Source organism: Rossellomorea vietnamensis (assembly GCF_001305855.1).
Lineage (GTDB): Bacteria > Bacillota > Bacilli > Bacillales > Bacillaceae_B > Rossellomorea > Rossellomorea vietnamensis_A.
Genome location: NZ_LIXZ01000004.1, coordinates 56624 through 112508, shown reverse-complemented (window position 1 = coordinate 112508; position 55885 = coordinate 56624). Strand labels below are relative to the sequence as shown.

The following is a 55885-nucleotide window of genomic DNA, read 5'->3' as shown; positions in this document are numbered from 1 at the left end:
AATCTCCTCACTCCCATGAAGGCACGAGACTTGCCGGGAGTCGGGGAAATCGAGACATCCCTTTACTTATTGTTCAAAGAAATGAAAAAGGATGCGACAGTAGCATTATCAGGAGAATCCGCCGATGAAGTGTTCTCGGGCTACCCTTGGTTCCATCAACAGGAATTTCTTGATGCGGATGTCTTCCCATGGCTCCTGAATATCGGGGGGATTGCCGGTGTTCTGAAGGGAGATTTGAAGGAGAAATTGAATATTCCTGACTATCAAAAGAAGCGCTATCAGGAAGCACTCGCAGAGCTCCCTGAACTAAAAGGCGAAAGTGACGTTGAAGCGAAGCAAAGGCGGATGTCGTATATGTTCATCACCCGCTTCCTTCCCTTTATGCTCGACCGGAAAGACCGGGCAAGCATGATGACGGGCTTCGAGGTGCGCGTACCATTCTGCGATTACCGCCTTGTTGAATACCTGTGGAATATCCCGTTCGAGATGAAGAATATTGATGACATCGAGAAGGGAATCCTTCGCCGTGCGTTTGAAGGATATCTCCCTGATGATGTGCGAAATAGACGGAAGAGTGCGTATCCAAGTACGAAGGATGACGCGTATCTTGAAGGCGTACAGAAATGGATGATTTCGATAGTGGATGATCCGGCGTCCCCGATTTTAGAATTGATTGATGTTGAGACGGTCAGAACCATTGCAGAAGGAAATAGTCATCTTCCTGATTCGAGTGCAAAGGGATTACTTGATTACTTGATTCAAGTGAATGGCTGGTTGGAAGAGTACGAAATCAAGATAGCCATATAGAAACTGGACGAGGGAGATTCCCCTCGTCTTTTTTATGTACCCTTAAAGAGTGGTCCCTTCTTAGTCGAATCTTACAATTATTTATCAATTTCCGGGGAAATAGTTGTAGAAGTCTGTAAAATCATTGTCTAACGGATGGCCAGCAAGACTAATTGAAGCTTACCCCCATATATTTTATCTTGCCTACCTCCTCTCTAAATGGAATAATATACCTATAACTGAGTGTATTTCCAAGGAGGAATGACCTATCCGCACTGCAACCGAAGTCGAACATTATTTCCACACTTCTGAAATCAGCACCTTCACCATTAATGAAAACGAAGACACACTCGTATTCAGCACGAATCTCAACGGGACCTTTAATCTTTGGGCCGTGGATCTACCCCATCTGTTCCCTTATCCGTTAACGACCATCAACCAGAATAGCAACCTCATTCATATCCATCAGAATCAAATCATCGCTACATTTGAGAAGGATGGAGATGAAAATCAGCAATTGCATCATCTGCCCTTATCAGGAGGTACCCCTATCCCCTTCCATGAAGAGGAATCCGGTTCCACTTGCTATCACGCCTTCTTTACAGATCAGGAAATGTACTACTCTACCAATCACGAAAACCCATTGTTGAATATTTATAAAACCGAATTACAAACGGGTCATACCACCCTTATCCAGCAAGGTGATAAAGCTCCGATCGTTGTGGCCGCCGCTTCTTCCGACGGTTCTTATGTCTATACAGAAACGTACTCCAACACCCATACCACTGCCTTTTACCAAACTAGTGATAGGAAAGTGCCCCTGGTACCGGATGTTAACACCGTTCACACGATCAAGGATATTTACTTGACCAGGGATACTATTTATTTCACAACGAACTATGGAAAAGAATTTTCATACCTTGCTTCTTTTAATCTTTCAACCTATGAATTCCACTCTCTGTTTGCATTAGATAAAGAAGAAATCACTTCGATTCAGTTCCATCAACAATCGAATAAAATCTTCCTGACAGCGGAAAAAGGCGTAAGGGATCATCTATATGTCTATGGATTGTCGACGGGTGAGGGAGAGAGAGTCGATACTCCCTGCGATGTCATCAAAAAAATAAAAGTCACCAAGAATGGAAACCTCTTTGCGCTTGGAATTTCTGCTGACAAAACGGATACCATTTACAAAAGGGAAACGAACGGCTGCTGGGCACAAGTGACGAATACCAAAGTACTTGGCGTACCTGAAGGAAACATGATTAAACCGGATATCGTCCACTACGAAAGCCATGATGGACTGGAAATTGAAGCCCTGCTGTACAAATCTGAGAAACCGAATGGGGTCACCATCCTCTGGCCGCATGGTGGACCCCAGAAAGCAGAACGCATGGTATACAGACCTGTGATTCAGTACCTCGTCCATAGCGGCTATACCCTTTTCGCCCCCAACTTCCGGGGCAGTAAATGCTACGGGGCTACATTCGAGAAGATGGTGGAACAGAATTGGGGGGACGGACCTCGACACGACTGTGTGGCTGGAATGGAATGGCTAATACAAGAGGGGTTTGCTGAAAAGGGCAAGATCGTGGCGATGGGCGGAAGCTATGGCGGTTATATGAGTCTGCTTCTCGCCGGACGACATCCTGAATATTTCTGTGGGATTGTCGACATATTCGGCATATCGAATCTATTAACCTTCCTGAAAAATGTTCCAGCCAGCTGGAGAACCCTTATGGATCAAATGGTGGGAAATCCTGAAACAGACTATGAAAAGCTTGTAAAAGACTCTCCTATCACCTATATCGACCATATGGATTCTCCGATGTTCATCATCCACGGGAAGAACGATCCGAGGGTGAAGACGGAGGAGTCGGAGCGCATTGTAGATGAATTAAAAAACAAAGGGATCGCTGTTGAGTATCTCTTGTTTGATGATGAAGGTCATGGTTTTTCTAAGAAGAAGAATGAAATGCGGGCTAACAAAGAAATTCGCAGATTTTTGGATGGGTTGGTGAAGGCAGATCATGAGTGTCGCCTTCGACGATAAAGAGGTTTTTAAAATGAGTAATATTGGTCATTGCATGTTTCTAAGAGATCCGGCTCAGTAAATGCCAGATTTCATTTTTCAAATTTCCCTTGCTCTGAAACCCGTTTCATACTTTATATTGAAGTAGAAGGTGAGAAATCACATTCAGTATGATTGGCGTAACGCCTGTATGGCGGCGTGACAATCTTATCCTAAAGTGTTCATATCTTATGGACACTTTTTTCATGTCCCTTTTGCGTAATCCTTTCTGATATGGAATAATGATTACGATTTGGATGAACTATTTTCGAGGAGCTGGAGGATGAAACATGTTAGCCATAAAAAAATATAAGACACTGCTACTATCAGTCTTCCTGGCAGTCTGTGTTTTCGCCTCGTTATACTTCGTCACCCACAATCAAGGTCTATATGACCGCCCAATTGCGGAAGTGACAAGCTCAAAGATAGTAGACACGACAAATATGGAAGATACGACAGGGAATAAAGACCGGGTATACATACAGAAAATGAAAGCTATCTTGAAAAATGGGAAACACAAAGGGGAAACGATCCTCTTAACCAATAAGTATTCCATGTCTGGGGCCAACGATCAGCGTTATGAACCCGGGAAAGAATTATTTGTTTCAATCGATGATACTAAAAAAGATAACATCCTGACTGGAAACATCGAGGATGCTAAGCGGGATTTATACCTAATGATTATCACCTGGGCTTTTATCCTCTTCTTATTGATAGTAGGAAAAAAACAGGGACTGTTCTCATTGATCACGCTTGCCGTCAACGCAGTGATTCTCTCTTATGCATTGGATGTCTACCTGAATTCGGAGAAGGTTGGCCTGCTGCTTGCGTGCAGCGTTGGGGTCATTGCCTTCACCCTTGTTTCCCTCTTATTCGTGAATGGATTTAATGAGAAGACTTATGCAGCGGTGGTGGCAACTCTGATCGGAACGTTCATGACGCTCCTTATCAGCTATGTTGTCATCCGTTTCACCGCTGGGGATGGACTCCGGTATGAGGAAATGCAGTACCTCACCCGCCCTTATCAACTTGTATTCATGGCGGGCATACTCGTCGGATGCCTGGGAGCGGTGATGGATGTTGCCATCACCTTATCGGCCTCGATCTTCGGACTTTTCGAAAAAAATCCGGACATTTCGACTAAAGCACTGATAACGTCAGGCTTTGATATTGGAAAGGATATCATGGGAACGATGACCAACATCCTGTTCTTCGTCTATATCAGCGGGGCGATTCCCATGCTCATCCTTTATTTCAAGAATGCATCGCCCCTCGCGTTCACCCTTTCCATGAATCTTTCACTGGAAATGACCAGGGCTCTTACAGGAGGGATCGGCATTGTCCTTGCCATCCCGATTGGCATTTATACGGCTATATTCTTTGTTAATAGAAAGCGGGTGAAATCATGACGGTTCAAGTATGGCTTGCCATCATTCTATTCGCTCTGATGGTCGCAGTCGGCGGTAAAAAAGGAGCAAGATCCTTTGTGGCCTTATTCTTAAATACAGGTGTGCTCCTTCTAACCATCATCATGATGAATGATCCGGATATGAATCCGATCATCCTGACGTTGATTGCATGCGTCCTGATCAGCTGCATTTCCCTGTTTTATATTAGTGAAATCAACATCAAGACCGTCACAGCTTTCATTTCTACGATCGTGACGACATGCGCCTTGATCTTCTTCATTTTGGAGTTGACCGATGCCGCTATGATACAGGGTTTCAGTGAGGATGAAACCGAGGAAATCGGTGCCTTTTCCCTGTATGTAGGAGTGGACTTCGTGAAAATCGGAGCTTCGATGATCATTATGAGTACCATCGGAGCGATCATTGATGTAACCATTGCCATTTCATCTCCTATGCAGGAAATGGCTTACCACAATCCGACGATCAGCAGAAAAGACTTATTCAGATCCGGTATCAGCATTGGAAGGGATATTCTCGGGACAAGCGCCAATACATTGTTCTTCGCCTTCTTCGGTGGGTATATGGGACTCCTGATCTGGTTCAAGGATCTATCGTATTCCCTCGGGGACATCGTCAACTCCAAAGTGTTCACCTCTGAAATGATCTTCATCGGCTCAGCTGGACTCGGAGTTGCCCTTGCCATCCCGGTCACCTCTGCCATCACAGCTTATTATCTGGTGAAGGCACGACAGAGGGACAACTACCAATTTCCTGTCCCGGATGAATCTCAGGCAGATAACTAAAAATAACCGGAATTTCTTAAAGTAGGGAGAATGGGAATACGCACGGAAACTCTCGCGGGACATGAGGATGAATTTCATTGGTTTTGGTGAGGTTGAGGAATGTAACAGCGGCGTGTTTGATTATGAAGCAACGAAGAAGACGTTTAAGAATCCTTTGAAGTCTTTGCTATTTTTTGATAAATAGGATGATGAAAACCCCGATTCCATAAAGGAGTCGGGGATTTCTATTTAATTCATTTCATTTTCGTATCTCTTGATTTTCATTTGGATTTTCTCCAGATTGGCTTGCATGTCCCTTATTTGCTGTTGGACCTTTTGTTCCTGTTCAAGCATCATCTCCATCCGTTCAGGCAGGGTTTGTTCCCCGTCCATCGTCCACTGGACAAATTCCTTGATCTTTTTGATTGGCATACCCGTGTTTTTCAGACAGAGGATCATCTCGAGGAACTTAAGGGAACCTTCATCGAAAGTCCGATCGCCATTTTCCGTCCGGTTAATAAACGGTAACAGCCCTTGACGATCGTAGTAATGCAGTTGTGAAATCGTCATATTGTTCATCTTGGCAACTTGCCCGATTGAATAGTCCATTCTTTACCATCCTCTTACCAGGGAATGACCCCGTTGTTATTAAGGATTTTACCATGATAATTTGTTTCACTCAAAGCATATTTCACAATGACTTCTGCCCCTTCAGCCGTCGTTTTCCCGCCTGGGGCGTTCCCGTTCAGATCAGTAGAAGTGAAACCAGGTGTTACACCAAAGACCTCAGGACCTTCGCTGCCCAGTTCTTTACTGAAGGATAATGTCAATGAGTTCACAGCCGTCTTGGATGAATTATACCCCAGGACATTGAGCGGATGTACGTCCCCGTTAGCAAACATGGTCTGTGACGCCATATCCGTCGTGACGTTCACCATCTTACTTCCCTCTGCTTTTTTCAAAAGGGGCAGATACGCTTGCATCATTTGGAATGTTCCAAAGAAGTTCACCTCAAAGATGTCACGCAACATTTCGACTTTCACTTCACTAGGTTGAATGTTAAAGTCAAATGCGATTCCGGCATTATTGATCAATAAATCAAGGTGATCCGTCGCCCCTTCTATTGTGCGGACAGAATTTAGTATGGAATGAGAATCAGTAATGTCCAATTGAACGAACGTCACATTTGAGAAGCCAAGGGACTCAACCGCTTTATGCCCCAACTCTTCATTCCGGGCACCCAAAAATACCTTATATCCCTTATCAGCCAGCTGTCGAACGGCCTCGTAACCGATTCCTTTATTTGCACCTGTAACTAAAGCATATTTTGTCATGTATCTTTCCTCCATTTAACTCATTTTGAGATCCTATATGAAGAATACACCCTGAACCAAGGTTGAGGGCAAGAATATTTTTTTAATAAAATGTTTGAATATTCTATAAATGGTTAGTATAATAGAAAAAAGGTCAAGGAGCTGATTTCATGAAGAAGTATTTGCTGAACTCACCACAGTCTGATGTAAATCACATGGATTCCCTATTTGCAGAAATGATATTGGACGAGGCACTGCTGACATTTCGGAAAGAGCAAATCGCACAAGGTATTGACCAGGCTTTAAGTAAGCGGAATAAAAAAGAATTCCTGCGCCTGACAGAAGAATTGAAAGAAATTCAGAAGGTAGGATAATTTAATATTAAAAATAAATAAAAAGAGGACCATTCCCCTACTGTTTGTAAGTGGAGAAAATGGTCCTTTTTATGTTTCGGGGAAATGGTTTTCTTACATACTAATTCTCCCCCACCTGTCTTTATGACACATAATCAATCGTTGCCCCGCCTATTTCCGCTTCCCTTCCGAAAAGTCTGGAATAGACGCCTGATTGATTCTGAAGAAGATCCCCATGCTTCCCTTGCTCTGCAATCCGGCCATCCTCCAAAACGACGATTTGATCCGCCGACAGGACCGTCGATAACCGGTGGGATACGATGATGATCGTTTGATTCTTTCCGGCTCGCAGCACCGCTTCGTTGATCTTCGTTTCCGTGATGGGATCAAGGGCGGAGCTCGCTTCATCCAGGATCAAGATTGGCGCGTCCTTCAATAATGCCCTCGCAAGGGACAGACGCTGTTTCTGACCACCCGATAAGAGGCTGCCCCTTTCACCGACCGATGTATCCAGCCCTTCAGGAAGCGTCTCGATCAGATCACCGAGCCCGCTGTCTTCGAGTGCTTTCAACAGTTCCTCATCACTCGCATCCCGCTTTCCAATCCGGAGATTATCCGCGAGTGTTCCGCTTCTCAGCATCACATCCTGTGTGACAATGGCCATTTGCGAACGCAGCCACCCCGTATCCCACTCCCTGATATCCCGTCCATCCACTTCGATTTTACCGACTCCCGTATCATAGAGTTTGAATAAGAGATCGACAATTGTTGATTTCCCGGAACCGCTCGGGCCGACCAATGCCCATTTTTCCCCGGCACCGATTGCAAAGGAGACACCCTTTAGTACATTTTCATCTTTACCAGGATAAGAGAAGGCGACGTCCTGGAGACGGATGCTGCCGATTGCCCGTTCACCGGCGATGCCTTCTGACACCTCAGCTTCCGAAACTTCCTCACCAAGTAAAATTTCTGAACGATCCAACGCAGGACCGGTCCTTCTAACAGATAGCCAGTTTCTGAGCAGGCGCTGCATCTCATTCGCCGCAATGGTCACAAGTCCACCGGCTGTCAGCATCTGTCCACTGGTCAGTCCTTGATTCCAGATTAAGAGTGTACTGATCAAATAGACTAGTCCGAGAGCAAACCCGTTATAACTCGCAATGACCACGACCGATTGCATCCTCGCTTTCAGTTCTTTCACCGAGTGCTGAACGAAACTGTCACGGATGGAGATCACGCTGTCCACTTCACTCTCCGACACACCCATGACCCGGGACAAATGAATTCCTGTTACTGATTCTCTCAATCTTTCAAGATATCTCGACGCTTCTTTCCTTGCATCCGCAGAGGCCAATCGGGTTCTTGCTCCTACGACATTGGAAGTCCAGTAGAAAATCACTCCCAGTACGACGCTTGTAATCATCAAATAAGGATGAATCCATAGGAGCACCAGGCTGTAAATGAAGACTCCCTGCACACTTGCCATGAAAGTGGAGCCTTCCCACGCCAGGAAATTGTGGAGAGTGTCCGGATCATCCGATACTCTTGCAAGCATCTCCCCCGTGGAATTATGATGGTAAAAAGAATACGGGACGATCTGCAGATGGCGGAACAGGCGTAGCTTCTGCCAATTCGTCACGGTCTTTGCGGTCTGATGACAGAAATACTCGTCGATGACCATCATCACAAGATCCAGGACTGCAGATAAAATCAAGAGCCACATCAGTCCCCAAAGCCAGTTATAGTGTTCGTTCGGAATGATCGTGTCCACGAGCCAGCTGAGGGCGAGTGTCGGGATCAGTGCTGAAAACACCTGGCTGATCGCGATGACGATGGAATCAGCGATGACCCATTTTTTATAAGGACGGAGAAAGCTCAGAACCCTTTTTCCGTCGCGATTCTTCGCGGCGCTCATCCGATCAACTCCCTTTCAAGCTCGCTGTATTGAGCCCTGTATAATTCATAATACTTCCCTTGCTTCTGAAGCAGTTCTTCATGAGTGCCTTTTTCAGCCACGACTCCTCCATCGAGAAGAATGATGACATCTGCGTTCCTTACGGTGACAAGACGGTGGGCGATGGTGATCGTGGTCCGTCCCGGAATCAATTTTTCCAAGGAGGCCTGCACCCGCTCCTCCGTTTCCCCGTCAAGGGAAGAAGTCGCTTCATCGAAGATCAGGACAGGCGGCTGTCTCAGGATCGCACGAGCCATGGCCACCCTTTGCCTCTGTCCGCCTGAAAGTTTCAATCCCCTCTCCCCGACGATCGTTTCATATCCTTCCTCCAGTGAAAGAATCAACTCCTTCAACCCTGCCGCTTCTACTGCCTGATCGAGTTCTTCTGTCGTCGCATCGGGTTTTCCGTATAACAGATTTTGCCGGAGTGTACTATTTAACAGGAAAGTTTCCTGGGACACGACCCCTACTTGCTGGCGGAAACTGTTCCGGTTATAGTCGAATAGATTCTTATCATCGATCATCACCGAGCCCTGCTGCGGTTCATAGAGTCCTAGTAACAGCTGGACCAGCGTACTCTTCCCTCCGCCGCTCGTTCCGACGATCCCGATATGGTTCCCCTGTTCGAGAGACAAAGAAACGCCTTTTAAGACTTGCTTATCCGTCCCGGGATACGAAAACCATAGATTCTGTAAGTCTATTTTTCCTTTTACAGGACCAAAAGCAGGAAGCTTCTCCTCATGTTCTTCCGGCAGATCGAAATATTCGTAGATCCGCTGCAGGGCCGGAATCGCCTGCTGTATCGTCAAGGCATGCTCCGCCATGGATCTTACCGGTAAAAACATGATGGGGATGAAGCTCAGGCAGGCAACGAGCGTCCCGATGGTGATCGTTCCATCCCAGATCGCCCAGCCCCCGATCAGCATGACGACACCCGGTGCTGCGATATTAAAGAGATTCCCGAGGCGCCAGTTCACCTTTCCGATCAGTGCTGCCCGGATCGAGAATTGCTTCCAATCTCTCAGCTTCTTCTCCTGAGTACCGACTTCCACATCCTGCGTCTGATAGGTCCTCACCAATCGGACACTTTCAATGCTTTCCTGGAGGTGCTGATACATATCCGCACTCATTTCCCGCTGGACCGCACTCATTTTCCTCATCTTTTTCCCCAGTGTAAAGGAAGGGATGATATAAATGGCAAAAACCGCGAACATCACGATCGCCGCGGGCCAGAATAAAACAAACACAGTGGAAAAGGCAGCGACCGCTCCCACCACTTGCTGCAGGATGCGTGGAACGACCGTATTGTTCAGGTTCTGAATCGATTCCACATCATGTGTTAAACGGAAGAGCATATCCCCCCTCGGCGTCTTCGCAAAAAACGACATCGGAGTACGGTGCAGCTTCCTGAACGCCCGGATCTGCATATCCGTGATTACATCAAGCCCGATCTTCACCTGGACATATTCCTGCATCGTTTCAAACAGGGACTTTCCGAGGTAGGCACCGAGAATTCCTGCGACGACCCACCCCAGGAAGTTCAGATCCCCTCCGACGATGACGTCATCCACCAATCGTTTCACGAGAATCGGCGGGATGATCGTAAAGAGACCACCGATGACGGAAAACAGGAGTGCCACCAAAAGCTTTCTCCAATAAGGTTTAAAATGATTTAATGTAGTTTTTAATAAGTTCATGTTGAACCCCCTCACAAAATTCTATTTTATACCAACATATGAAAATATTCACTATAATTTGAATACAGTATAAATTAAGTATATTCACCCTGTCATTTCACATCTTCGGTCGTTGGAAATGAGGGGTTCTACGACTTTTGGATGAAGAAAAAGCTGATCCCTTTTTGTTTAGGGGACTTATAGAGTGATCGGAATTCACAAGGAAGATGGAATTCATGCTGGGTTTAAGACCTTTTATGCCAGATTCCACTTATATGCAGGATTTCTCAGGAATCAAGCGAGAGATAAATGAATCATGCTGGATTCCAAATAATCATGCCAACTTGCCGAATTTTATTTATCCACCACAAAATAAAAAAGCTGAAGAGTTCACCCCTTCAGCTTTTTTTCACGATATTCACTTTACACCCTCGGCAAGCTCTCGCATAGCGTTCAATTTAGCCGTCAGTTCCAGGAACCATTCTTCGTCTCCCGTTTCGAGGGCAAGGTCGATCAGGTATTGGATCTGCTCTTTGTTTTTAATGTGTGTATCTGGAATCTTGTTTATCTGTCTGTTTAAGAGGGGAAGAATTTTCCCTTCGATGGTTTTATTATCGCTGGTCACGATTTTCGCTTTGACAGCTTCTCCTTTGGTGTCCAGGTTCTCTACATAGCCGATGACCAGTTCACCGGTAAGTAATTTCCCTTTTACCCAATCTCCAACTTTTAATATAGACTGTTCATTTGACATTCCCTTTCACCTTCTCAACTGTAATTTTATTTGTTACATTTAGTCTAAAAGAAAGCCTTCTACGCTTTCTCTTGATGAATCATCTCAACGATGTCTTTAATCGTATAGTTCTTTAAATAATCCCCCAGTTTTTCTTCTGCACCGAGGAAAATCTGAAACAAGACGCTCTTCATATTGGCACCCACTAGGCACTTTTCATTGGTAGCCGTGCACTTTGGCTGCAGGGCGCCTTCTGATGTGATTTTATAAATATCCCACAGATTAATGTCGCTCAGGTCCACGGCGAAGATGAATCCACCGCCTGTCCCTTCTTTAGAAGCGATAAAGCCCTGCTTTTTCAGGAGACTGAGGACTTTGCGGATCCGTACTGGATGAACACCGGCACTTTCCGAGATTGCATCGCTTGTCGACATGCGGTCCGTCTGCAGTGCCAGGTACGTTAAACTGTGGATGGCTAAGGTAAAGTCGCTATTCATGGCCTGCCTCCTTCACGGATGTTACTGTAATGGTAACTTTTACAGTTTATACTGTCAAGAATCCGGTTTTCTGGTCAATTGGCCAGCTTTTGCAGCTCATTGTATTCGAAGTTACGCACTTTCCTTGGGAGAAAGCTGCGGATTTCTTCATCGTTATACCCGATCTGCAATCTTTTTTCATCCAGCATGATCGGTCGTTTCAGCATGAGGGGATTTTCCCTGATTAGTTTATATAAATCCTGGAGTGGCAACGAATCAATGTCTACTTTCAATTCCTGGTACGCCTTTGATTGTTTTGAAATGATGTCCTCTGTCCCATTTTCCGTCAGGCGGAGGATCGACTTGATTTCATCAGGCATCAACGGTTCTGTCATCATGTTGCGTTCCACATATGGGATTGAATGTTCTTCTAGCCACGCTCTCGCTTTGCGGCAGGACGTACAGCTCGGTGTCAGAAATAAATTGACCATGTGTTTACACACTCCTTTTAAATGTAATAAAAAAAGTAACAGTTATGATTAAAATAAATGCACTCCTAATTTCGGGTACACTGTAATAATAATATTTACAGTTAGAGATGTCAACCTTTTTTAGAAAACTCTTATGAACGTTGTGATTATTATTTACCCGATATCCTATATTGATAAACGTAATTAATCGCCTTGAATCCTTTGAAGTTTTTGACAAGAAGCTTATATAAACAAAAGAAGAATCCTTCACCATAAGAGAAGAATTCCTTATACCACTCTATTTTCTTGAAACTGCACCTTTGGCAGAAACGGCAGCGAATGTAATGGTGATGGCACATACGATCACAATGGCGATCACACCCTGCATCAGATCCCAGAACACCCATCCGTCGATGAGGGCAGTACGCATACTTTCAAATACATACGTGGTCGGGTTGATCGTGGCCGCAATCTTTAACCACTGTGCTTCGATCAATTCATAGGGAACGAATGTCGTACTCAAAAAAATCAGCGGGAAGAAGATAAAAGTCCCCGCCTGGGCTGCCTGGGCATTTCTCGTCCGGAGGGCAATCCCGACGGAATATCCGGCAAAAGCAAGTCCCCAGCCTATCGCGATCAACAGCACGAATAACACACCGGCAAAACCTGTCTTAACATTTAGGCCAAGTAAAAAAGCCATTCCGATAATGAGGAGCGTCTGAACCAAAAGCTGCAGCATCCCTGCGATGATCGGGCCAAGGACGATGGCAAGGCGCGATGCCGGTGTCAAAAGCAGTCTTGAAAAAAATCCGGTTTCAATATCCTTCACTATGCTCTGCCCCGCTCCCCCTGCTCCACCGATAGCAGCAGATACAATTGAGACGGGAAGAATGAAGGCAAGGTAATCTGCCCCTTCAAAGGTAGGCAGCTGTGATATACCACTCAATCCTCCTTCGTATACGAGAAGGAAGAAAGCAGAAATAATCAGATTAGGAATGAAAGAAAACGGGTTTCGTATCGTGGTCTTGATGTTCCGGACCGTCATGAGCCACGTGTCTTTGAACACATTATTCCCCACGGCTCTTCACCCCTTCCTTTGTGTCGCTCGTCAATTTCAGGAAGATATCATCCAGGGTCGGGGAAGACAATTGAATATCGACTATTTCGATATTCTCTATGTCGAGGATGCGGACTACCTCTAGAAGTTGCTTGGTCCCTTCCTCTACATAGACCAGGATTTTTTCTTGCTGGGAGAGGGCGTCGACTCCTTCCATTTGCGTTCGGATCAGTTCCACGCTGCGGTCGATATCATCACGTTCTTTCAATGTGAGGGTAATGAGATCCTGCCCGATCTCTGCCTTCAAGTCCTTCGGGGATCCCATGGCAACGATTTCGCCTTTATTGATGATCCCGATCCGGTCCGCCAGGGAATCGGCTTCTTCCAGATACTGCGTTGTGAGAAAGATCGTCGTCCCCTTCTCCTTATTCAGCCGGCGCAGCTCTTTCCAGATCGCCGCCCGGCTCGAGGGATCAAGTCCCGTCGTCGGTTCGTCAAGGAAAAGGATATTCGGTTCATTGACCAGGGTGAGAGCAAGGTCCAGTCTCCTTCTCATCCCCCCCGAATAACCGCCGATCCTCCGTTCAGAGGCTTGTGATAAGTCCACAATCTCCAGAAGCTCCTGTGCCCGTCGTTTCCCTTCTTCCTTCCCGAAGCCGAAAATATAAGCCTGAAGTTCCACCATCTCACGACCGGTCAGATCCGGGTCGACCCCCGTCTCCTGAAGGGCGACGCCAATATGACGGCGGACGTGTTCCGGCTCACTGATGACATCATATCCGGCCACTTCCACTTTTCCACCCGAAGCATTGATCAACGTCGTCAAAATCTGGACCGTCGTCGATTTCCCTGCTCCATTCGGTCCTAAAAAGGCGAAGAACTCTCCCTCTTCGACTTGGAAAGATACATCTTTCACTGCCTGGACGTTTCCTTTTTTAAACGTTTTGGTTAGATTCTCTACTTCAATCCTGCCATTCATGAGCATCCCTCCGTTCTACCTATTTCTATTCGAGGGGGGATTGGTTTATCCTTTATTGGGTGTGTGCCGATGTGTTGGCATGCCTTGGGGACAGGTACCTTGGCTCTTAAGAGTGAACCGGGGTGACTGTCCCTTTGAAACTCATGAATTCACGTGTTAATGCAATCATCTTTTCCGGTTGCTCGAGTATGGTCCAGTGCCCGCTTTCTTCTACTTCTTTAAGGATGACGTTATTCAGATGTACCAAAACGTTTTCTTTCATATAAGCAGGGGATAATATATCGTGGGTTCCTTGAGCAATCATGATGGAAAGGGACCGGCATACAGGCAAGGACGGGATAAGGTTGTAATGGTGGTCAAGTTCTTTCCCAATATGCTTAAGGGCATCCTGATTGTACGAGATCATTGTTTTCTTTTTTAATGTATCGATTGAATACACGTAATGGGGGTCGAAGAGTTGTTCAAGCTTCCGTGAAGAATCCACTCCCAAAAGAGACGAAACGGAATAATAACCGAGAAGCATTTTCTTATATGATCCGAGTTTTCTAAAAAGGTTTTCTTTGAAAGCCCGATAATCCTTAGAGGTTAAGCCTATGGCAGCGGTCAGTATCAGTTTATCAATGCGGTCTGGATGCTTCGCCGCATACGATAAGGCCAGGATGCTCCCCCATGACTCACCGAAAAGCGTCATTTTCTCCAGATTGAGGGATTTTCTGATTTCTTCGAGATTGTTGACTTCATCGTCAATGGTATAGGTGTGACCTTCCTCTACTTCTGATTTTCCGCAACCTGTTTGATCATATAAAATAATTTGAAAGTTTGCGGCTAAAGGTTCCATATGGGGGAGGAAATAGTCAAGACTCCCTCCTGGACCGCCGTGGAGAAAGATGATCGGCTTTCCACTCCCTTTTACTTGGACAAATAGCTTTTTACCATTGATCATGACATGCTTACTCTCCATCAATCCATAAGCCTCCTGTTAATGAATACATACACGACCGTTAATAGAACCAACATGATCACCACAAGGATGGTTCCCTCATGGGCATAATCGATGAAGCTATTGATGATCGCGATCAACCCTAATGGTAGAAAAAATAATAGCCCCGATACCGTTCCTAACAGAGACTTATTTTTGATCATCTTTTCATTGAAACCCGCGAGCAGCCATGTTTGTTTTTTGACACCGACTAAATATGAAACCAGGACAAGAGCGAGACCGATCATCAGCAAACCATAGTCCATAATGATTCCTCCATTCTTTCATGTTAATACATGTACGTTTTAGTCCTCCGAAGGTTCCATATTTTCACTAAGAAAAGCCCCACTGGCGTACCAAGGGACTTGTTCTTACTATATATTAAGGCATTGAACTGACAGCAAAATAAATAAACACGGTTGCCACAATCAAAAACACCATCCACCCATTCGAGATGGCGAGTACCCTTCTGATCATCAACACTTTTTCCAGCTTGATTTGAATCATAAATCCTATCGCTACTAAGGCAATCCAAGCCGAAATTCCATAGGGTGAAAATAAGTATCCTGAATTCATGATCCACAGGACAAAGATGATGAAGTGGATCAAAATGAATACGAATGCTATTTTCTTCAAACTGTCCCCTCCTGTCCTTGCTGGGAATATCCGGTTGGAAAGTGGGTTGCCCCACCCTTTCCCTTCACCCGCTTCAACGTTGCCACAATCAAAAAGCTGACAATGACGAGGAGAAGCCATGAGCTGACCTTCCCGAGGTGGACAAGGCTCCAGGCATCTGTCTGGTTCGGGTATTCCCAGGCACCGAAGAAGGTTGCGATGTTTTCAGCGATCCAGATGAAGAAGCCGATGAGGACAAATGATAGAGCGAGGGGCATGCGGTAACGTATCCCACCTACCTCATATTCGACCCACGTTTTCCAAAAGACGACGATGACAAGGCCCGACAGCCACCAGCGGATGTCGATCCAATAATGGTGAGTAAAAAAGTTCAAATATATCGCTGCGGCAAGGGCAACCACTGCCCAAAACGGCGGCCACTGAACCAGTTCCACCTTGAGCCTTCTCCACGCCTGGCACAGGTAACTTGCTACACTTGCATACATGAATCCACTGTATAATGGGACACCGAACAGTTTGGAATAGCCTTCCCCTGGATAAGACCACGAGCCCATATGTACCTTGAACAGCTCAAGGGCAAGGCCGATCAGATGGAATAGGGTAATCACTTTCAGTTCATCCTTGGTTTCAAGACCTGACTTCACCATCCCCCATTGCATCACAAGACAGATCAGGAGCAGCCAGTCATATCTCGGCAGTAAGGGAAGCGGTATAATCTGAGTCAACGCCAAAGACGCAAAAATGACCACGGGAAACAAGCAGGACAGAGCCTGCTCCCAGCCGAAACGAAGGAGTTGTTTGACTGCTCTCATGATTATGACCCCGCTTCTTCCTCTTGCTGATACTCAAGCAAATCTCCCGGCTGACAATCGAGGGCCTTGCATATCGCATCCAGGGTGGATAAACGAACCGCCTTTGCCTTCCCATTTTTCAGGATTGAAAGATTTGCCATCGTGATACCCACTTTTTCCGAGAGCTCCGTTACACTCATTTTCCGTTTCGCAAGCATCACATCAATATTGATTATAATTGCCATAATTTCACCTCAGACCGTTAAATCATTTTCAGATTTGATTTCGATGGCATTGTTGAGAAGCTTCTGGAGAACTGCTGCAAATACCGCAATGACGGCTGAACCAAAGATGAAAATCATCCCGATCACGATAATCCCCGGTGCGTCATCCACCTCCGCCAGTACATAAAAGAGCGGCAATCCTGCTACATAGAAGAGACTGATGACGATGGCACACTTCTTGATCACCTTCAACGCCTTCACGGATGCTCCTGAGAAAGCGTTGTTCCGGTCAATCAACATCAATAATTTAAACGCCTGATACAACGCCGTGTAAAAAGGAATCGCCGATGCATACATGACAGCCAGCATCCCATAAACGACATAGGCTACCTTTGAACCCGCCGCTTCCATTGCAATCAGAGGTAACCCGATCAAACATAAAGCGGCAATGGGAGCCCCGATAAGAAAAAGGGCAATCTTCAAAAAAAGTGTTTCCCGTTTCATTCATAGCACCTCACTTGATAATATACTATGAATTTAACATGTTGTTTATCGTTTTACAATAAATAATTATTAATTTTTAATATAAAATTATTGTTAAGATGGACGATTAATGAGGGTCGGAACTCAAACCATTGTGGGAAAATCGAGTGAATAGGCTATTTGAAGGTCCGTCCCTCCAAAAAAAGGAGTCCGGCCATGTGGTCAGACTCCTTTAAGAGATCGAAAAGATTATTCATGCGCGAGTACTGTGCGCGATTTTTTTCTTTCTTGAAAGTAGTAGAGTACAAGTGTTGCGGCAACGAGTATTCCCATGATCATGTACAGTGAACGGTAGCCTGTCAAGGGAATCAGGAAGCCAAGTACATAAGGTCCGAATCCAAGGCCTGCATCCAGGGAAATGTAATAGGTTGAAGTTGCTAGCCCCACTCGCTCAGGTGGAACGGCCTTCACGGCAATTGCCTGTGTGACGGATTGCATATTACCGAATCCAAGTCCAATCAGGACACCTGAAAGAAGCAGGATCATCGTGTTACCAGCCGCACTTAATAGGAACAAGCCAGCCGCGAAAAAGACAAATGCCGGCAGCATGACCGCCTTGGCTCCTTTTGCATCCATCAGTCTGCCTGTGAATGGGCGCGATACAAGGATCGCTACGGCATAGACAACAAAGAATACGCTCGCTGCTTCTACAAGGTTGATGTCGATGGCATAGAAATTAATGAACGACAGGACACTTGAGTAAGCAAGGGAAACGAACAACACAACCAACGCAATCGGTAATGCTTTTGGCTCGATGAAGCTTGAGAGGGTTAGACGCTCTTTCTCCGCTTTTTTCCCTGCCGGTTTCTTGACGACAGGGATTTTCACAAACAGTGTAATGATGTAGCTGATGACCCCAAGTGCAAGACAGAAGGCAAAGATCGCCTGGAAGCTTGCATGCTGACTTAAGAAAAGACCGAAGAATGGGCCAACGGCGGTTGCGAGCGTGATGCTCATACTGTAGTAACCGATCCCTTCCCCTTTCCGGCTCGCAGGGATGATTTCCGCTACGATGGTACCTGTAGCCGTACTGACCATTCCGAGTGCCACACCGTGAAGAAAACGGGTTAGCAGTAAGAAACTGATGCCGCCCTCCACGAAATACAAGCATGAGGTAGCAATGAATGCGATCATACCGACAAACAGCATTTTCTTATTTCCGATAGTCGTAATCATCCGGCCCAGGAATAATCGTCCGATCAAGGTCCCGATGATGAAGATCCCGGTCACAAGACCCGCTTGACTTTCCGATGCTCCGAATTCATCCACGGCATATACTGCCATGGTGACAAGCAATAAATAAAAGATTAAATAGATGAAAAAGTTGGCGATGGACATGAGAGTGAAGTCCTTCGTCCATAGCTTTGATTGTGTCTGACTCATCTGTAAAACTCCTTATCTGTTCAAATTTTCTTTGATTTTTTTCATCATTTCCATCATCTCAAGCTGCTTCTCTTCGCTGATTCCATCCATGATGGTCTGTTCAAAACGATCGATGGTTTTACGGGCATTCTCATACACTTCAATCCCCGCATCCGTCAGCTGCATCCGCTTTTCCCGACGGTCTTTCCCTGGAATACGCTGGATATAGCCCGCTTCCTCCAACTGATGAACCGTCCTCGTAATCGTCGGCTTCTCTACACTTTGATAATTTGAGATCTCGACATTGGAAGCTGGTCCGTTATGGTAGAGATTATATAAAATCGTCCACTGAGCCCTGTGCAAACCGTGTTCACTCAGTTGAACGTTCAATTGATTCTCAAACGGCCTGTAGAGCCTGATCAGCTCCTGAAAAAACTGTTGTGCCGATTTCATTTTGGTGGTTCCTCCTTCTTATATAGTTATCTTAGGTAATGGTTATCTTGGGTAACTATTATATAGTAACAGATGATTGGATAGTTGTCGAGATGGGTGAGTTGAGCGATAATATGAGCCCATTCCGCAAAAAAATAAGCCCTTCTTCGTAAGAGGTAGGTTAACTTGGACGAACCAAGTCAGAGCTATAATACGAAAAGGGCTGGTGTGGTTTAGTATGGGCAAAGGTAGAATGAAATATTCAGATGAATAAAAAAAGCAGCATCCGCTGCTTCTTTTCTCTTAACCTATTAATTCCTTGGATCCACGTAATCCGGATAATCCGTTATGATCGCATCCACATTCATGTCGAATAAGAAATCTGCGGCTTCATGACTGCGCACCGTCCATGATCCGATTTGCATATCTAAAGAGTGAACGTCCTCCACCACTTGTTCTGTCACAATCCCATAGCTTGGATTGAACCATTCTGCATATGTGGAGATCTCTTTTAACGCTTCTGGTGTCGCTTGGTCCTTACTCCATGCTAAAACGCCGACTGGAACTTTCGGAAGCAGTTGATCCATTTTTTTCATCGAGTCAAAATTAAAGGATTGAAGAATAATTTTTTCGTTTTGTGGCTTGTCGAGATGACGTGCCTTTAATGCATCAGCCACTTGTTCCTCTATTCCAGGATAAAGCTCCGGAGACTTCATTTCGATTAAGATCCCCACTTTTCCATGATAGCGATCCAGCACTTCTTCAAAGGTCGGGATCTTTTCTCCTGAAAATTGTTCGCCTTTCCAGCTTCCTGCATCAAGACTCTTCATTTGCTCTAGTGTTAAGTCTCCTACTTTTCCCGTGCCGTTGGTTGTGCGATCCACTGATGTATCATGGATGACGACCAATTCACCGTCTACGCTTCGTTGGACATCGATTTCAATATAATCCGCCTTCATATCGACAGCCAAGTCATAGCTTGCGATCGTGTTTTCAGGAGCATAGGCTGCAGCTCCTCGGTGCCCAATATTCTCTACCTGCTTTTTCTCTCCAGCTGTCGGCTCTTCTGCAAATGCCTGACTGAACGGACTCAATAACAATGAAACCGCAATCCCTGTTCCGATTAAAAACTTTTTGTTCATGTTCTTCATCTCCAATCCCTAATATGTATTCGACTACAGTTTAGGGATGGGATGTTAAGTGGGTATGGATTTTGGTATCCATCTTAATGAAGGTTGTGTGAAGAAAATTCAATCTTTATTCTCAGGGATTTTTACAAAAAAGGGAAAACTGACTGGGATGTAGTATATATTGCTTACGAGCCACCAGTTGCTCTTTCTTAATGATGATTCCCTGAAGTCTATTTCACAGCACACATATCCCATACTTCCTCTTCTCCGGTCTCCATATTCTTCACCTTATACTGATTCTTCCTAACCTCCTCTTCTCCTATGACAATCACATTCCGCACCCCTTCTTTGTTTGCTTTTTCCAACAGCTTGCCTAATTTCCGACTGCTCATCTCCAGTTCGACCGTGTAACCTTTTCTCCTTAAATCACTGGCTACTCGTAAGGACTCCTTCCTTGTACCGAGGGGAATGACGTAATAGTCAATGTTGGCAGTCTTTTTCATGTTGCGCTGGGAAGCCATGATCGCTGCATATATGACGTCCAATCCAAACGATATGCCTACGGTCGAGATATTTTCATTTGTTCCCAATAGACCACCGACAGCATTATCATACCGTCCGCCACTCCCGATGCTTGAAGTGATAGACCCGTCCGCTAAGAAAATTTCATAAATGGTCCCCGTGTAGATTTCCAATCCTCTTGCTAAAAAGGGATTGAACACGCATTGTTCGTTGATATCCAGGAAATCAAGGTAGGAGGTCAGTTCCTTTAATTCTTCTAACCCCTCCCTGACTTGGCTGTTTTGATCGGCGTATGATTCGAAATAGCCCAATCGGTTATTGTCCCTGTCTGTCAGGAATTGTTGAATCAATCGATTAGTGCTGTCAGAGATGGACAGGTCCGTGAGTTCTGTAATCACAGCACCGACACCAATTTTTTCGAGTTTGTCGAGGATCAAGACTGCTTGATTGATTTGATCTGATTCCACTCCGAACACCTCAAGCATCCCCGTCAGAAGTTTGCGGTTATTGTATTGAATCGTCACCTTCATATCGAGCTTACGGAAGGCATCCAGTGCCATCATCATCAGCTCCGCTTCCGCCACCTGTGAATCAACGCCCACAATATCCACATCGCACTGGGTGAACTCCCGGAACCTTCCTGCCTTGATAGGTCCGTCCCTGAACACTTTTCCGATTTCATAGCGCTTGAATGGCATGGGAATGGTAGGATTCATGGCTGCTGCTTTGGCAAAGGGAATTGTCAGGTCATAGCGCAGGGCGAGGTCCCTTTCTCCCCTGTCCGTTAAGGTGTACATCTCTTCCAGTATCTCAGCGCCACCCGCATATTTCGAGGCGAGTAATTCAGTGTAATTCAGAATTGGGGTTTCAAGGGGCTTGCAGCCGTATTGAATGAAAACATCCTCCAATGTTCTTCTGACTTCCCTTCTGATCACTTCCGCCTCCGGTAAATAATCCTGCGTCCCTTTGACATTTTGATAATCCATTTTCTTCATCTTCATCTGTCTTCTCCTCCTTTTTTGTATAAAAAAAGAACCGCACTTGATAAGCGAATAACTTAATCAAATGCGGTTCTATGGGAAATAACCTTCCTATGTTCGATTGTTAAAAATCGGATAGCAAGGTTACTCGATATGATGATGGAATTGTGTGAATGAGCGTTGCGTGTTGATGAAAGTCATTTTTATCCACCTCTTATTTTCATATACGTTATCAGATAAGAAAGGTGATTTCAATACTTAATGGCGTCAAGGATAAGAGAAGGAACGGCAACACGTTCCCCCTGATTTCTCGGATCGAACTTCTTGGAACGGAAGATGACGCCATCAGACCCATCCCAATCACTTTGGTGGAAGTCGCCTCTCTGGTCAAAATACTCAAGCAGTCTTACTTCAAATCCGGCCGTTTCAAATAATTCCATTAACAACCTGTAGTTATAAACGATCTTATGGCTGGCAGCAGGATGATCAGCCGGTCCGGGTCCCCCTATTTGTACGATCCTTTGATAGTCTTCATCAGGAAAATTCCCATCAGGTACAGCACAACGGATGTATCCAGAAGGCTTAAGATACTTCATGCATATCTTAGCTGCCTGCAACCCTTCTTCGTATGTTAGGTGTTCCCATACATGCTCAGCCAAAATAGCGGATATTGAGCTTTCTTCGAACATGTTCTGCCACGTCGTTTCGTCCAGTAAATTCAGGTCTTCTTCCTGGGTATGCAACCAGCCGGGGTTGTTATGATATTCCCCTGCCCCGATTACGACCTTGATTTCTTTTTGGATATTGTTCATTGGGGTTACCTCACTTTTTTTCGTTATCTAATACAAAAACTTATTGATTTCCTTCACAAACCTGTCCGTTTCCTCCAAGTCAGGAAAATGGGCACTCTTTTCGAATAGGGTCAGAGTGCTATTTGGCAGGCTGGAATGAATCAGTTTGGCAACGGGCAAACCAGTATTTCGATCAAACACCCCTGTCATTATGAGTATCTGATGATGAATTTCCTTGAGACGGTCGAGAAGGGGGACTTTAACCGGACTGTTCGTGAGGGTACGATTCATGAGACCAGTGTTAACGAGATTGCTTTCTTCCCACAACTCTCGATTTATTCTGGCAATTTCCTGGTTTTCAAATAATAATAGGTCCACGATTTCGGGACTCACCATCCCCCATACCTCGTCATAGATTGCGTCAAGAGTCGCTCCCCTTTGAAAGCAAGCTGATATTTTGTTAAATAGATTTGAATCTCCAATAGACAAAAAACCGGTTACTTGCACCATTTTATGAATGTCTGTATTGAGAAGACTTGGAGCTGATACAATGAGTTGGTAAATCTCTTCAGGAAGGTGATTGGCAATCTCAAGTGCCAGCTCTCCGCCAAAGGAGTATCCGAGAAGATTGACCTTTTCAACTCCTAACCATTTCTTCAGTTCTTTGAAGTCCTCAGTCAATACGTCAATTGTATATTCATCGTCAGCGTAAGGCTTTTCCGACCTCCCACACCCGCGTTGCTCATAGTAAACAATTGTCCTGGTCTTCCCGAGTAACGGGCCAGCCGTCCTTTCAAACACATAGTGATTCCCACCTGGTCCTCCGTGGAGAATGATCAGTGGAATGGTCTGGTTTTCAGCGCCTTCGATTTTAACCCAGTGATTGATTCCATTAAGAGGTACGGTGAATTCTCCGTTTTTGAGGTTGGGCATGGTAAATCCTCCTTATAAATGACTTAGTATCGCAAGATCAGAGGCAAATATATTTAGCTTTCTAGAGTTTTTGGCTGCTCAAATTAACCAGCTATTCGAAGAAAAGAGAGCACTAAATAATAAAATGTATAATACCGCCTCCATCAACGTGTAGAGATATTCTTTAGTGCTTCCCATCCATTTCCTCTCCATGTAAGACTTCCATAATTGCCTTGCGATAAAAAAGAACGCAATGATAAAGTAAGGTTGCAAAAACCAAAATTCCACATCGAAATTAGTAGTGACATGAAAAATGAAACCTGCTATTAACGTTACAACAGCGAAATACCCTATTAGCTTATCTCCTTTTTCATGCTGTTCATTTACCATCTCGTGAGAAAAAAACTTCCTCTTTTCCAAGCCCAGGTATCTGCTAATCACACGGTGGAATAAGAAAATGAGAATGATATAGATGGCAATGATAAAGAAAAATTTCAAAATAAAACCCAACATCCTCATCTCCTCACTTAATGTATACTGAGGTCAGGTGTATCTCTTCGCAGTCATAGCCTCATATTCTCAATCCAAACTACTCATAAATACCTTTCAAACGCCGCTTCAATTCAATACTTCAAATCCCTCAAAGCAAATCCTTCCTTTATCGAAGGCCACTCTTCATCAATGATCGAATACACAACGGCATTTCTGACATAGCCCCCGGACAAAATTCTTTCTTTCCTCAGGACTCCCTCTTTCACGGCACCCATTCTTTCAATGGCTTTCTGAGAACGGAGATTTCGTTCATCTGTTTTAAGCTGAACCCGCATCATCCCAAGTACCTCAAAACAGTATTGAAGGATCAAATACTTACAATTGGAATTAACGAATGACCTTTGATGGTCTTTGCTGTACCAGGTAGAACCGAGTTCACACGATTTTTGTGTAAGATTGATTTCAAACAACCTGGTCGACCCAATGATTTTATTTTGTTCTTTTAACACCACGGCAAAAGGCAAGGCGGTCTGTTGATCCCGTAAACGAACGGCGGCTGTTACCCACTTTTCCACTTCTTCGAGGGTGGTGATTTCCAACAGCATGTAACGCCAAATCTCCGGGTCATTCACTTCGAGAAGTTCCTTGGAATGCTTAATCTCCAATGGAATCAATTTTACTTTTTCGTTTTCTAATGTCGGCGGGGAATGAAAGATAGTGGTTGTCATAGTTCCTCCTATTTTTCCTGATTCATTTTATGAGGTCCGTCCCTCTAACTGAAATTCGTCTATTATTTTCTCAGCAACCTCTTTCGGGCACATATTTGTATTATTGATCTTGATATAATTCTCTCTTTCTATTTCCCCTTCTACTGAATTCAGACGATGTGTATCCAGGGAAGCAAGCAATCGTTTTTCGGAGTCTTCGATGTTTCGCTTGGAAGGTTTATGCTGCAGTCGGTTCGGTGTGATGTTTCGTTTCAGTCGTACTTCCAAGTTGGACTCCAACTCCACGAAATAGACTTCTGCCCCATTGGATTCAAATATATTCGTGACTTTCTCGACCCATTTCCAATCATTTTCTTCGTTAAATGCCCACATAAAGGTAAAGATCATTCCGTATTGATCTGTTTTTGAAAACGATTCAAAGATTTCTTCTCTCATCATGCCGCATATTCTCCACATTTCCTCTGTAAATCCGAAGAAAGGCTGGAGCAATTCGATGGTCATATGATTATGAAATAATTTCAGTTCTGTTCTTTTTTCCAGTTCTTGTCCTACTGTCATTTTCCCGACTGCTTGTGGTCCGAATAATAAGATTAGTTTCATAGAATTGCCCCCTTATCTCGACATTAATGTATTTTTAAGTTATTCTCTTTTTGCTGCTTCCACGTTGTTGGAATGAATACTTTTCATTCCTTCATAAAAATCATACCTCTCCCGGCAAAATGCTTCGAGAGTTTCATTATCCTGTAGAAGGTTGTCTAAATAATACCTTGATTCTTCGATTCTTCGCATCAGTTCATCCTGTTTATCCGTCACCGATCCATGCCCCGGGACATGAATCCGGATCATATGCTGTTGAAGGATCGCTTCCGATTTCTTTATTGTTTCTTTGTAATCTATGTAACTGCTGAAAATGAACGGGAACTCGACATCGGATAGATAGTCCCCTGATAAGAAGATTCCCAATGGTTCTATGACAGTGAATAGACCGTCATGCGTGTGGCCGGGTGCTTTGTAAAAGGTTAATGTAAGATGGCCCAGTTCGAGCTTTTCCCCATCGCCGGTTATGGCGAAATCAACGGATGGAAAATGGGGATCGTAGTCCCTTTTGATATAATATCGCTGATCAAACTCACGTACCTTCTGCATAATTTCACCTTTGTGCTCATGATGCTTGAGTTCTTCTGAAGCGATCACTTTCGCTTCGGGAAAGGCACCTGATCCGATGATATGGTCGAAATCACTGTGCGTGTAGATGATGTACAACTGCCTGGTTCCCAGCTCTCTATCCACATATTCCCGTATAGCCTGAACTTCGTGAGGCAGCCAATTGGGGTCAGTCATGATTATGACGTCATCGGTTTGAATAATGGCTGACGTGGTCTGATATAGTTCACTTTGAAAAACCGTTAGATGGTCGTTTTTAAAATGAATCATGGTTTGCCTCCTTTGAATTTCCGCAAATCTCATTATTGAATCGTAAAGTTACTCAACCTCACTCTCATACTTCTCCGGCAACAATTCCATCACATTACATTTCACCAATTCACCACGATACGATAAGATGACATCGGTTTGGGTACCGTAGTCACTGATTAATTCACGGCACATCCCACAAGGTGCGACGACCCAGCATTTCTCGATGTCTTCGTGTGGATGGGGGTGGGCAACTGCGACAATCGTTTCGAATTCGTGGTCTCCTTCAGAGATGGACTTCCCGAGGGCCATCGCTTCCCCGCATACGGTGATCCTGCCCACGTTTGCTTCGACGTGGACGGCAGCATAAACTTTGCCCGATGTTGCTCTGACAGCTGAACCAATGTGATGCCGACCGTACCGATAATTCGTTTCTATGACTCTTTCTGCTTCTTTGATTAATTCATAGTCTCTGTCTTCTAATGGTTTAACGTTTAACATGTTGCACCTCCTTTTTCATATTTGTTTTAAAATCATTTCCACTATCTCATCCTGCGTCATTGTATCCGTCAATTGAACTTCTCCATCTACACCAAGATAGTCCTCCGCATTCCACCATTCACGCAAAGAATCCTCCCCAAATTCTGTCCTTTTTGAACGGGAGTTATGTCGGCGGACGGTTTCTTGAAACGATAAATCGTAGTAGTATGTATGGGCTTTTCCGTTATAGAATTGGATTAACTCCCGAATCATGTCTCCGTAGCGCTGTTCAGAGAAGATTCCTTCCATAATGACGTACTCACATTTCCCTTTACCGTATTCTGTGATTTGCCTGATCAAGTCCATGGACAGATTGCCGTCCCGGTCCTGGACCTTCAACATGTCGCGGCGGACGACATCTTGGGAAACGAGGAGTGTCCCCCGCCCCAGATGCTGTTGAAGACGTTTGGCGGTGGTTGTTTTCCCGCTGCCGGAATTTCCTCGTATGATGATCATTGTAGATTCCATAATTCCTCCAGGTTTGTTCATAGTTGAATACTATATTTCTCCAGTAAATCTTTTAACGCCGGTCTTTCATTTCCATCCCTGCCCACTACATGCGTTGCCGTAATCAAGGAATTCAATACCGCCTCTTCTGTCGCTTCCCCGATCGCCCGGAATGCAAGGTCGATATCTTCTTCATGAATCATGGGGACGGACATGCATTGGGTCGTTTTGTCATGGGGGATCTTCGTTGCCGTCGAAAAGCCAATGACCACTTCTCCGCTCCCGGTTGTGATGATGGAGCCTGTTCGGGATAATCCTGTGATCGTCCTCTTGATGATCCGGTTAAGCTGCCTTTCTGATACGGGGAGGTCCGTCCCTGCAATGATGATGACGGAGCCTTTGTCCTGTTCTTCGCGGGAGTGAAGTATTCTTTCCTTCAGTTCTTCTCCGACGGCCCTTCCGTATACGGTCAGGTCGCTCAGTATTCCGAAGTTCGTCAAGACGAGGACTCCCATAGTGTAGGTCCCGTGGTCCATCTTCATGATTCTTGAAGCCGTCCCAATTCCGCCTTTCAAGGAGTAACAAAGCATGCCGGTACCGGCTCCGACTGTGCCTTCTTCAACGACTGTAGACGTATGTTCCAGCGCTTGCCTGACATGGTCTTTCGTGATGAACCTTGCCCTGATATCGTTTAAAAACATGTCATTGCACTCACACACCACGGGATTGACGGTCCCTGTCGTTCTGCCGATTCCAGGATTCCGTTCGAGCATGTAATCGATCAAGGCATCGGCGGCTGTACCGATGCTTAATGTATTCGTTAATAGAATGGGAGTTTCCAAGGTTCCCAGTTCATTGATTTGGATCGTCCCCATCGTCTTCCCGAACCCGTTGATCACATGGGTGGAGGCGATGAGTTTCTCTTTGAACAAATTCCCCTGATGAGGCAGGATCGCCGTGACGCCGGTTTGCCTACCTTTTTCACTGAGGGTGACATGACCGACCGTCACGCCTTCAACATCAGTAATTGAATTGTTGGGACCCGTTTCTAACTTACCTATTTTCAGTCCGTAGTCCCGGATTCTTTTTTGTCCAGCATTATTCATCATGGCTCCTCCATTAGGTGAATATTCCGAAAAATTCGGTTGTGAAGAACAACAGCAACGTGATGGAAAGGAAGGCTAGTTGCGAAAGGGTGAACTTATAATCATTAGGATTCGCTGAATGCCTTTTTTCAAAGAAGGCCCTTACTGTTTCCGACACCAGGACAAAACCGAATATCAGCATATGCGGTTCCAAGTACCATACTCTTCCTTCCTGATCCAGATTGGAAGCATTATAGATACCTCCAATGACGATGAGGATCAAAAATGTAAATCGAATCATCCAATCCAGTTTTTTATGATGAGCATTCACATGGTTATACGAGAACCTCTTCTTCCTCTTGACGTTCAGTATTTTTCTCATTCCTGCGTTAAATAGGAAGATGAGCAGCGCATAGATTGATAAGAATAAGAAACTCTTTAATAAAAAATGATCCATCTATTGATATCCTCCCAGGTGTTCAGTTACATACCAATTATTCCAAAATATTCATATAAACTCAATCCTTTCTTGGGTAAAGACATTCCTTGCCCGGTAATTATGCGGGATTAGAAAAATTCATGCGGGTTCTGGATTTTTCATGCGGGACTGATAATAATCGTGCGAGACTGTACATTATCATGTGGGTTTTGGATGGAATCGTACAGGGGTGTCGAATTTTCTTTATGTGAAAGCAGCAGAAAAAACGGCTTTGACCGATGAAGGTCTGGGCCGTTTTTTTACGTTTCTACACGCGGGAATGCGATGACAAATTCCGTACCGACTCCTTCTTCGCTTTCTACGGTAATCCTCCCTTTGAAGGAACGGATGATTTGGTAGCTGACCATCATCCCGAGCCCGGTACCTTTTTCTTTGAGAGAATAATAGGGAGAGCCGAGGCGGTCGACTTGTTTCGGGTTCATGCCGATCCCCTGGTCTTTGATGGTGATTCTGATGTGTCCGTCATCGGTTGGATAACAGGCGATCCATACGGTTCCACCATCGGGCATGGATTCCACGGCATTTTTGAGGATATTGATCAGTGACTGGTTCAGCTTCTGAGGGTTTGCTTTCATCCAGCAGTCATCCGCTATATTGGATTTGAACTCCACCTGCTGGTTTATGCTGAATGTTCGAATGAGCGTGGTGACACGCTTTAACTGTTCTCCGACATTGATGGTCCCATCTGTATTCATGGAGGGCTTGCCGAACGCCAGGAAGTCGTTGATGATTTCATTGGCGCGGTCCAGTTCTTCAATGGACACCTTGATATATTCTTTTTTATGATGAGGCAATTCCGGCTCATCGAGGAGCTGAAGAAAGCCCCGGGTCACCTGCATGGGATTTCGGATTTCATGGGCAAACACACTGGTCAGCTCACTGATCATCCTGAACTTCTCCGCATCCTGTACCTCAAGCCTCAGCTGTTGGGTCTCACGGATCTTTTCAATTAATACCGTACAGAGACAGGTAACGGCGACGGTAAAAAGAAGATGGATCCCTTGTACTTTCAAAACGGCGGGTGAAATTCCATTCAAAAGACTGAACACCGTCATGCCACAGAGGCAGTACAGGAAGGATAACCCTGCTGCCATCATCACTCTTCGATCCTTTTTCACCCGGATAAACATTCGTTGAACGTACAAAATGACAGGCAGGGTTATGACCAAAACAAGAGTTGTCGTATAAAGACCCGTGGTGATGCCTGAGGTCACGCGATATAAGATAATCAGGACGGACAGGAATAACCCCGGCCACATCCCAAGATATAAGGTACCAAGAAGGAGTGGAATAAATCGCAAATCCAGGCGAGCCCCTCCCGCATATTCCACAGGAAAAGACATGCATAACAGGATGGACACTCCCCATAACAGGGTCATGACCATCTTAATGGTCCGGTCCTTCTTTATTTTTTCCAGAATAAAGGTGAAATAACTGAATATCGGTATGATCATTAGGGTGAGCTGCAGCAGGAAATCTTTCACTATACTCATCTGGGCACCATTCGCCTTCTGTTTATATATAGTTCTATTCTAGCAAAAAACAGATGAAGATAGAGAATATTTCAACGATTTACGACATTATCGGATTCTTTTAATATAGTCCGCCTGTCCGGCTGGATTCTCATGACGGATGTAGTGCTCTTCAGCCAACCAGTATCTTCTTTTATACTTATCTAGCCTTGCTCGGTAATCACCAAGATAGACGTCTCGCCCCAGTACTCTTTCGGATCTCACCTCTTTAGAGCAATCGATGAAGATCATAAAGTCAAAGAAATCACGCCATTCTTTCCGTTGCAGGAAGACACCTTCAATCAGGATGATGGTATCCTGATTGTAGTGGAAGTCTTTTTGTACAATGGTGTCGGTGGAGGAATCATAGAAGGGTAATATGATTTCGTGGTTATGATGGAGCTTTTGAAATAGGCTTGATGTGAGGGACGATATGTCCCATTGAAGGGCATAGTATTCATGCCATTCTTTGTTCCCCGTACCGTACCTGCGGCTCTTTTCCACAATGTAATCGTCCAGGTGCAGGATGGATGTGTTATAGTTGATTTCTTTTTTTAGCGCTTCCGCGAGGGTTGTTTTACCCGACCCTCCCAGTCCATCAATTCCAATAATGAATGGACGGTGTTTAGAACACCTTTTATGATATTGGGTGAGAAAGGTCTCCATCATTACATCAAACGCATCAATCATTCGATTCCAACACCTTTCTGCTATACGTCCCAGGCTTTTTTTATCATCCCTTTCTCCCTTCCAATTATTTCAAACAACGAAAAAGAACTCAATTCTTTTTTCTTAAAGAAAATTGAGTTCCTTTCTTTTTATGGATATGTACGTCATCTAACCTCGGCCTTTTTACCCGGCCACTGAATCACTTTTTCCAGGATGTATTGATAGAAATAAATGAGGACGGCCAATGACAGGATGATCAAGTAAAAGAACAGGTTGCTCATCTTCCGTAATTTAAAGGCGCCCACTTTATCATAGAATTTCACAATCGGGAAAGCCAGCAGAAAATCGATCAGGGCATTTAATGCAAAATACTTTCTAAAGTCACCAAAGGTCCATTTAAATACCCAGAGTGTCGTGATGAAAAACATTCCCCCTACAAAAGGAAGATCGATTTTGGTCTTTTTCAAAAAGAAAGGATCTGCTTTCCACCATCTCTTATTATTGGCTATGACACTGAGGATACTCCATACGACATTTGTAAATACGGCGACAGAGGTAAAGCGAACAAAGGCGTTTTTCCCGAGGAATGGTGCTGTAAACCAGGGAAGAACCAATGTACAGGTAGATAAGATGGTTGAGTTCTTACTAGACACTATACGGCCTCCAATATTCGATTAGATAGTTGTAACGTTCTCCTAAATAGGGAATTTTATGTATCAGTGCAGTCTTTTCCATTAAAAAAGGGCTGTCCTTCTCCACGCCTAACGTGTCGTTGGACAGACCCTTTTTACCTGATCTTATTTTTTTGATTCATGATCATTCTGACCTTTATGATCGTCATGATCGTCAAGTTCACCACCATCATTTTTATATCCATGGTGGCTCCTACCATGGTCTCCTTTCGAGTCCATACCAGGAATGCCGGAGATATAACCGACTCCGCCTGTTTCCATGATGCCTAACGTATCTTTCATGGCTTGTTCCAATTCGTTTTTATCGACTGCTGTGATTTCTTTCTCATCAAGGTCTGCGCCTGGATGCTGGTAATTGCTTAGGACATAGTGTGAATCTTTCATTGAATCCACTGCCCTTAATCCCGTTGCTTCTGCTCCGACTGGAACGGAAAGGATTCTGGATAGCTTTTTCGTTTGTACATCGTATGCCCACACGAAATTGTTCGTGTGCATATCGCTGTCTTCTCCGATGAAGAGAGTATTCAGATCTTCTGAGAAACTCAGGTTATCAGGGTTTGCTACTAAATCCGGGTTTGCCGTGTTTCCTAGTGCATCCGGAGAAGCAAGGTCCTCTCCTAATACAAATCCGTTCATGCTGGCAGGAACATAGCCACTGTCAATCTTTTCATCATCACGATCGGTTTGACCTTCTTGAAGATTCAATTCATACGTGACACCCGATTTAATCTTTGGAAGTTGGATGTCATCCTGAACGGCTCCATCCTGTTTTTCCATGCTGCCATTTTGATAGGAGATGGCCATATAAGCTTTATGGTCTTCCGCGTTAACAGCGAGCCCCTCCATTTTGTTGAATTCAGAAGTCGCACCAAGGATCGCACCGTAACGGCGTGGTTCTAAAAATGCTGCAGCTTTTTCCATCCCTGGTTTCACATTAAGATATTCGACAGAATCATGGGAGTTCGTCTTCACAGCCGTAAACCCTTCAGTTGGTTCTTCCGATGTTTCGAAAATATCACTGAATGTCACTCCACCGTCGATCATGTCTTTGATTTCTTTGTCGGTACCGTGTCCAAGCTTAATCCAGTTCAAGTCACCGGATCCGCCTTTTTCTGTGCCAGTTTGTTCGAACTTAGCAGCATATAGGGTTCCTGCTGAGAAATCTTCCGCTTTGTCGGCTACATACATGAACATCATCGTATTGCCGCCGTCGTCACCGAAAATGGCTGTCTTGTTATCCGGAAGCACTTGCATCATTTCGTGGGAGAAACGACCAGTGCTGTAATGTTTGACGACAGATGGCTCTCCATCCTGGGATACGGAGATCTCAGGAATCCATCCATAATTGTAAGGATTCGCTTTGGATTCATCGTTAAAATAATACTTTGCAAAGTTGGTTACTTCTTTATAGGCATCAGAATCTTTATTGGCAAATTCCCGCGCATCCGGCTCATATTCCTCTGAACCAAGATGAGTACCCCAATCCGTTGTGGATCCGTTACATGGGTTCCATAGTCCGTCTACACTTGAGAAATCAATTTTATGTGCTTCTCTCACCGAAAGCTTGCCTGTTTTCTTATCTTGGTCAAGTTCAGACAGTGTCATGGATGCTGGTAGCCCGGAAATCTCCTCACCTGCATTATTCTTTGAATCGTATTCGAAATGGGAAATTAAGAATGATTGGTTCCCTTTAGTCAGAAGGCTGTTTGAATCCGGTGCATCTGAAATGAAGTAAGAAGGATTCGATGGAACGCTGTTGTCGATGATCGGATCACCGTTCACGTCGATTGGTGTACCTGCAGGGATCATTTCTCCTTTATTGTCGACGATTTTATCTTTTGACAGGTAGAGTTGATCATAGTTAAGAGGCAGTTCTTTCACTGTCCCATCTTTATAGGTCACTTTAACCGTTGCTGTTGTATACGTTTTTACCATATTTTTAATGTTGTCAGGAGCTTTCATGGAAGAGAATTCAACACTTTCAATTTTCTTGTGTGAATCTTTCTTTTTACCGTGGTCTCCATGGTCTTTTGCCATTGCTGTTAAAGATGAAGATGCCAGTAACGCCATCGATAATCCGATTGATAGTCTTTTTTTCATCATTAAAACCTCCCGATGTATTTACTACTACTCTAGTAAAACACGGAATGTTTAAGCCAGTATGAATACAAGTGGGATAAGTTTAACCCTATGTAAAAATTGCTTTACGTTCCGATATCAATTTTTACGCATAAGGTCATAGGTCGAATAGAGGAGTTGCTACCTCCAGAATATCCTTTTTCTTTCTTTTCCCATCAATCAAAAGGTTTTTGGCCACTTTATATAGAAAAGATAAAGTGAACTCCCGACCGGGATCCTGCTTTTTCAACCGGTAGATTTTCAGCAGCGTCTCCTGTACAAGATCTTCTGCCTTCCAGGGTGAGCCTGATAGTTTCAAGCAATAACAATACAGTTTGTTGATCGTTTGTTCCAATTCATTAAAGATCATTTGAAACACCCCACCATTTTTTGTAACTTTTTCTTCATTATATTCGTTATACATAGGAATTTCATTTAAAAGGAGAGGATACTATGTTTAAAATTGGAAGTGTGTTTGTCCCTGTCACAAATCTTGAGAAATCATCCGTCTGGTATGAGGAGCATTTAGGCGTGAAGAAAATCGGTTCTTGGGACGGAGGTGCAGGTTTTTACCTCCCCAATGGTTCTACCCAATTTGGATTGATTGAAGTGGAAACCCCTCAGCCGACGGAGTTTGTGATTAAAGGAAAGCAGAAGAATAGCTATTTCAATTTTGTTGTTCAGGATGTCGATGCGATTCATGAGGAATTGAACGGCAAAGGTGTGGTGACGACGGAAATCGATGACTTCGGTGGGATGCGCTTTTTCGATTTCTTTGATCCGGACGGGAATCCTTTCAGCGTGGTGAGCGAGGTAGAAGGATCCCCATTTCACTCCGATCACGTGAAAAAGCTTCAGGAAATGAAGCGCTGAACAAGAAAGGTGACCGGAATCCCGGTCACCTTTTCATGATGATTCGACAGCCGTTTTGAGGGAAACGAATGGCTCTTTTTCTTTGGAGGTGATCGTGTAGACAGTCTTCCCTTTCTGCCACTTCACGACCGTTTCGGGATGTTCCTTGAATCCGTTGATCGTGATCACTCCCTTGTCTGGTGCTGGTAAATAATTCTTTTCTAAGTAGTCTACGACTTTCTTTGCCATGTCCTCTGCCCCGTCATATCCATCAATTTTATATTGGGGATCCGTCGGGAAGTTGACTTTGATCAGCCAACGACCTTCATTCCAGTATAGATACTCGTGACCGGCTGCCCCTTCCTGGAGTCCTTTTATTCCGTGACCGAGATCGATGTTCGTCTGATCGACCTTCTCATATCCTTCGATCTGAGCTGCCGCTTCTTCAGGAGAGTTATAGTCCTGCTGTTGAATATCCTCATTTTCGCTGCTCGTATCACTATCCCTTTCGCCACTCTTGTCTCCGGCATCCTCCTTGCTACCATCATCAGCGTTCATACCCTCACCGGAATTGTCCTCTGAACTGTTTTCTTCATTCATATCCTTAGAAGTGTCCGTTTGATTTTCGTCCATCGACTGATTGGTTTCGTCCTGATCGGATGCATTCCCGTCCCCACTGCAGGCTGTTAATACTAAAGCACTGCCAATAAGGAGAGCTGCAGTAGTTGTTCTAAAAGACATTTCTGCACCACCTTTTATCGTATGTATACCACGTTTAAACATATTTATTCAAATAAATTCTGGTAAAAGAGTTATCAATTGGATGAAGAAGGGTATAAACAAGGGAGTTTAAAAAGGAGTTGTTGTAGATGAGGATGACCAAGCTCGATTTGATGTCCTGTTTACTATCAAGGGACCACCATTCTTTCAAGAAATTTTATCAGGATTATGAAACATTTATGTTTCGTACAGGCTACCGGGTGACGGGATGCAGGACCACGACGGAACAGTTGATGCTGTTGGTCGTAAGGAATATATGGGATCGCCCCACTGTCATTTCCAAATCATCGGACCGCTACTTATCAGTTATTCTACAGAAGTTGATGGTAGATCATAAATAATAGCATTCTATTAATGGAAAAATAAAAATCCTTGAATCGAAGAGTACAGGCAGAGTAAACCGGTTAAGAGTAATAACCATCCCCTCCCCTTATTGTCCCTCTGAATTTCTTCTATTCCCATGATTCCAATGGATAGACTGAAAGTCAATATTATGAGTTCAATCCACTTGTATTCCTGCATCACCAGTAAATATGTGGCTAGGACAAAACTCGCCAAAGAGAAAACATTACCTAATATCCTTAACACGAATTCACTTCTCCTTTTCCTCGAACAAAAAATCATCCCTTACTTTTCCGATACTTCTTCCTCATGCCTCTTTGCCCTTTTATATTCTTGCACGGACCGAGCAAACATAATGGCCATGCCCCCGATCAGATAGAGCGGCTGACTATCGAAATGATCTTTGATGACTACATCCTGGATCAGGATATAACAGCCATACAAAATCCAAAAGCCTGTAAAATAGGTGGCAAACCTCCAGAATGTTGGATATACTTTTTCTTTCGTCATGTTTTCGCCTCCTGGCATTCTATTTTATTGATAAAATATCTTCATCCTCCGAAGCAATTTCTTTGTCCTAAATACTCAACATAACAGAATAAAGGAACAACACCCCTGATATCATCCCGATCGCATACAAGGACAGTTTCTTGAGACAATCACTTTTAAACGTCTAATTTAACAAGTAAAAGAAGCCGACTTCCCAAATGCCATCCAGAAAAAAGGTGGAAATAATATTTCTGAACACGTTAAAAATAATAAGTAAATCCATCTCTGGTTACGCCTCTTCTCTCTCTTTTTTAATCGTATTAAGTGTAAAAATCAATCCCGTAAATCCCGCTAAAAATGATGGCGGAAGACTCCACATCAGGTATCGCCATTCCCCCGTATACAAAGAAACGAAGAAAAACGTAATGGGAAATCCGACCAATACGATGACCGTAACAAGTAACGCCAATCGATTCCTATTTTTCATAGTGAACCTCCATTCAGATGTACCGAGTAACCCCTCTATTTTAACATAATTTTCCTACACGTGACTCTCCCAAAACAAAAAAGAGGCACTTTTCCCATCAAAGAAAAAGTACCTGTTGTTTCATTTTTTAAGTAAAAGGAATAGTATCAGGAAAATGATCATTCCCAGAAATAAAAGATATCCCATCCCCATGCTGTATACGAAATAGACTCTTACATGGAGGAAGATGCGGATGATATGAAAGATCAGGATGCATAAGAGCACCATAATGACGATATTGACCTGTCTGTCCCGGTTTCGATACATAGAAATCAGCCCCAATCAAAGAGCATAGTACAAGATGAAACTTGTACCGTTTGTCTTTCTATATACCTATTTTGCTTTGCACCTCATTATTCATCAAACATCAACCGCTTCCAGTTGTTTACGTAGATCTGAAAGCTCAGTCTCGAGTTCGTCTAGTTTCCTTTGCTGGATATCCGTGTTTCTGCCGAAGGACTCGAGCTTCTCAAGGTCACCCTGGATACGGATATAGTCCAACTTCACTTCGTTTACTTTGTATTCCAATTCTTCTTTCGTCATGTTGGTTCATTCCTTTCATTTTTTCTTTTGATTGAATCCTCTAGTATGTATCAAGTAAAATTGCCGCGCCAGAAAAGCGGGGCTATAGGGCATATCATTGCGCAGCCAAGATTCAATGGTCCCGATGATCGCCGCGGCGTCGTACCATATGAAGATTTCCTGCTGAATGCCTGCTTTTTGCACGAAGGACGCCTCTCCCCTGCTTTCGATCCTCGTCACGAGCCAGTCTGTAAAAAAGGTCAGGATCCGCTCTTTGAAAATCGGGATTCTTCTCGTCGCAAGAACCGTCTTATAAAACTTCCCATTCATGGAGATATGTTCAAGGAATCTCTCCAGCATCCTGATATTTTCTCCATGATCCAGGTTCTGGTCCGTTTCCGGTTCTCCCAATACGCTTGAAATCTCGAGGATCATCTCATCAGCCATCTTATCCAGCATATCCGAAATATCCTGATAATGCAGGTAAAACGTCACCCGATTGATGGTAGCCGCTTCGGTCAGGCGATTGACGGTTAATTTCTCAAGATCCATCTCCTGCAGCAATTGGACGAATGCGTCTTTCAACAGCTGGCGTGTTCGGAGGATCCTCGGATCTGTCTGTTTCTTCTTGTTACTCATATCCCATCTCCCCTTTCCCGAGTCTAATAGACGATTTTGATGATTCTGTTGAGTTTTGCGTGATTAAACAACAAGGTCTTTCAGAGTGTAAACTAATCAACACAACCAACCGTACTGTTCATTGAAAGCTTCCTGGATAGCTTCTATAATTTAATTTATGTTTTGTTTAGTATACTACACAATGTAAATTAAGCACACGAAAGGAAGTGGAAAATAGTGAGTACCGTTACAAGCTCCATAAAAAAAGGCCCCGTCATGACCATTATGATTCTTGGCGCCTTTTTTACGATATTTAATCAAACGACTATGACCGTTGCCCTTCCCACGATCATGGATGTGTTTAGCATTGATGCGTCCACAGGGCAATGGCTGACGACGGGATATATGCTCGTGAACGGTGTTCTGATTCCCGTCACCGGTTTTTTAATGCAGCGTTATACGACGAGGCAGTTATTCTTGAGTGCCATGCTGATCTTTCTGGTGGGGACAATTGTCTCGGCCCTCGCACCCAATTTCCCTGTTTTGCTGACGGGGCGACTGATTCAGGCTGCGTCCACCGGGATCATCATGCCGCTCCTGATGAATGTAGTGCTTAAACTCTATCCTCCGGAAAAGAGGGGGACCGCCATGGGAACCGTGGGGCTCGCAATCATTTTCGCTCCGGCGATCGGCCCGACACTGACAGGATATGTCCTTGATGTATTCCCTTGGCAGACGTTATTCTATGGACTGATTCCGTTTATTCTGATCATCATCGTCTGTGGATTCATTTTTCTCAGGAATGTGTCGGAAACAATTGAAAGCAAGATGGATATCACCAGCTTGATCCTTTCCACGATTGGATTCGGAGCCTTGCTTTATGGGTTCAGTGAAGCGGGCAGTGAAGGCTGGGGCAGTATCGAAGTCCTCCTCACCCTGTCTGTCGGGGTTGTGGCCGTTGGGCTCTTTTCATGGAGACAGCTGGTCACGGAACGACCATTTCTTGACCTTAGAGCGTTCCGGTACAATATGTTCACGTTGACCACCCTCATTAATTGCGTGATTACCATGGTCATGTATGCAGATATGATCCTGCTTCCATTGTATCTTCAAAACGCCCGGGGCTTCACCGCCTTAGAAGCGGGATTCCTGATGCTTCCAGGTGCCTTACTGATGGGACTGTTGAGTCCTGCCGTGGGAAGATTGTTTGACCGTTTCGGGGCAAAATGGCTTTCGGTCATCGGAATCACCATCATACTGGTCACGACGTACACGTTTACGGATTTATCAGATTCCACGAGCTACATGCATTTGATCCTGATGTACGCCGGACGCCGAGTCGGGATGGCCCTCTTCCTGATGCCGCTGCAGACGGCTGGGCTGAACCAGCTCCCATCAAGTCTCCATTCACATGGGACTGCCATTTCCAATACGGCAAGACAGGTCGCCGGTGCCATCGGAACGTCTCTCCTCGTCACGATCATGACGAGCCGGACGAAAGACCATCTCCAGGACATCATGATGGAAGGCACAGATTCATCGAAAGCCCATATGATCATGGAAGCATCAATCGGGGGCATCAACGATACCTACTTTGCCATCATGATCATCGGGGCCGTCAGTTTAGTCCTATCCTTCTTCATCAAGAAGATAGAGCAGGCACCCGAGGAGACAATCATGTCGCGTTCGAGCTAGCATGAAAGGGAGGCATCATCTGTGACAGATGATGCCTCCCTCTTGTTATTCAGAAAGAATATGGAACGAATACCCAAACGTAATAAATACAATGAATATAACCAGTCCGATAAGGGTAATGATGTATTCTTTCTCCCCCGATTTCCACTGCATATAGGCGTCAAATAACCCAATGACCATAATGATCAGAAGACTTTTTAGCCATGAAGAGAAAAATACCCAGGTGACAAAGAAAAAGATCCACAGAATCCGTTTCCCCCATTTATGCAGGGAGTCGACTTCCTCCGCTTCTGGCTTCCTCACAATATTCCATTTCTTCCTGGCTGTTTTTTCGCTCACATAAAAGATTAATATGAATACCACAATATACAAAATAAATTGATAGATATCATTCAGGATGATGTTCATCTGTACAGGCACTCTCTTTCTTACAATCTGGTTTCTATAAGTGTATGTGGAACCAATAATAGTAGCTTAGTAACACCACACTGATTGCCATAATAAAAGTGTAGTGGGCTTTCTTGGCTTTTTTGGTGCCTCCGAAATAAAAATATAGTGCTCCTAACAAGAAGATAATGTATAAAAAGACTTTTATCAGAAAATCCATCTTCTCACCTCTTATTTAGGATCTATTTCTACCACAACCACCAGTGTAAGTAGAATCAAGTATTCATAAGATTAGTTCGATTCATGATCCAAAGATCCTCTCTTTGAAAAGTAGAATCCAAGACTCCCACAAGCTTCTCCGTCGTTTCCTCAACAAACCGGGAAATTTCATCAGGAGTTAAATAGTTAAACCGATAATGCGGTTCCAAGGCAATCGCATAGGAATCGCTGTAATAAAACTTCGTGATCCGCTTGATCTGTCTCGTAATCTGATTTTCCGGAAAGATGTCCAGGTAATCCGGGAAACTCTCAATATGTTGGAAAACACGATGAAAAATCGTGTCCGTGTTTTCCTGTAAATAGACGAAGTCCGAACCGTACCAGTCCCCTTTTACTTTTCTCGTGTATTCGGGCGTGCCGAGTATGGCTTGATAACTCGGTTCCTTCTTCTTTTCACGGTGCATCCTGCTCCACTCCACATCGGTCAAGAGATGAAGATAATAACCTAAATAAAAAGAGGAGCGGGGATCAGTGAAATCGTCTTCCTTCTGTATGTACTTTTTCAAAAACAAATCAGGATTTATGCCCCCTTCATCCTTAAAGTGGGTTGCGATTTTGTCCGGATAAAAGATGCCTGTTTCTGGATCAGGCAGCCCGCAATCCGGTCCGATATTCCCGACGAGAAACTCTTTCTCCGCTGTCTGCAAACCCCTATTCAATAGATTCTCTGCAATTCTGAAATGTACCATCCACGTTGCCAATATGTTCAGTTCCCTTTGCTGCTTATTTTCCGTGTATCGCGAACACCCATAGGATCCACCATTTTTTCATTCAATCCCCCCTTGAAACCACTCTCCTTCTACAATAGACGATTATGATGGCCAGTAAGTTTCACAAAAACCACTCTTTTACATTTATTCTTAAAAAGCAGAAATAAGCATTGAATTGTCATGAATAATTTGAAATAATTGGAATTGTTAATTTTGATTCAATGACCTTTTTACCAGAAAAGAGGATGACATATGCTGAAAAAGATACCGTTCAGGCGGATACGCTGGCCTGGGTGGGTTGTGCTGATTATAATAGTATTTTCTTTCGTTTATGGGATGGCCCAACTCGTCGATGCGATCCGGTTCGACCCTGAATCGGAAGGGACATCTCCACAGGTTATTGACTTCAAGACGGAAACGGTGAATACAAATACGTACACGATGACGATCAAAACTCCGGTTATGGAGGATTCTCATATCAATAAACCACTCAATGGCTGGATCGAGAAAGAAAAGGAAGACTTCCTAAAAAGGGTCAAGGAGAACAAGAAAGTGCTTGGAGAAGGGTACCGGGGCCACCTCATCATCCAGGCCGATAGCAGGAAATCAACACAGAATACATATAGCATCATCTTTCACTCGTATCAGCTGGTCAATGATGTACGGGGGAAAGAGCATGTGAAGACCTTTACCCTTGATATGTCAGAAAAGAAATTCGTCAAGCTGCCGGACATCATGACGACGAATGATGAGATGCTCCAAACGATCCGGACCCGCCTTCAAGCGCGTCCCAATGCGAAACTGCAGGAAGCTTTAAAGGATCCGGCATCGTGGAATTGGACTCTAAACGGGAAAGCACTCACCTTGTATTTCAATGATATCGAGGAAGCCGGTCCCACCCGGGTGGAAATCCCCATCCATGCCATTCTTCCCTACCTTGATGATAAGATAGCCGACGACCTTGGAGTGGCAGTGGCGTCGACCGGATTGGGAGAGAAATATGTAGCCCTCACTTTTGATGACGGTCCCGATCCTCACGTGACACCACGGATTTTAAATGTACTGAAAGAACATGACGTCCAGGCGACCTTCTTCATGTTAGGCAGTCAAGCGGAGAATTACCCGGCCGTTGCGAAGAGCGTGGCAGAAGCCGGACATGAAATCGGCAATCATACGGATCATCATAAAGATTTAACGAAGATCGGGCGAGAGCAAATGGTTCAGGAAGTCATGGTTTCCCGTCAGAAAATCATAAGCGCGACGAAAGAGGTCCCCGTCATTCTGCGCCCGCCTTATGGTGCGATCAATTCTGACGTAGAAACGATCGCCAATGATAATGGGACTTCTCTCGTCCTCTGGTCCGTCGATTCACTTGATTGGGAAAACAAAAATGCGGCAGCCATTAACCGCGTCGTGCAGAAGGAAATCGCTCCCGGTGCCATCATCCTCCTCCATGATGTTCACTCCACGACAGCCGACGCGTTACCGACCTTGCTTACGACTCTGGAAAAAGAGGGCTATCGTTTTCTCACCGTTTCTCAACTGCAGTCGAAGCTGGCAGCGGAAACCGCGAGCCCTTTTTACGGGAATATGAAAAAGGGATGAGGTTAGAGCTCATCCCTTTTCCTTATTCATCATTCATTCCCTTACCGTCTAAAATATGCTGCACATATTTTTCAACCCTCGACTCCCGGGTTTTTGCTTGCTTCGCTTTTGAAATATAAAGAATATATGCCCTCTGACGGCCAGGCGTCAGTTTTTCAAAAGCCGTTTTCAATTCAGGCATTTCCCCGAATTTCTGCTGCAGTTCGTCTGGGACAGGATATTCTTCCGTCTTTTTCAGTTCCACTTTCAGACCCGCTTTTTCAACTTCGATCGCTTCCTGTATATATGCTTCCAGGATCGGCTTCATTTCAATGATCTCTTCTGCACTGGTGAACCGGATCTGCCGGGCTGCCTGCACATTCTCCGTCTGTTGGATCAGAATCCCTTGAGGATCCTTGAGTAACGCCCCTTTGTGAAACAGAAGGGCACAGTAGTCTTTAAATCCATGCATCAACACGATGTTTTTTCCTTCTAATGTGTAACAGGGATGCATCCACTTGATGTCCTCTTCCAGTTCTTCAAAAGAAATGAGCATACTTCTCAGGCGCTCATATTCTTCCTTCCACTGTTTCGCTTTTTTAATAAATCCATCAACCTTGCGATTCGGCTTAATCAACATGTAACGCTCCCTTCTTCTATTTTCGCCAAAAGCCTGTGAATTCAGCTTTTTCCTGAATATTATAGATGATCATATCTTCAAGCAATCTGTAATCGACGGAATCTTTCCAAGGGATGCGATACAATCCTTTCGTCGCACTGTATCCTGCTTCTTTAATACGGTCGGCAAAATGGACCATCGTGACCTCCTCCGGTGCAACACTCACATGATGCTTCGCAGTCGAGATCCCAAGGATAAAGGTCCCGTGATCCGTAAACATCGGGGTATTCCACTTGATGGCTGGTTCCAGTTGCGGGAATGTTTCCTGCACCCACGTCAGGATTTCCTCCATCCGGGTGCGGTGATCGGGATGATCCATCCCGGCTAAATAGGTTGAAAAGACTTCCATTTGTTTTCCTCCTTCACTACTTCCTTTTGCTTCGTAAAACTGTGATAAATCCGTCCAAAATGTCATGAGAAACCGAGAACCCTTTTCTTCTGTAAAATTCCAGTGCCTCAAGGTTTCCATTCGAAGTAAAGACAAAATAGTCCTCGATGTCTTCGAACGATTTCAACCACTCCATCGACATGTTGAAAAGCTTCGATCCGATACCGAGTTGTCGATACCCTTCTTTAATATAAAATTGCGATAAGCAGCCAACGTTTTCTTTTTGTACAGAGGATAGGTCGAAAAACGTGGCAAAACCATTCGAATACGCCTCCTTCGGTGATATGTTGGTATACACATAGGCGATCACTTCATTATTTTCGGGATCTTTCACGATCACAAGATAATTATGTACGGCACTTCGAATCGATGGCAGCATCCGTGTGTCAAAATTCATCGTGTCAAACCGTTCCGGCGCAATGAATGCCTTCGACTTTTGGAAAAGCATCAGTTCATTGCACAAACCCCGGCATAACTCGGCTTGTTCTTCAGGAATCACTTCGTATTTCAGATTCATCACTATCATTCCCTTGTCATCAGCTTGTGTAATCTCTTATGTAGGTATTTCTCTGTTGGTTATTGGTTTTCCTTTAAATACTCAATCCCACCCTAATTATTTCAAAACCATGCAAACCACTCAACACTTTTATCCTCGGCTCTTCCGGTATGACTGATTTTTCTGTTAAGGTCCGTCCCTCTTCTAAAAAAATTATCTTCCGTTACCCATGGTTCTCTTTTTCCGAATGTCGCGGTTTGTGTTATCATAAGTAGTAAAGTAGGATTAGGAGGCACCTTAATGACGAGAGAGATTATGACCGTTGCACAGGTTGCGGAATACTTGCAGCTAAGTGAAATGACAACATATAAATTAGTACAAGAAGGAAAACTGCCGGGTTTTAAAATCGGGCGTCACTGGCGGGTAAAGAAAGAGGACCTGAGTGAATATATCGAGCGTTTGAAGAATGGGGAACGCCTATAAAAAAGGTCGTGAAATGTTCACGACCTTTTTTTCGTTCTTTTTTGACCATCCGGGAAAGCGGTTCTGATCTTATGTTCAAGATTGCTTGTCACTCTGCGTTTTCCGCATTCGACTAGGGCAATGAGTGAATAACTGCATCTGATGACCTCTGCGAAAGCACGTTGAGTCAAACCGTTTTCTTTCCGGATGAACATGACGGTCTCTTTATCCAATGGCTTTTATCCTTTCAGTAGAAGATTCTGTTTATCGGGCTTTTTCGCAATGATGGCACAGATGAACCCAAGTAATGGCATGACCGTGGACAGGATGAGTATCTGAGAATATCCGCCAAAGTAATCAAACGCGTATCCGAACGGCAGTGGACCGAAGGCAGACCCGATGACCATGACCGTTGTCGCTGTCCCTTTTATGCTGCCGAGGGACGCTCTGCCGTAATAACTTGCCCATACGTAGTTAAGGGCGATTCTCTCGAAGCCGCCGCTGATTCCCCATAGAACCCCAAAGATTATGGCTGTGAGGGTGGAATGTGTGGTTAACAGAAATAACGTAAAAATGATTTCTCCCAGGAAGATCCCCGCCAGCACATAGTTCACTTTGACCCGGTCGAGGACCCTTCCTGCCACTAGCGTGATGGGGAAGCCAATGAGGGCCATTAAGCTTAACACACCGGCCGCCATTCCACCCGAGAGGTGATTCCATTTGAAGATGGAGATCAAGTGGAAGGTGATTCCCGTATTGATGATGGCCGGGATGCTTACGCAAAATAAGATCAGCCAAAATGAGCGGGTCTTCATGGCCTCCTGCAAACTCCAATTCTCTTCGTGTACCAATTCTGTCTCTTTATCGGTTGTTGAAAACCGCTTCGAGTGTCCATCCGGCAATAGCCCAACATCTTCAGGACGATTCCGGACAAAATAATACATGAGTGGGGCAATAAGGATGATCAAGATGCTTCCCCAGAACAACCAGGAAAATCTCCAACCGAATTCAGCCAGCAGCCATGCGTTGACGACGGGAAACAGGGCAGAACTTGCAAACCCTCCGATCGCCATATAGCTTAACGCCTTCCCCCTCTTGGATATAAACCATTGAGGGACCAGGGTGTTGGGCATCAGGGTCATCGATCCCTGACCCAAGATACGCAATAAGAAAAAACCGATAAACAACATTACAAGACTGCTTACCATGCTGTTCCATAAACAGGCCAGCCCCAATAATACGGAGACTGTCACCATCATTCTCCTTTGTCCGAATCGGTCGATGAACCGTCCAACAAAAAACATGCAAAGACCCGCAACCAGAGTGGCTGCCGAATAGATGGAAGAGACTTCTGACCGACCCCAACCAAACTCCCGGATATAAGCATCGATAAATACAGAGACAGAATAGGTTTGCCCAGGTCCCGAAAAGAAAACACCTAAAGCAGCAATTCCGACGATATACCATCCATAATACATCTTTGATTGGAAAGGTACCGTTTGACTGTTATGTACCATTTCTCCTTCCCCTCCTTATCCTTCACTTTCAACTATGATATGAAACAAAAAGGTTGATCCGCAGAAAGGGATCAACCGTAAGATTACTTAATGACGATGACCGGACATTTGGCATGTTTGACGACTTTATGGCTGACACTTCCCAATATCATCGTTTGAAGGGAATTCAGTCCTCGGCTCCCGATGACAATGAGGTCAGATTGAAGTTCTTCCGAATAGTCGATGATCATCGGTCCAGGTTCACCGTGTAACATGTGAATGTTGTGGCTTACACCGGATTCCTCCAGCATTTCATCAAGGGGATGCACCCTCTTCTTCCGGGCTTCCTCCCTTTCAATCGTATTCCCATGATGGAGAACGTCGTACTTTGAAGTGTCCCCATCCACTACATATACTAAATCTACCACACTATCAAACTTCAATGCCAACTCAATGGCGTGCTGAGCTGAGCGCTTCGAATGTTCCGAACCATCAGCGGCTAACAGAATTCGTTTGTACATAAGATTCACTACTTTCTCCTGACTTAATGTCCTGATGCTTTAGATAAACCACCCATCCGATTCTTTAGCTTTTGGCTTTCTTCATTTAAGCCGGTGTAGAATACGGAAATGTTCTGCTGTTCGAACTTCGTTTCAATTTTGTCGAATGCTCCAACAGCTGAATCATCCCACAAATGGGCATTCTTCAGATTGATTTCAACAGATTGTAAGTCTGAGGCGAAATTAAACTTTTTGAGTAGATCACTGACCGATGCAAAGAAGATTTGCCCATTGACATAATAGGTGGTCTGCTTTCTTGCAGGGTGTACCTCTTCTGTGACTTCCACTTTAGATATTTTGGCTGCAAAGAATATCGCACTCAGTAGAACTCCAGCAAAGACTCCTTTGGACAGATCATGAGTAAACACCACGGTCAGGACCGTAATAAGCATGACAGCTGCATCTGTTCTAGGCAATTTATGAATATTTTTAACGGATGACCAATCAAATGTTCCGATGGACACCATGATCATGACCCCGGCAAGGGCTGCCATCGGAATCTGGACAACGGTTCCGCCAAGTACAATGATGAGAAACATCAGGAATACTCCTGCCACAAGGGAAGATAACCGTCCTTTTCCCCCAGATTTCACATTGATGACCGATTGTCCGATCATGGCACAGCCGGCCATTCCTCCAAAGAACCCTGTGACCATATTTGCATAACCCTGTCCACGACTTTCCTTATTTTTGTCACTGGTAGAATCTGTCATGTCATCCACGATGGTGGAGGTCAAGAGTGATTCCAGTAAACCGACCACAGCAAGGGCCAATGAATAAGGAAAGACAATTTTCAACGTTTCAAATGTGAGTGGAATATCCGGTAAGAGGAAAACAGGTAATTCTTGTTTAAGCGTACCCAAATCCCCTACGGTTCTTATATCAATGTTACCAACGACTGCAATGATGGTGACGACGATGATGGCCACCAATGTAGAAGGAACCGCCTTCGTGAATCGCGGTAAAATATAAATGATCGCTAACGTTAACGCCACCAAACCGTACATGATCCAGCCTTCCCCTTCAAAATGTTGCAGCTGTGAAGTGAAGATTAAGATTCCAAGGGCATTCACGAACCCAACCATAACCGAACGCGGGACAAATTTCATGACGCTCGCAAGTTTAAATACTCCAAATAATAATTGTAAAACCCCGGTAATGATCGTGGCTGCGAGTAAATATTGTAAACCGTGATCAGCAATAAGGGTGACCATCAACAAGGCCATCGCACCAGTGGCACCGGAAATCATACCCGGACGCCCGCCTAAAAAGGCAACGACAACCGAAATACAAAAGGAAGCGTACAATCCGACCATCGGATCCACACCAGCAATAATGGAAAAGGCGATCGCTTCAGGTATAAGTGCCAGTGCCACTACGATCCCTGATAACACATCACCTTTTATGTTTCCGAACCAACTTTTCTTCAATGACTGTGTGTTCAATTCAGCACCTCTTTCTAAAGTAGTAACTGCTCTCGACTCTCACGATGAGCATATCCGTTATCAACAGCTAGAATCATACCACATATTTTTCATCCTCCAAAACGCAATGAAAGCGGGACCATACAAGAATAACTCATGTATGCTTTTATATTCTTTCATATACTATGTAAATATATCTTTTTATAATTAAATGTATTCTTTTATAACTGAGTATAACTAAATATATAATACCCTTTCAAAAACATTATGCATTTATCTCTTTTTCGTCTTTTCCACGCAGAAAAAAAGCTCTTTGTCATTCATAGACAAAGAGCGTTCCTTTAATGTCCGACGGCTTTATCAAGACCGCCAGGCTGATTGTGAACAGCCAACCTATTCACCAGTTTATTGCTTTCTTCATTTAATCCAATCAAGGTGACTTTCACACCGTTCTGGTGATATTTGATGACCACTTTATCAATGGCCCCTACAGCCGAGTCATCCCAAAGATGGGCATCTGTAAGATCTAGCGTCACTTCTTTCACCTGTTCAGTGAAATCAAATGCTTCAACAAACTCGGATACGGAAGCAAAGAATAACTGACCTGATACCCGATACACCTTCTTATGCGGTTGATCGGTTGATAGAGTCGTAATCTTCACTTTCGAAATCTTGGAGGCAAAGAATATGGCACTCAAAATGATTCCAACCAGTACCCCTTTTGATAGATCATGTGTAAAGAGGACCGTAATGACCGTCGCCAACATTACGACCGTATCAGTTAATGGTGTTTTATGAAGATTCTTAATGGATGACCAATCGAATGTCCCGATGGAAACCATGAACATCACTCCGACTAGTGCCGCCATGGGAATCGTGACAAGGAAGTCGTTCAACAACAGGATCAGGATCATCAAGAATACACCGGCTACCAATGTAGACAAACGTCCTCTCCCGCCTGACTTCACGTTGATGACCGATTGACCGATCATCGCACAACCAGCCATACCCCCAAAGAAAGCAGAAACGATATTCGCCATTCCTTGTCCCTTTGCTTCCTTGTTCTTGTCACTTGTTGTGTCCGTCATATCATCCACGATGGATGCGGTCAATAAGGATTCAACCAATCCGACAATCGCAATGGAAAGCGAATAGGGAAAAATGATCTGTAAGGTTTCAAAGGTAAACGGAATATCCGGGATCAAGAAAATTGGTAACGACTGAGTCAGTTGCCCCATGTCACCCACGGTCCGCACATCACTATTGATCAAAACAGCGACCACTGTGATGGCAATGATGGCGACCAAAGGAGATGGAACTGCTTTGGTGAAGCGTGGGAGAATATAAATAATCGCCAACGCTCCGGCAACCATCGCATACATCACCCATGATTCATCGATAAAGTGTGGTAATTGCGCCGTAAAGATCAGAATAGCCAAAGCATTCACAAAACCGATCATGACGGAACGCGGAACAAACTTCATTAATCGTCCTAACTTACATACACCCATAATGATCTGAATGACACCCGTCAGAATGGTGGCGGCCAGTAAATACTGCAGCCCGTGATCGGCCACAAGATTAACCATCACCAGGGCTGTTGCACCGGTCGCTGCGGATATCATCCCGGGGCGTCCCCCTACAAAGGCAATGACCACGGCAATACAGAAGGAAGCGTACAATCCGACCATCGGATCGACACCTGCTATGATTGAGAACGCAATGGCTTCAGGAATCAGGGCCATAGCCACGACCATCCCTGCCAGTACATCACCGCGGATGTTTCCTAACCATTGAGATTTAATTGTTGATATATTCATTATGCACCTCTTTTTAAGAAAAATTTTATTTGACTTTCAACTCTCATGAAAGTCGGGTCCGTTAAACACAAGGCACATTATATAACGAAACCCTTTTGTTGTGAAGCGTCCAATAAAACGGTCACAACACCTATTTTCTTTGATTATCTTAGGTAAACGCATGTTTTCGACACGATTCAACTTTTATTAATTTTTATAAATGATTGTAAAGGATAATAGATGGTTATAGTCGAATACCTTACATATCCTGAAACAACATAGAGAGGAGATTCAATCATGTTCAATAAAATCTTATTAGCAACAGATGGGTCCGACCATTCTATTAGAGCAAGTGAAAAAGCCATCGCCCTTGCCTCCTGCCAAAAAAATGGCACCATTGAAGTGGTGTATGTCATTGATGGAAAACATTCAAAAGACGATGTACTGCAGCATTGGGGAACCGACGCTGCTGAACATAGAAAGAAGAAACTTCTATTAATCGAACAGAAAATCAAACACGCGAAGATTAATTATACAACACATTATTTACACGGTGAACCGGGTCCCACGATCGTCAAGCATGCAAATGAACACCAATTCGACGCAGTGGTGATTGGGAGCAGAGGGCTGAACACCCTTCAGGAAATGGTCTTGGGAAGTGTGAGTCACAAAGTAGCAAAGAGAGTGAAGTGTCCCGTGATGATCGTAAAATGACATAACCCCTTCAGCCCACTGGCCGAAGGGGTTCAATTTTATCCATTAACCACTACTGGCTATGCGTTTTTATTCACCGGTCCTCGCAAAACGGTGAATTCTTTCCCCCACCTCATCACGCACACGTTGGAAGAAAGCCCATTTCTCTTCTTCCGTACCTTCCGCCTTCGCTGGGTCATCGAATCCCCAATGAACTCGTTTCACATGAGGAGGTGTCATCGGACATTTATCCGCTGCATCCCCGCATAGTGTAACGACTAAGTCTGCGTTATTCAGGATTTCATGGTCGATGATATCGGATGTTTGATTCGTGATGTCGATATCGACTTCGTTCATTGCTTTCACCGCATTTGGGTTTAATCCGTGTGCTTCAATTCCTGCGCTGTATACGTCCCACTCGTTACCTAAGTGCTTTTTCGCCCAACCTTCTGCCATTTGGCTTCGGCATGAATTCCCTGTACATAGGAAGTAGATGGTTTTCTTTGACATGTTGAATCTCTCCTTTATTGTTTGTTAGATGATTAATAACCATATATAGAGCCCGACTAGTGTGATGAAAAGGGTTGGGATGGTCAGGATGATGCCTGTTTTAAAGTACGTCCCCCAGGAAATTTTCACTCCTTTTAATGAAAGGACGTGGAGCCATAATAATGTGGCCAATGACCCGATCGGGGTGATCTTCGGTCCTAGATCGGAACCGATGACGTTGGCATAAATCAATGCTTCACGGGTGACACCCGTCGTATCCGTGCCGGCAATCGCCAGGGCATCAATCATCACCGTCGGCATATTGTTCATGATAGACGATAGGATCGCCGCGATGAATCCCATTCCGACCGTAGCCGCAAATAATCCTTGATCCGCCGTCATCTGGATGACATCCGCTAATACATTGGTCAGGCCAACGTTACGAAGGCCATAAACGACCACGTACATGCCAATCGAGAAGAACACGATGGCCCACGGAGCCCCTTTGATGACAGTCTTTGTATTGACGGCTGCACTTCTTCTAGCCATGAACAAGAAGAAGATGGCTACGATCCCTGCAATGATGGAAACCGGCACGCCAATGAATTCACTGGCGAAATAGCCGATAAGGAGAATTGAGAGCACCACCCAGGAAAGACGGAACATCTTGATATCCTGTATGGCATCCACCGGTTTTTTAAGCTGAGAAACATCATAATTCTTCGGGATGCTCTTTCGGAAAAAGAGATAAAGGACAAGTATACTTGCTCCGAGTGAAAACAGATTCGGAACAATCATCCGGGAAGCAAACTCCACAAATCCGATTCCGAAGAAGTCAGCGGACACGATGTTCACCAGGTTACTTACCACTAAAGGAAGAGATGTCGTATCCGCGATGAATCCGCTGGCTATGATGAACGGGAACACAAGCTTCTCACTGAAATTCAGGTTCCTTACCATCGCAAGGACGATCGGTGTCAGGATCAGAGCCGCTCCATCGTTGGCAAAAAGGGCCGCCACCACTGCACCGAGCAGTGAAACGTAGACGAACATCCTCACACCGTTTCCTTTTGCCGCTCTTGCCATATGCAAAGCAGCCCATTCAAAAAATCCAATCTCATCAAGAATGAGAGAAATAATAATAATTGCAATAAATGCTAATGTCGCATTCCAGACGATGCCGGTCACATCCACCACATCGCTGAAATCGACAACCCCCACAATCAGCGCCAAAATGGCTCCGCCAATGGCGGACCAGCCGATGGAAAGCCCTTTCGGCTGCCAAATGACGAACACAAGGGTGATGAGAAAAATCACAGATGCCAATATAGTCATAATTCTTTTTTACCTCCTATTAATCACAAGAAATACGTAAGCCCTGCTCCTCCAATTCCTTCAGTTTGAAATCCTGATTCGGCAGGTGGTCCAGAAGGCTTTGAATCATCGGGAAATATTCACTGTCGCGGTTAAGGGAGTAAATGATCCATTGACCGCGCCGCTTCTCCCTTACGATTCCTACATCCTTCAACTTACGGACGTGCTGACTAATAGCAGGCTGACTCGCTTGAAAAATCTCCACGAATTCACACACACAACAATCATTTGTATCTAGTATCTTTACCATGGTCAACCGGGTTTTATCCCCTAGTAACTTAAGAATGGTCGCGGATTTATCTATTTCAACCGTCGATGCTTTCATCCACTCGCCTCCATATATTAATGTATGCTTATATAATAGTTCACTTATATATAGAATGCAAGACGTTTCTGTATTCTACTTAGACGCTGCTTTAGAGTTGTTGGACACTGTGTACTGATTTTGTGAAGAGATAGAGAAAAGGAATGGAATTAAAGGAAAAAAACAGAGATTGTTCCCCGGTTTTAATCTATTTTTAAGTAATAGTAAAACAGACACCAACCAACTAAAACGATTAAGGCTCAATGAGATCCGTATCAGGAGGGATATATCCAAGCTGTCTGCCAATTTTAACGATTTGTCCTTTATGGTGAAATTCATGTGTGACGGTATGAGTATACAGCCATAAAGCAGAGATTTCTGCACTATCACCTTCACCGAAGGATATGTGCATAGTGTGATCCCAATCCCCTTTGAACTCCTCTAGAAATTCATGAAGCAGGTCATCAGTCTTCCTGAAAATTTCACGCATTTCCTCTACAGTGTTTGCTGAATCTTGAGTGATTCTAGGAAGGGACCGACCTAGAGCACGACTTCCCAGCCAAACGCGATAGCAATCCGCCACGTGAACATGCAGATTGCGGATGGAGTCTCCTCCAAACGATTCAAGTTCTTTTACATAATCCTCTTGGGACATCGCTTCACAATAACGGAACAATAATTCTCTGGTACGGCGGATCCACTCATACTGGCTAATGAAAACATCCATTTTTTGCATTCTCCTTTTATGGTTCCTCAATTTATTTTAAGTTTATATGTTAGTCATCTTATTTTCGAGCTTTTATTTCCAATTTGCATGAAAATCCAGTAAACCCTCTCAACGTCTAATCTTCAAATAAGCCGGAGCTTCTTTTTTTACGAAATGATTCTCAATGAACGATAATACTTCCTCATTTCCAGGTAAAGAAACAGTGCCCATTGCTTCTTCAAGGGACACCCATCTATAATCACTATGCTCTTCGTTTAACGTCACTTCCTGATCATCTGGTACGAATCCCACAAACACAGGCGCGATGTATATATAATTCCCTTCAATTGAATAGATCCGATCAAAGGTATTGGCAGAATATAAGGACATGTTTGTGATTCCTGTCTCTTCTTCCACCTCTCTGTATGCGGCTTCCCAGGCTTTCTCGCCTTCTTCGATGCCCCCGCCTATATAGCACCAAACATCTTTCAAAACAGACCCCTCTCTTTTCACTAACAATACTTTGAATTCATTTTGTACTTTTTTCAATAATACGACGGCTATTCCAGTACACTTTATTGGAACTTCACTCATTGCCACAATCGCTCAACTCCTACAAATTCCAAACCTTTAAATTCCATCCGATAAACATCCGGTTTGGATGTACGGTGCAAAAAGTTCAAATCAAAACGGCTGTCATAATAGCCCAGCATCAGTGTCATGATGGCTCCGTGTGTTCCGACCGCGATTTTCTTTTTTCTATATGGATCTAATAATGTGTTCAAAACGCCGATCCCTCTTTTTACGCAATCAGCATTTGACTCTGCGCCCTTTAAGGAAAAATCCGGGTCTAGGAACGACGCCTCCAGTAAAGGCCCCAGTTCCTGATCAGGCATCCGATGGTTATCTGTTGAAAAGACCCTTTCCTTCAAGTCTTCTTCCACAAACACAGCTTGTCCAATATGCTGACTTACCCCTTCCACCGTCAGGATCGAACGCAGGTAGGGACTTGATACCACGACGTCAAGGTCTTCTTTTATCAACAACTCGGTTAATTTCCGGGTATCCGCTATCCCTTTTTCCGTCAATCCACGGGATCGTTCAGGACCTTCTTTCGGTGAATCGCCGTGTCTTATCATATAGATGTAAGTACTCAAACTACAATTATCTCCTCTCATTGATAAGATAAGTTCTTTTTATAACGGAAATGTATTAAGGATTGTCCCCGGCAACATAATCATGCCGGTTCCCTCACTTTCATGCCAGATCTGGATCTATCATGCGGGTTTCATTTTTATCGTGCGGGTATAGAAGAAATCATGAGGGATATGAGATATTCGTGCCGGTTTGTCGAATTTTCTTTACACCCTCCCACTCAGTCTCCTAAACCTTCCCCCGTCAAAATTTCAAACAAACGGGCAGAGTCTTCCTTGGTCAGCTTGGTATATTCATGGGGACCCTGCATGACCTCGAGTTCATCTTTCTTCGGACTAATCCACACCTGGTGCAGCACGGCCTTAGCATCGATATTCGGATTTTTAAATTCATAAATAAATCGATAATCAGGTGGACGGATGAAATCTACTTGGGCATCCAGCAGTTCGGAGATGAAGATAAGTATGAAGAGTTTAACACGATCACCGATACAAAACAGGTGGAAGAGGTAAGGGGAATCCTCCGTGATGCCCATTGGATGGCGCTCTCAGGCTTTAATTCCCGACGGACAGTATTTCCGGAACGATATACGGTCGAGACATTCCCGCCGGTTAGTTTTTCTTCGTGTGACATGAGGACCACCCCTTTCTTATTTCCACAAAACCAGGTTGATCCTATAATACCAATTATTTCAAAACTCAGACCATTTCTCAATCCCCTACTCATTTCAACGAAAAAAACCTCTCGTTTTCACAAGAGGGTCAATTTTTCTTAGGCAAGAGGAGGGTCACTGTCGTTCCCCAGCCTACTTTACTTTTCACGGACATTACTCCGTTGTAGTCATTCATGAGCTTGAAGCAGATGGTGAGGCCGATGCCGGTTCCTTTGTCTTTATTGGTGAAGTAGGGTTCCCCGATCCTGGCGAGGCGCTTCTTGGAAATGCCTTTGCCGTTGTCGATGATCCGGACCCGGATGCAATCATTTGACTGATCGAGCTTGATTTTAATCTTGCCCTTTTCCTCGACGGCCTCAAGACTGTTCTTGATCGTATTGAGGAGCACCTGTTTAAAGTGAGATTCATGAAAGGCAACCAGGGTGTCAGACGGGAGCGAACTCGACATGTAGATCCTTTTATTCTGCTCTGCCGCAACGGCGTCGAACAGGATGCTGACATGGTTGACTTCATGGTGGATATTGAGCTGCATGTCTTCTTCACGGAGGTCGGCATCGTCATTCGCTTCGGGCTTTGCGAGCAGCAATAGCTCCTTCAACACTTCATTTACCCGATCGATTTCTTGGAGCATGATTCCTTCATACTGACTGTCCACATTCTTTTCTTTCATGAGTTGAATGAAGCCCCTCACCGTCGTCATGGGATTCCGGATTTCATGGGCAATGCTTGCAGCAAGCTCCCCGATGACCTTGCTTTTTTCCGTGGAGAGGAGAAGCTGTTCATTCTGCTTCTGATTGGTAAAGTCGATTCCATAAAACAGGGTGTACAGTTCTTGGTCATGATAACGCAAA

The 55885-nt window shown here is 44.4% G+C and carries 70 protein-coding genes and 1 pseudogene (2 of these 71 cut by a window edge); 11 read left to right on the top strand and 60 right to left on the bottom strand.

The genetic code is table 11. The features are described from left to right. From asnB to AM506_RS06855, 4 genes are all read left to right on the top strand, one after another. A protein-coding gene (asnB, locus tag AM506_RS06870) for an asparagine synthase (glutamine-hydrolyzing) (protein WP_060671749.1) crosses the window boundary here: on the top strand, positions 1 to 807 show its end. Its footprint begins 1017 nt before the window's first position; the window shows 807 of its 1824 coding nt (coding positions 1018-1824); its start codon lies off the left edge, out of view; it ends in the stop codon at positions 805 to 807. 373 nt (positions 808 to 1180) lie between these two features. Beyond that, positions 1181 to 2839, top strand: a complete 1659-nt coding sequence (locus AM506_RS06865) for an alpha/beta hydrolase family protein (protein WP_060671748.1) — start codon at positions 1181 to 1183, stop codon at positions 2837 to 2839. A gap of 308 nt (positions 2840 to 3147) precedes the next feature. Beyond that, a complete protein-coding gene (locus AM506_RS06860) occupies positions 3148 to 4266 on the top strand; it encodes a YibE/F family protein (RefSeq protein WP_060671747.1) in 1119 nt (372 codons plus the stop codon). After that, a complete protein-coding gene (locus AM506_RS06855; protein WP_060671746.1) occupies positions 4263 to 5069 on the top strand; it encodes a YibE/F family protein in 807 nt (268 codons plus the stop codon). Before AM506_RS06860 ends, AM506_RS06855 begins: the two co-directional genes overlap by 4 nt. A 228-nt stretch (positions 5070 to 5297) precedes the next feature. Here the strand turns inward: AM506_RS06855 and AM506_RS06850 are convergent, their stop codons facing one another. Then, a complete protein-coding gene (locus AM506_RS06850; RefSeq protein ID WP_060671745.1) occupies positions 5298 to 5657 on the bottom strand; it encodes a MerR family transcriptional regulator in 360 nt (119 codons plus the stop codon). Between the two features lie 14 nt (positions 5658 to 5671). Then, the gene (locus tag AM506_RS06845) at positions 5672 to 6382 is read right to left on the bottom strand and encodes an SDR family NAD(P)-dependent oxidoreductase (RefSeq protein ID WP_060671744.1); all 711 of its coding nucleotides are present in this window, start codon (positions 6380 to 6382) and stop codon (positions 5672 to 5674) included. 149 nt (positions 6383 to 6531) lie between these two features. On the opposite strand from AM506_RS06845, the gene AM506_RS06840 reads away from it, so the two are divergent. Next, the gene (locus AM506_RS06840; RefSeq protein ID WP_060671743.1) at positions 6532 to 6735 is read left to right on the top strand and encodes an IDEAL domain-containing protein; all 204 of its coding nucleotides are present in this window, start codon (positions 6532 to 6534) and stop codon (positions 6733 to 6735) included. A 121-nt stretch (positions 6736 to 6856) separates the two neighbouring features. Here AM506_RS06840 and AM506_RS06835 read toward each other — a convergent pair whose 3' ends face one another. From AM506_RS06835 to AM506_RS06680, 32 genes are all read right to left on the bottom strand, one after another. Continuing rightward, positions 6857 to 8629: an ABC transporter ATP-binding protein gene (locus AM506_RS06835; RefSeq protein WP_060671742.1), complete on the bottom strand. Its 1773-nt coding sequence runs from the start codon at positions 8627 to 8629 to the stop codon at positions 6857 to 6859. Then, positions 8626 to 10365 (bottom strand): ABC transporter ATP-binding protein, encoded by a 1740-nt coding sequence (locus AM506_RS06830; RefSeq protein ID WP_060671741.1) that lies wholly within the window; start codon positions 10363 to 10365, stop codon positions 8626 to 8628. Before AM506_RS06830 ends, AM506_RS06835 begins: the two co-directional genes overlap by 4 nt. A gap of 397 nt (positions 10366 to 10762) precedes the next feature. Further along, the gene (locus AM506_RS06825; RefSeq protein ID WP_060671740.1) at positions 10763 to 11095 is read right to left on the bottom strand and encodes an IDEAL domain-containing protein; all 333 of its coding nucleotides are present in this window, start codon (positions 11093 to 11095) and stop codon (positions 10763 to 10765) included. Positions 11096 to 11154: 59 nt separating this feature from the next. After that, a complete protein-coding gene (locus AM506_RS06820) occupies positions 11155 to 11571 on the bottom strand; it encodes an RrF2 family transcriptional regulator (protein WP_060671739.1) in 417 nt (138 codons plus the stop codon). A 74-nt stretch (positions 11572 to 11645) separates the two neighbouring features. Beyond that, entirely contained in the window at positions 11646 to 12041 is a 396-nt protein-coding gene (spxA, locus tag AM506_RS06815) for a transcriptional regulator SpxA (RefSeq protein WP_060671738.1), read from the bottom strand. 277 nt (positions 12042 to 12318) lie between these two features. After that, complete coding sequence (locus AM506_RS06810) at positions 12319 to 13098, bottom strand: ABC transporter permease (protein ID WP_200908423.1); 780 nt, start codon at positions 13096 to 13098, stop codon at positions 12319 to 12321. Beyond that, entirely contained in the window at positions 13088 to 14056 is a 969-nt protein-coding gene (locus AM506_RS06805; protein ID WP_060671737.1) for an ATP-binding cassette domain-containing protein, read from the bottom strand. Before AM506_RS06805 ends, AM506_RS06810 begins: the two co-directional genes overlap by 11 nt. A 106-nt stretch (positions 14057 to 14162) precedes the next feature. After that, positions 14163 to 15017 carry an alpha/beta fold hydrolase gene (locus AM506_RS06800; RefSeq protein ID WP_235576067.1) on the bottom strand — a complete coding sequence of 285 codons (855 nt, stop codon included), beginning with the start codon at positions 15015 to 15017 and terminating at the stop codon, positions 14163 to 14165. Then, positions 15017 to 15301: a DUF3784 domain-containing protein gene (locus AM506_RS06795; protein ID WP_060671735.1), complete on the bottom strand. Its 285-nt coding sequence runs from the start codon at positions 15299 to 15301 to the stop codon at positions 15017 to 15019. The genes AM506_RS06800 and AM506_RS06795 overlap by 1 nt, the downstream gene beginning before the upstream one ends. 115 nt (positions 15302 to 15416) lie before the next feature. Then, on the bottom strand, positions 15417 to 15671 hold the full coding sequence (locus AM506_RS06790) for a hypothetical protein (RefSeq protein WP_060671734.1): 255 nt from the start codon (positions 15669 to 15671) through the stop codon (positions 15417 to 15419). After that, entirely contained in the window at positions 15668 to 16483 is an 816-nt protein-coding gene (locus tag AM506_RS06785; RefSeq protein ID WP_060671733.1) for a DUF817 domain-containing protein, read from the bottom strand. Before AM506_RS06785 ends, AM506_RS06790 begins: the two co-directional genes overlap by 4 nt. 2 nt (positions 16484 to 16485) lie before the next feature. Next, positions 16486 to 16707: a helix-turn-helix domain-containing protein gene (locus AM506_RS06780; RefSeq protein ID WP_060671732.1), complete on the bottom strand. Its 222-nt coding sequence runs from the start codon at positions 16705 to 16707 to the stop codon at positions 16486 to 16488. Between the two features lie 9 nt (positions 16708 to 16716). Next, entirely contained in the window at positions 16717 to 17190 is a 474-nt protein-coding gene (locus AM506_RS06775; RefSeq protein ID WP_060671731.1) for a DUF2975 domain-containing protein, read from the bottom strand. 228 nt (positions 17191 to 17418) lie between these two features. After that, on the bottom strand, positions 17419 to 18612 hold the full coding sequence (locus AM506_RS06770) for an MFS transporter (protein ID WP_060671730.1): 1194 nt from the start codon (positions 18610 to 18612) through the stop codon (positions 17419 to 17421). 12 nt (positions 18613 to 18624) lie between these two features. Continuing rightward, positions 18625 to 19044, bottom strand: a complete 420-nt coding sequence (locus AM506_RS06765; protein WP_060671729.1) for a MarR family winged helix-turn-helix transcriptional regulator — start codon at positions 19042 to 19044, stop codon at positions 18625 to 18627. 290 nt (positions 19045 to 19334) lie between these two features. Further along, a complete protein-coding gene (locus AM506_RS06760; protein WP_060671728.1) occupies positions 19335 to 20165 on the bottom strand; it encodes a glycerophosphodiester phosphodiesterase in 831 nt (276 codons plus the stop codon). 218 nt (positions 20166 to 20383) lie between these two features. Continuing rightward, positions 20384 to 21670, bottom strand: a complete 1287-nt coding sequence (locus AM506_RS06755; protein WP_060671857.1) for a histidine--tRNA ligase — start codon at positions 21668 to 21670, stop codon at positions 20384 to 20386. 236 nt (positions 21671 to 21906) lie between these two features. Next, the gene (locus AM506_RS06750) at positions 21907 to 22467 is read right to left on the bottom strand and encodes a class I SAM-dependent methyltransferase (protein ID WP_060671727.1); all 561 of its coding nucleotides are present in this window, start codon (positions 22465 to 22467) and stop codon (positions 21907 to 21909) included. Positions 22468 to 22494: 27 nt separating this feature from the next. Next, positions 22495 to 23379, bottom strand: coding sequence for an alpha/beta fold hydrolase (locus AM506_RS06745; protein ID WP_060671726.1), 885 nt, complete (start codon positions 23377 to 23379; stop codon positions 22495 to 22497). Between the two features lie 78 nt (positions 23380 to 23457). Continuing rightward, a complete protein-coding gene (locus tag AM506_RS23415) occupies positions 23458 to 23871 on the bottom strand; it encodes a DUF4181 domain-containing protein (protein WP_060671725.1) in 414 nt (137 codons plus the stop codon). 110 nt (positions 23872 to 23981) lie between these two features. Next, the gene (locus AM506_RS06735; RefSeq protein WP_440480345.1) at positions 23982 to 24515 is read right to left on the bottom strand and encodes a GNAT family N-acetyltransferase; all 534 of its coding nucleotides are present in this window, start codon (positions 24513 to 24515) and stop codon (positions 23982 to 23984) included. A gap of 90 nt (positions 24516 to 24605) precedes the next feature. Further along, positions 24606 to 25178 carry an AAA family ATPase gene (locus AM506_RS06730; RefSeq protein ID WP_060671723.1) on the bottom strand — a complete coding sequence of 191 codons (573 nt, stop codon included), beginning with the start codon at positions 25176 to 25178 and terminating at the stop codon, positions 24606 to 24608. A gap of 39 nt (positions 25179 to 25217) precedes the next feature. Further along, positions 25218 to 26012, bottom strand: coding sequence for an MBL fold metallo-hydrolase (locus tag AM506_RS06725; protein ID WP_060671722.1), 795 nt, complete (start codon positions 26010 to 26012; stop codon positions 25218 to 25220). Positions 26013 to 26060: 48 nt separating this feature from the next. Beyond that, the gene (locus AM506_RS06720; RefSeq protein WP_060671721.1) at positions 26061 to 26492 is read right to left on the bottom strand and encodes a cytidine deaminase; all 432 of its coding nucleotides are present in this window, start codon (positions 26490 to 26492) and stop codon (positions 26061 to 26063) included. A gap of 15 nt (positions 26493 to 26507) precedes the next feature. Further along, positions 26508 to 26999 carry a kinase gene (locus AM506_RS06715; protein WP_060671720.1) on the bottom strand — a complete coding sequence of 164 codons (492 nt, stop codon included), beginning with the start codon at positions 26997 to 26999 and terminating at the stop codon, positions 26508 to 26510. 17 nt (positions 27000 to 27016) lie between these two features. Then, on the bottom strand, positions 27017 to 28084 hold the full coding sequence (locus AM506_RS06710; RefSeq protein WP_060671719.1) for a DmpA family aminopeptidase: 1068 nt from the start codon (positions 28082 to 28084) through the stop codon (positions 27017 to 27019). A gap of 13 nt (positions 28085 to 28097) precedes the next feature. Further along, on the bottom strand, positions 28098 to 28520 hold the full coding sequence (locus tag AM506_RS06705) for a DUF4181 domain-containing protein (protein WP_060671718.1): 423 nt from the start codon (positions 28518 to 28520) through the stop codon (positions 28098 to 28100). A gap of 281 nt (positions 28521 to 28801) precedes the next feature. Next, a complete protein-coding gene (locus tag AM506_RS06700; RefSeq protein WP_060671717.1) occupies positions 28802 to 30055 on the bottom strand; it encodes an ATP-binding protein in 1254 nt (417 codons plus the stop codon). An 87-nt stretch (positions 30056 to 30142) separates the two neighbouring features. After that, positions 30143 to 30763, bottom strand: coding sequence for a kinase (locus AM506_RS06695; RefSeq protein ID WP_235576056.1), 621 nt, complete (start codon positions 30761 to 30763; stop codon positions 30143 to 30145). 143 nt (positions 30764 to 30906) lie between these two features. After that, on the bottom strand, positions 30907 to 31395 hold the full coding sequence (locus AM506_RS06690; protein ID WP_060671716.1) for a hypothetical protein: 489 nt from the start codon (positions 31393 to 31395) through the stop codon (positions 30907 to 30909). Between the two features lie 144 nt (positions 31396 to 31539). After that, the gene (locus AM506_RS06685) at positions 31540 to 33534 is read right to left on the bottom strand and encodes a PhoX family protein (RefSeq protein WP_082386262.1); all 1995 of its coding nucleotides are present in this window, start codon (positions 33532 to 33534) and stop codon (positions 31540 to 31542) included. A gap of 136 nt (positions 33535 to 33670) precedes the next feature. Next, the gene (locus tag AM506_RS06680) at positions 33671 to 33922 is read right to left on the bottom strand and encodes an RNA polymerase sigma factor (RefSeq protein ID WP_082386266.1); all 252 of its coding nucleotides are present in this window, start codon (positions 33920 to 33922) and stop codon (positions 33671 to 33673) included. An 83-nt stretch (positions 33923 to 34005) separates the two neighbouring features. Here AM506_RS06680 and AM506_RS06675 point away from each other — a divergent pair, with 83 nt between their 5' ends. Further along, positions 34006 to 34425 carry a VOC family protein gene (locus AM506_RS06675; RefSeq protein ID WP_060671714.1) on the top strand — a complete coding sequence of 140 codons (420 nt, stop codon included), beginning with the start codon at positions 34006 to 34008 and terminating at the stop codon, positions 34423 to 34425. Between the two features lie 33 nt (positions 34426 to 34458). Here the strand turns inward: AM506_RS06675 and AM506_RS06670 are convergent, their stop codons facing one another. After that, entirely contained in the window at positions 34459 to 35145 is a 687-nt protein-coding gene (locus AM506_RS06670; RefSeq protein ID WP_060671713.1) for a hypothetical protein, read from the bottom strand. 128 nt (positions 35146 to 35273) lie between these two features. On the opposite strand from AM506_RS06670, the gene AM506_RS06665 reads away from it, so the two are divergent. Continuing rightward, positions 35274 to 35525: a hypothetical protein gene (locus AM506_RS06665; RefSeq protein WP_060671712.1), complete on the top strand. Its 252-nt coding sequence runs from the start codon at positions 35274 to 35276 to the stop codon at positions 35523 to 35525. A gap of 10 nt (positions 35526 to 35535) precedes the next feature. Here the strand turns inward: AM506_RS06665 and AM506_RS23290 are convergent, their stop codons facing one another. From AM506_RS23290 to AM506_RS06635, 6 genes are all read right to left on the bottom strand, one after another. After that, entirely contained in the window at positions 35536 to 35706 is a 171-nt protein-coding gene (locus tag AM506_RS23290) for a DUF3953 domain-containing protein (protein WP_152968547.1), read from the bottom strand. A 105-nt stretch (positions 35707 to 35811) separates the two neighbouring features. After that, positions 35812 to 36036 carry a hypothetical protein gene (locus AM506_RS06655; RefSeq protein WP_060671710.1) on the bottom strand — a complete coding sequence of 75 codons (225 nt, stop codon included), beginning with the start codon at positions 36034 to 36036 and terminating at the stop codon, positions 35812 to 35814. A 268-nt stretch (positions 36037 to 36304) separates the two neighbouring features. Beyond that, on the bottom strand, positions 36305 to 36502 hold the full coding sequence (locus AM506_RS06650; RefSeq protein ID WP_060671709.1) for a hypothetical protein: 198 nt from the start codon (positions 36500 to 36502) through the stop codon (positions 36305 to 36307). A gap of 120 nt (positions 36503 to 36622) precedes the next feature. Then, positions 36623 to 36808, bottom strand: a complete 186-nt coding sequence (locus tag AM506_RS06645; protein ID WP_060671708.1) for a hypothetical protein — start codon at positions 36806 to 36808, stop codon at positions 36623 to 36625. Between the two features lie 93 nt (positions 36809 to 36901). Beyond that, positions 36902 to 37084, bottom strand: a complete 183-nt coding sequence (locus tag AM506_RS06640; protein WP_060671707.1) for an SE1832 family protein — start codon at positions 37082 to 37084, stop codon at positions 36902 to 36904. Between the two features lie 15 nt (positions 37085 to 37099). Continuing rightward, entirely contained in the window at positions 37100 to 37702 is a 603-nt protein-coding gene (locus AM506_RS06635) for a TetR/AcrR family transcriptional regulator (protein WP_060671706.1), read from the bottom strand. Between the two features lie 255 nt (positions 37703 to 37957). Here AM506_RS06635 and AM506_RS06630 point away from each other — a divergent pair, with 255 nt between their 5' ends. Further along, positions 37958 to 39376, top strand: coding sequence for a DHA2 family efflux MFS transporter permease subunit (locus AM506_RS06630; RefSeq protein ID WP_060671855.1), 1419 nt, complete (start codon positions 37958 to 37960; stop codon positions 39374 to 39376). Between the two features lie 45 nt (positions 39377 to 39421). Here AM506_RS06630 and AM506_RS06625 read toward each other — a convergent pair whose 3' ends face one another. Further along, complete coding sequence (locus AM506_RS06625) at positions 39422 to 39784, bottom strand: DUF4181 domain-containing protein (RefSeq protein WP_060671705.1); 363 nt, start codon at positions 39782 to 39784, stop codon at positions 39422 to 39424. A 254-nt stretch (positions 39785 to 40038) separates the two neighbouring features. After that, positions 40039 to 40743, bottom strand: coding sequence for a zinc dependent phospholipase C family protein (locus tag AM506_RS06620; RefSeq protein WP_060671704.1), 705 nt, complete (start codon positions 40741 to 40743; stop codon positions 40039 to 40041). Between the two features lie 261 nt (positions 40744 to 41004). Here AM506_RS06620 and AM506_RS06615 point away from each other — a divergent pair, with 261 nt between their 5' ends. Further along, positions 41005 to 42357, top strand: coding sequence for a polysaccharide deacetylase family protein (locus AM506_RS06615; protein WP_060671703.1), 1353 nt, complete (start codon positions 41005 to 41007; stop codon positions 42355 to 42357). Between the two features lie 22 nt (positions 42358 to 42379). Here AM506_RS06615 and AM506_RS06610 read toward each other — a convergent pair whose 3' ends face one another. Genes AM506_RS06610 through AM506_RS06600 form a run of 3 tightly spaced genes read right to left on the bottom strand, consistent with a single transcriptional unit; the run spans position 42380 to position 43920 of the window. After that, positions 42380 to 42976, bottom strand: coding sequence for a YdeI/OmpD-associated family protein (locus tag AM506_RS06610; RefSeq protein ID WP_060671702.1), 597 nt, complete (start codon positions 42974 to 42976; stop codon positions 42380 to 42382). A 16-nt stretch (positions 42977 to 42992) separates the two neighbouring features. After that, on the bottom strand, positions 42993 to 43364 hold the full coding sequence (locus AM506_RS06605; protein ID WP_060671701.1) for an iron chaperone: 372 nt from the start codon (positions 43362 to 43364) through the stop codon (positions 42993 to 42995). Between the two features lie 16 nt (positions 43365 to 43380). Then, positions 43381 to 43920, bottom strand: coding sequence for a GNAT family N-acetyltransferase (locus AM506_RS06600; protein ID WP_060671700.1), 540 nt, complete (start codon positions 43918 to 43920; stop codon positions 43381 to 43383). Between the two features lie 279 nt (positions 43921 to 44199). Here AM506_RS06600 and AM506_RS06595 point away from each other — a divergent pair, with 279 nt between their 5' ends. Continuing rightward, the gene (locus AM506_RS06595; RefSeq protein WP_060671699.1) at positions 44200 to 44382 is read left to right on the top strand and encodes a helix-turn-helix domain-containing protein; all 183 of its coding nucleotides are present in this window, start codon (positions 44200 to 44202) and stop codon (positions 44380 to 44382) included. A gap of 17 nt (positions 44383 to 44399) precedes the next feature. Here the strand turns inward: AM506_RS06595 and AM506_RS06590 are convergent, their stop codons facing one another. The 5 genes from AM506_RS06590 to AM506_RS06570 all read right to left on the bottom strand — a co-directional run bounded on the left by AM506_RS06590 (position 44400) and on the right by AM506_RS06570 (position 49661). Continuing rightward, complete coding sequence (locus AM506_RS06590) at positions 44400 to 44594, bottom strand: helix-turn-helix domain-containing protein (protein ID WP_060671698.1); 195 nt, start codon at positions 44592 to 44594, stop codon at positions 44400 to 44402. Between the two features lie 6 nt (positions 44595 to 44600). Continuing rightward, positions 44601 to 45878 (bottom strand): MFS transporter, encoded by a 1278-nt coding sequence (locus AM506_RS06585; protein WP_060671697.1) that lies wholly within the window; start codon positions 45876 to 45878, stop codon positions 44601 to 44603. Positions 45879 to 45961: 83 nt separating this feature from the next. Further along, complete coding sequence (locus tag AM506_RS06580) at positions 45962 to 46378, bottom strand: universal stress protein (protein WP_060671854.1); 417 nt, start codon at positions 46376 to 46378, stop codon at positions 45962 to 45964. Positions 46379 to 46401: 23 nt separating this feature from the next. Next, entirely contained in the window at positions 46402 to 47862 is a 1461-nt protein-coding gene (locus AM506_RS06575) for a SulP family inorganic anion transporter (RefSeq protein ID WP_060671696.1), read from the bottom strand. A 320-nt stretch (positions 47863 to 48182) separates the two neighbouring features. Then, positions 48183 to 49661: a SulP family inorganic anion transporter gene (locus AM506_RS06570; RefSeq protein ID WP_060671695.1), complete on the bottom strand. Its 1479-nt coding sequence runs from the start codon at positions 49659 to 49661 to the stop codon at positions 48183 to 48185. Positions 49662 to 49937: 276 nt separating this feature from the next. Here AM506_RS06570 and AM506_RS06565 point away from each other — a divergent pair, with 276 nt between their 5' ends. After that, positions 49938 to 50354, top strand: a complete 417-nt coding sequence (locus AM506_RS06565) for a universal stress protein (RefSeq protein ID WP_060671694.1) — start codon at positions 49938 to 49940, stop codon at positions 50352 to 50354. 69 nt (positions 50355 to 50423) lie between these two features. On the opposite strand, the gene arsC is transcribed toward AM506_RS06565, so the two are convergent. The 9 genes and pseudogenes from arsC to AM506_RS06525 all read right to left on the bottom strand — a co-directional run. Next, entirely contained in the window at positions 50424 to 50843 is a 420-nt protein-coding gene (gene arsC / locus AM506_RS06560) for an arsenate reductase (thioredoxin) (protein WP_060671693.1), read from the bottom strand. Positions 50844 to 50867: 24 nt separating this feature from the next. Next, on the bottom strand, positions 50868 to 52157 hold the full coding sequence (locus AM506_RS06555) for an arsenical efflux pump membrane protein ArsB (protein WP_060671692.1): 1290 nt from the start codon (positions 52155 to 52157) through the stop codon (positions 50868 to 50870). 19 nt (positions 52158 to 52176) lie between these two features. After that, positions 52177 to 52521, bottom strand: a complete 345-nt coding sequence (locus AM506_RS06550; RefSeq protein WP_060671691.1) for an ArsR/SmtB family transcription factor — start codon at positions 52519 to 52521, stop codon at positions 52177 to 52179. 232 nt (positions 52522 to 52753) lie between these two features. Beyond that, positions 52754 to 53227, bottom strand: a complete 474-nt coding sequence (locus AM506_RS06545) for a DinB family protein (RefSeq protein ID WP_060671690.1) — start codon at positions 53225 to 53227, stop codon at positions 52754 to 52756. 108 nt (positions 53228 to 53335) lie between these two features. Further along, the gene (locus tag AM506_RS06540) at positions 53336 to 53800 is read right to left on the bottom strand and encodes an NUDIX hydrolase (RefSeq protein WP_060671853.1); all 465 of its coding nucleotides are present in this window, start codon (positions 53798 to 53800) and stop codon (positions 53336 to 53338) included. Further along, positions 53797 to 54363 carry a histidine phosphatase family protein gene (locus AM506_RS06535; protein ID WP_060671689.1) on the bottom strand — a complete coding sequence of 189 codons (567 nt, stop codon included), beginning with the start codon at positions 54361 to 54363 and terminating at the stop codon, positions 53797 to 53799. Before AM506_RS06535 ends, AM506_RS06540 begins: the two co-directional genes overlap by 4 nt. Before the next feature lie 218 nt (positions 54364 to 54581). After that, a complete protein-coding gene (locus AM506_RS22965; protein ID WP_060671688.1) occupies positions 54582 to 54896 on the bottom strand; it encodes a hypothetical protein in 315 nt (104 codons plus the stop codon). A gap of 5 nt (positions 54897 to 54901) precedes the next feature. After that, a pseudogene (locus tag AM506_RS22030) lies at positions 54902 to 54994 on the bottom strand (aminoglycoside phosphotransferase); the annotation flags it as partial. A gap of 128 nt (positions 54995 to 55122) precedes the next feature. Next, positions 55123 to 55885, bottom strand: the 3' end of a protein-coding gene (locus AM506_RS06525; protein ID WP_060671687.1) for an ATP-binding protein. 968 nt of this gene lie beyond the right edge of the window; only the last 763 of its 1731 coding nucleotides appear in the window; the start codon falls outside the window, past its right edge; it ends in the stop codon at positions 55123 to 55125.

Bases quoted from the DNA above. Each gene is read 5' to 3' on its own strand.
- AM506_RS06845 (WP_060671744.1), bottom strand. From the start codon at position 6,382: ATGACAAAATATGCTTTAGTTACAGGTGCAAATAAAGGAATCGGTTAC.
- AM506_RS22965 (WP_060671688.1), bottom strand. From the start codon at position 54,896: ATGGGCATCACGGAGGATTCCCCTTACCTCTTCCACCTGTTTTGTATC.
- AM506_RS06640 (WP_060671707.1), bottom strand. From the start codon at position 37,084: ATGACGAAAGAAGAATTGGAATACAAAGTAAACGAAGTGAAGTTGGAC.
- AM506_RS06595 (WP_060671699.1), top strand. From the start codon at position 44,200: ATGACGAGAGAGATTATGACCGTTGCACAGGTTGCGGAATACTTGCAG.
- AM506_RS06555 (WP_060671692.1), bottom strand. From the start codon at position 52,157: ATGACTATATTGGCATCTGTGATTTTTCTCATCACCCTTGTGTTCGTC.
- AM506_RS23415 (WP_060671725.1), bottom strand. From the start codon at position 23,871: ATGTTGGGTTTTATTTTGAAATTTTTCTTTATCATTGCCATCTATATC.
- AM506_RS06705 (WP_060671718.1), bottom strand. From the start codon at position 28,520: ATGGATCATTTTTTATTAAAGAGTTTCTTATTCTTATCAATCTATGCG.
- AM506_RS06585 (WP_060671697.1), bottom strand. From the start codon at position 45,878: ATGGTACATAACAGTCAAACGGTACCTTTCCAATCAAAGATGTATTAT.
- AM506_RS06580 (WP_060671854.1), bottom strand. From the start codon at position 46,378: ATGTACAAACGAATTCTGTTAGCCGCTGATGGTTCGGAACATTCGAAG.
- AM506_RS06800 (WP_235576067.1), bottom strand. From the start codon at position 15,017: ATGGAGAGTAAGCATGTCATGATCAATGGTAAAAAGCTATTTGTCCAA.
- AM506_RS06820 (WP_060671739.1), bottom strand. From the start codon at position 11,571: ATGAATAGCGACTTTACCTTAGCCATCCACAGTTTAACGTACCTGGCA.
- AM506_RS06755 (WP_060671857.1), bottom strand. From the start codon at position 21,670: ATGAAGAAAATGGATTATCAAAATGTCAAAGGGACGCAGGATTATTTA.
- AM506_RS06625 (WP_060671705.1), bottom strand. From the start codon at position 39,784: ATGAACATCATCCTGAATGATATCTATCAATTTATTTTGTATATTGTG.
- AM506_RS06630 (WP_060671855.1), top strand. From the start codon at position 37,958: ATGACCATTATGATTCTTGGCGCCTTTTTTACGATATTTAATCAAACG.
- AM506_RS06785 (WP_060671733.1), bottom strand. From the start codon at position 16,483: ATGAGAGCAGTCAAACAACTCCTTCGTTTCGGCTGGGAGCAGGCTCTG.
- AM506_RS06760 (WP_060671728.1), bottom strand. From the start codon at position 20,165: ATGAACAAAAAGTTTTTAATCGGAACAGGGATTGCGGTTTCATTGTTA.
- AM506_RS06860 (WP_060671747.1), top strand. From the start codon at position 3,148: ATGTTAGCCATAAAAAAATATAAGACACTGCTACTATCAGTCTTCCTG.
- AM506_RS06720 (WP_060671721.1), bottom strand. From the start codon at position 26,492: ATGTTAAACGTTAAACCATTAGAAGACAGAGACTATGAATTAATCAAA.
- AM506_RS06695 (WP_235576056.1), bottom strand. From the start codon at position 30,763: ATGATTGATGCGTTTGATGTAATGATGGAGACCTTTCTCACCCAATAT.
- AM506_RS06610 (WP_060671702.1), bottom strand. From the start codon at position 42,976: ATGTTGATTAAGCCGAATCGCAAGGTTGATGGATTTATTAAAAAAGCG.
- AM506_RS06655 (WP_060671710.1), bottom strand. From the start codon at position 36,036: ATGACGAAAGAAAAAGTATATCCAACATTCTGGAGGTTTGCCACCTAT.
- AM506_RS06700 (WP_060671717.1), bottom strand. From the start codon at position 30,055: ATGAGTATAGTGAAAGATTTCCTGCTGCAGCTCACCCTAATGATCATA.
- AM506_RS06670 (WP_060671713.1), bottom strand. From the start codon at position 35,145: ATGTCTTTTAGAACAACTACTGCAGCTCTCCTTATTGGCAGTGCTTTA.
- AM506_RS06780 (WP_060671732.1), bottom strand. From the start codon at position 16,707: ATGGCAATTATAATCAATATTGATGTGATGCTTGCGAAACGGAAAATG.
- AM506_RS06680 (WP_082386266.1), bottom strand. From the start codon at position 33,922: ATGATCTTTAATGAATTGGAACAAACGATCAACAAACTGTATTGTTAT.
- AM506_RS06550 (WP_060671691.1), bottom strand. From the start codon at position 52,521: ATGAAAGCATCGACGGTTGAAATAGATAAATCCGCGACCATTCTTAAG.
- AM506_RS06775 (WP_060671731.1), bottom strand. From the start codon at position 17,190: ATGAAACGGGAAACACTTTTTTTGAAGATTGCCCTTTTTCTTATCGGG.
- AM506_RS06730 (WP_060671723.1), bottom strand. From the start codon at position 25,178: ATGAAACTAATCTTATTATTCGGACCACAAGCAGTCGGGAAAATGACA.
- AM506_RS06545 (WP_060671690.1), bottom strand. From the start codon at position 53,227: ATGGATGTTTTCATTAGCCAGTATGAGTGGATCCGCCGTACCAGAGAA.
- AM506_RS06765 (WP_060671729.1), bottom strand. From the start codon at position 19,044: ATGAAATCGGCACAACAGTTTTTTCAGGAGCTGATCAGGCTCTACAGG.
- AM506_RS06645 (WP_060671708.1), bottom strand. From the start codon at position 36,808: ATGTATCGAAACCGGGACAGACAGGTCAATATCGTCATTATGGTGCTC.
- AM506_RS06650 (WP_060671709.1), bottom strand. From the start codon at position 36,502: ATGAAAAATAGGAATCGATTGGCGTTACTTGTTACGGTCATCGTATTG.
- AM506_RS06840 (WP_060671743.1), top strand. From the start codon at position 6,532: ATGAAGAAGTATTTGCTGAACTCACCACAGTCTGATGTAAATCACATG.
- AM506_RS06805 (WP_060671737.1), bottom strand. From the start codon at position 14,056: ATGAATGGCAGGATTGAAGTAGAGAATCTAACCAAAACGTTTAAAAAA.
- spxA (WP_060671738.1), bottom strand. From the start codon at position 12,041: ATGGTCAATTTATTTCTGACACCGAGCTGTACGTCCTGCCGCAAAGCG.
- AM506_RS06685 (WP_082386262.1), bottom strand. From the start codon at position 33,534: ATGAAAAAAAGACTATCAATCGGATTATCGATGGCGTTACTGGCATCT.
- AM506_RS06770 (WP_060671730.1), bottom strand. From the start codon at position 18,612: ATGAGTCAGACACAATCAAAGCTATGGACGAAGGACTTCACTCTCATG.
- AM506_RS06665 (WP_060671712.1), top strand. From the start codon at position 35,274: ATGAGGATGACCAAGCTCGATTTGATGTCCTGTTTACTATCAAGGGAC.
- AM506_RS06540 (WP_060671853.1), bottom strand. From the start codon at position 53,800: ATGAGTGAAGTTCCAATAAAGTGTACTGGAATAGCCGTCGTATTATTG.
- AM506_RS06710 (WP_060671719.1), bottom strand. From the start codon at position 28,084: ATGAATAATGCTGGACAAAAAAGAATCCGGGACTACGGACTGAAAATA.
- AM506_RS06605 (WP_060671701.1), bottom strand. From the start codon at position 43,364: ATGGAAGTCTTTTCAACCTATTTAGCCGGGATGGATCATCCCGATCAC.
- AM506_RS06675 (WP_060671714.1), top strand. From the start codon at position 34,006: ATGTTTAAAATTGGAAGTGTGTTTGTCCCTGTCACAAATCTTGAGAAA.
- AM506_RS06715 (WP_060671720.1), bottom strand. From the start codon at position 26,999: ATGGAATCTACAATGATCATCATACGAGGAAATTCCGGCAGCGGGAAA.
- AM506_RS06570 (WP_060671695.1), bottom strand. From the start codon at position 49,661: ATGAATATATCAACAATTAAATCTCAATGGTTAGGAAACATCCGCGGT.
- AM506_RS06835 (WP_060671742.1), bottom strand. From the start codon at position 8,629: ATGAGCGCCGCGAAGAATCGCGACGGAAAAAGGGTTCTGAGCTTTCTC.
- AM506_RS23290 (WP_152968547.1), bottom strand. From the start codon at position 35,706: ATGCAGGAATACAAGTGGATTGAACTCATAATATTGACTTTCAGTCTA.
- AM506_RS06635 (WP_060671706.1), bottom strand. From the start codon at position 37,702: ATGAGTAACAAGAAGAAACAGACAGATCCGAGGATCCTCCGAACACGC.
- AM506_RS06825 (WP_060671740.1), bottom strand. From the start codon at position 11,095: ATGTCAAATGAACAGTCTATATTAAAAGTTGGAGATTGGGTAAAAGGG.
- arsC (WP_060671693.1), bottom strand. From the start codon at position 50,843: ATGTCAAAGAAAACCATCTACTTCCTATGTACAGGGAATTCATGCCGA.
- AM506_RS06615 (WP_060671703.1), top strand. From the start codon at position 41,005: ATGCTGAAAAAGATACCGTTCAGGCGGATACGCTGGCCTGGGTGGGTT.
- AM506_RS06565 (WP_060671694.1), top strand. From the start codon at position 49,938: ATGTTCAATAAAATCTTATTAGCAACAGATGGGTCCGACCATTCTATT.
- AM506_RS06725 (WP_060671722.1), bottom strand. From the start codon at position 26,012: ATGATTCATTTTAAAAACGACCATCTAACGGTTTTTCAAAGTGAACTA.
- AM506_RS06745 (WP_060671726.1), bottom strand. From the start codon at position 23,379: ATGCCCAACCTCAAAAACGGAGAATTCACCGTACCTCTTAATGGAATC.
- AM506_RS06795 (WP_060671735.1), bottom strand. From the start codon at position 15,301: ATGGACTATGGTTTGCTGATGATCGGTCTCGCTCTTGTCCTGGTTTCA.
- AM506_RS06750 (WP_060671727.1), bottom strand. From the start codon at position 22,467: ATGAACAATATCCAAAAAGAAATCAAGGTCGTAATCGGGGCAGGGGAA.
- AM506_RS06855 (WP_060671746.1), top strand. From the start codon at position 4,263: ATGACGGTTCAAGTATGGCTTGCCATCATTCTATTCGCTCTGATGGTC.
- AM506_RS06830 (WP_060671741.1), bottom strand. From the start codon at position 10,365: ATGAACTTATTAAAAACTACATTAAATCATTTTAAACCTTATTGGAGA.
- AM506_RS06600 (WP_060671700.1), bottom strand. From the start codon at position 43,920: ATGAATCTGAAATACGAAGTGATTCCTGAAGAACAAGCCGAGTTATGC.
- AM506_RS06850 (WP_060671745.1), bottom strand. From the start codon at position 5,657: ATGGACTATTCAATCGGGCAAGTTGCCAAGATGAACAATATGACGATT.